Here is a 44,637-nt window from a genome sequence, read left to right on the forward strand (position 1 = left end):
TTTTGAATAGCCCGAAGACGCCATTGCTGTTTTTTGGACAGACAGCGAACAGGAGGCGATGTTACGATCGCGCGGCCTGGTCTTCTTCGCGCTGTTGATGATCGTTTGCCGGGAGGCATGGTTGTCTTCGCGGTCGACATCCTGTTCGCCGCATTATGGATATTCGCAAGGCGAGGCCTTCCAATGTAATTAACGCAGTTTGCGTGGACGTTACGCACCTGCAACCCACGATAGCGGAATGGCCCGACCTACGTCCCGGCAGGGACGTCTCGGCGTGTCCGAAGAAAGGACGCAATCTGGTTGTGGCTCAATTTCAAGTCATGAGTGGTCTCCCATGCCATGCGGTGCGATCTCAGGCGGTCGCGCCGGCGGACCGATCAAAAGGCTCGCCGGTTTTCAGCATTGTGTGCATGATGACAGCGAGTTTGCGGGCCACGGCGACCGCGGCCCGCTTGAAGCCGACCTTTTTCCTGAGCTTCAGTCCCCAGGTTCGAAGCGTGCTGTCAGCAAGGGTTCTCGTTAGGATCGCCACGGCAGCTTGATAAAGCAGACCCCGCAGATGGTTGTCGCCACGCCGCGATATATGCCCGTCAAAATCAACTTCTCCCGACTGGTAGCGCCGGGTGGTGAGACCGAGCCACGCACCAACTGAACGAGATGTCCTGAAGTTTTCCGGAGCCTCGATCGCTGAAGCGAAGGAGGCTGCGACAACCGAGCTAACACCCGGTATCGACACCAGCAGCTGACATGGCGCGCTTTCCCGCGCAGCGGCGACAAGCTGCCGATCAAGTTCCGCCGCCCGGTCGCGCACGGTGCGCCAGGTCTCGAGCAGAGGCAGGATAATCCGCTCCAGTCCCTTGTTATCGACAATCAGGTTTCGGACATTGGCTTCGAATACGCGGCCGGCCCCCTTGGGAACGACCAGCCCGAATGTCTTCATCAGCCCACGGATCTGATTGGACAGCTCGGTTACGATCTTGATCAGCTGGCTGCGCGCGGCTACCAGTGTGCGGGTCAGCATGCTGTCATACTGCTTGACCCGCACCTCCCGGTAAAAGCCAACTTCTGCAAGCTGCGCCAGACCGTCTGCATCGTTCGCATCGGTCTTGTTCGGCGCCATGTCGAGCGCCGCTTTGGCGTGACGGGCATCGATGCAGATCCCGGCAGGCCTTCCCCCGTCAGCGCATGATAGAACCAGACCGATAAGGGGCCGGTCTCGAAGACGATCTTCTTCGCGTTGGGAGCACGCTTGCAGATCACTTCGGCCAGCAACTTCGGATCAGATGGGCATTTGCCGCGCCAGCTCCGCTTGCCATTCTGCCGCACCGAGATCGAGGTCTCTTTCAATGACACATCAAGGCCGATAAATTGGTCCATGGTTGTTGTTCTCCGATTGCTGCTGGGCCCGGGTCCGACTCGTGAGCCCGTTTTTCATCATATCGGGGAACAACCGCCGCCTATGCGCAAGGGCTACAAAGCGGCACGTGGACGCGGCTCCCGCGATTACCCCATGTGATTTGTGAGCCGGCTTGCGGCGTAGCCTTTCAGAGACGCCGAACCGGGCCCGGATAGCGCGCCACGAGATCGTCGACCGTGATGAGCGTGATGCCTTCCACGATGGACTGAGCGATCAGGATACGATCGAACGGATCTTTATGGATCGGCGGAAGTCCATCGACCGCGACTGCATGCTCGCTGGTGATCGGCAGTTCATGATAGCCATTGTCGAACAATCCTCGCCGCAGCAGACGCGGATCGACGGTAAAATCCGAACGGCCGAGACCTCGTTTGATGGCGACTTCCCAAAGGCTGGCAGCACTGAACAGCAGCTCGTTGTTTGGGTTCTCAATCTCGGCTATCGCCTCCAGCGGGAGCCGATCCGGTTCACCTGCCGCCCACAACAGAAGATGTGTGTCCAGCAACAGCTTCATGCGTCACCGTCGAACAGCTTTTCGATTTCCTCGCTGCCCATGCGGTCGAAGTCTTCGGGAACCGAGAATGCACCGGCCATAAACCCGATCCGCCGTATCGCGCCGGCGTCGGGCTGATCGATCGGGACAACCTTGACAAGGGGCCTGCCGGATTTGGCAATGATAAAAGGCTCGCCTTTGGCCGCCTTGTCGACCAGACGAGAGAGATGGGTTTTCGCTTCGTGGATGTTAACCGTCTGCATGTGGTTCACCATTTGATCTTAGTCCGATGAACTTAGTTTATCTTACCCTCTTCTACAAGGGTTTGCTGCAAGCCCGCCGGCGGGACCTTCAGCCGGACCTAGTCGGTGGCGCGGGGCCAGATAGTACAGCAGACAGCGCTGGGGTACTCCAGCGCCTCGCGTGTCGTAAGAGACGGTTCGTAGCCCGGAATGAGATCAACGCCTGGAGAAAAATGGCGTCGAATGATCCCGCTTGCGGGTGGGTCCCGTCGGCCGCTCAATCGAGATGTTGGTGCGCGGTGGAAGTTCGCCGGCGTGCAATTCGAGCAGCCGCTGGTCCAAGTCCTTGTCCGCCGCGGTAAGGCGATGGTTGAGGCGCAGATAGTCCATCCAGGTCGGCGTGCGGAATGTTTCTGTCCAAAGCGATGGATCCTGAAGATCGCGCTGCAGGGTCCAATGCCGAGCGCCGACGCGGCTTTGTACCCGGCGCCGTTCTCGCATCTGGTCGAGGAAAGCCTCGACATTTCTCTCAGGTATTGAATACTCGATCTTGACGACGATCGGGCCGCTTCTCGACGTCAAGTCGACGGCGACCTCCGGCGCTTTGAATACCAAAGGATCCTGTTCTTGCTCTTTCCATTGACGGATGGGCAACAGGAACCCGGTGGCGGCGACCAGCAAGAGAGCTCCAGCGGAGCCCTCCAGGGCCAGTGTCCTGGAATAATTCTCGGCCACCATACCCCAAAGCCAACTGCCGGCCGCGATGCCTCCGTACGTCAAGGCATAATAGATCGAGAGAGTGCGACCAACGACCCATCTTGGGCTGGCCAGTTGGACGCTCACGCCAAGCCCGGTCCAGGTGATGACCCAGCCGGCGCCGCCGAGTGCCAGCGCAATGGCCGCCACCGCCAGCGAAGGAGTGAGTGCAAGGGAAAGACAACACGCCGCGCAGGCAATGCTCGCGAGCGTTATGAGACGTTCCTGGGACATCATCCGCCTGAAGTAGCTGTTGCAGATGCCGGCCAGAAAAGCGCCGGCCCCGAAGCCAGCCATCAGGATGCCGTAGACGATCGGTCCCCCGCCCAGCTGATCGCGCGCGACCAGAGGCAGCAGCGCGAGTATCGAAATGCTCGTCAAGCCAAACAGGGTTCCGCGCGCGGTCGCCGCCTTGATTTCCGACGACATCGCCGTGAAGCGCACCCCGTCATGGATCGCCGTTGCCATCGACTCGCGCGGCAGCGGTGAAGAGCGAACATTCCACTTGCAGCGCCATATGGCGCAAAGTGGCGACAGATAGCTGAGCGTGGTGAGAGCGAAGGCCGTCACCGGTCCAAAGGAGGCGACGACAATGCCGCCGAGCGCCGGGCCTACGCTTCGCACAGTATTGAAGCCGACCGAGATGAGCGTGACGGCAGCTGGAACGTCGCGCCTGTCGACGATGTCGCCAACCGACGCCTGCCAGGCGGGATCATTGAAAGCGGCGCCGCATCCAATCAAAAAGCTGAAGCCAAGTATGGTCCACGGATCGACAAGGCCTAGCGCGACAAGACCAGTCAGCACGGCAGATGCCACCACCATCAGGCACCGACCTGCGAACATGACCCTGCGACGGCTGAAATTGTCGGCGATGGCGCCGGCGAAGACCGATAAGATAAACGCCGGCAGCGTCGATGAAGCCTGCACCAGCGCGACCATCAGATCGGAAGTCGAGATTGTGGCCATCAGCCAGCTGATGGCCACGGACTGCATCAGCCATCCGAAGCTGGAAACCTGTGTGGCAAGCCAGATCGAACGAAAGGTCGGGTTTTCGAGCGGCGCAAACGTCGCCGACGAAACTGGATACGCATCTGCGCGCGCCACACTGCTCATTGGCCGAGCCTTCCTTCCGTGTACAGGTCGCGTAGAGGTTTCTCCCAGCGCACCTGTCCACGGAGGAATGGCAGGATCAGGGCATTTAACTTAAGGGGCAAGCTTTTGCCGCTGTGGCCGAACGAATACTTCTTTCTGGAAGAATGAACCGCGAATCCGCGGCGAATGTAGGTGGTCGCGTCCAAGGGCGAGTGGAAGCGGACGGATGAACAAGTGCTACCGCCGGAGGCCACGACCTCCCGGGGCGAATGCGTTACGCATGAATCTCGCCGAGGCTTTCGTTGCGTTCGCGCCCGGGCCTCACTAAAAGCGGAATACTTCGCCGACTGTCGATCATGCCATAAGGAGCGCTCCATGACAGAAGAAGCCGACAACAACACCGATGCCCTGATCGAGCTCACCGCCGACGTTGTCTCTGCCTATGTCTCCAACAATCCAGTTCCGGTGGGCGAACTCCCAGCCCTGATCGGCCAGGTGCATGCGGCACTGAAGGGAGTGGCCGCCGGCTCCGCACCGGACAAGCCGGAAGTTCTCAATCCAGCAGTGCCCGTCAGGAAATCGGTCACGCCGGACTACATTATCTGCCTGGATGACGGGAAGAAGTTCAAGTCGCTGAAGCGGCATCTGTCGACCCATTACGGTCTGACGCCGGACGAATACCGTGTCAAATGGGGCTTGCCCGCCGACTATCCGATGGTCGCAGCAAACTACGCCGCCACCCGCTCGGCATTGGCCAAGAGCATGGGCCTCGGCCGTAAACCCAAGGAGCCGGAAGCGCCCGCGCCTGAAAAGCGGACCCGCAAGAACGCCACAGCTTGATTGATCGCCCGCGCTCGTCCTGACGGCCACGGGAGATGCCCAAACTCAACCCACGAAAAGGCGGGGCTCTCGCCGCCTTTCTTGCAAGCAGTCTTTTCCAACTGGAATTCCTGAAGGGATTTTAGCAGTCCACTGCGCCTTCGGGTCGAATCGTGTTCGGCGCGCGCTTGTTTGAGCGGCTGTCAGTCCCGTCCGCGACCTACTGCGTGCTTCCGGCTTGCGCCGGAACACGGGGGAGTCAGCCTGCTTTGCTGAGGTTGCCGGCCGACGACTTGCCGGTGCGCCGGTCCTGCTCGATTTCATAATTGATCTTCTGACCATCGGCGAGGGTCGAAAGACCGGCACGCTCGACAGCGGAAATGTGGACGAACACGTCCTGACCGCCGCCATCGGCCTGGATGAAGCCGAAGCCCTTGGTGCTGTTGAACCACTTCACGGTTCCAGTCGCCATCTATCTTATTCCTTCATAACAACTGCAGAATGGCTTGGCCAAAAGCCAGGCCGGTTTACATTGCGCCTGGAGATAACGCAGCAAAATCGCCAAATCGCAAGGCCTTTGACCACTTGGCCGAAGAAGAAACAGGGTTCGGACTCTCTGAGGGCGTAGACAAGGTCTACCTTGTCCCTGGTCTACGCACTGGGACGGCCGTTCGGCGCCGGCTCGACAAGAGCTGGTGTGCTGACCAGGTCGTCGACGTGGGTCACGGTCGACGAGGCCGCGGCCTTGCCACCCGATCCGGCCACGAGTGGACCTCGGGCGCTTGATGACCGTCGCGACTGTTTCGGTGTCCGGCCGGCAGATGAGCCCATCGCACCGTCGAGTTCCGGCTCTGGACGTTGCCGATAGAGGCGGGCGCCGCTTCGGCAAGTCCGCGCGATGCATGGAAGTGACCTTCAGGCAGCGATCGACCACCATTCCAGATCAAGCCGGCTCCGGCCGGAAACGCGCTTTGCACGACAGGACCCTGACCGGCAAAATGACGGGTAAAAAATGGGATGCTCCCCGAAATCGAGGAGCGCTCCCACATTGATTGGATCATCTAGAAAACTAGGCGGCCTCGAGGCCCTTCAGCGCCTTCGCGAAGGCGTCCTTGACCGGCTTGGATACGTCGGCCGCCGCCCTTGCGGTGAGCGCCTGGATGTCCTTGACTTGCTCGACACCCATTTCAAGGCGCTTGCGCAGAAAGATCCTGTGCAACTCAAAAACTTCGGACAGCGACTTCACACGGGCCAGAGCCTCAAGGTGCGAGAAGTCAGCTTCGGCGTTCGCGCGCAATGCCGCGATCATCTTCAGCGACAACTCGTTGCCGGCCGACTTCGCGGTTTCGGCGCTCGACTCGAGCGCCTTCTGGGTCTCTTCAGCCCCTGATTTGAATTTTTGAAGCACCTCGTTCGTTTGCTCCATGCCCTTGTCTGCGACGGCGCGAAGTTGATCGGTAGCCTTGCCGGGATCGAATGCCGCAAATTCGGTGGCTTCGGTTGCGTTGGACTTGTCAGTGGGTTTGGACATTTCTTGAACCTCCGCTTGAAGATGGTTTCCCGTCCGCGACAGCACATTGGGGCTGATGTGTGACAGTGGTATGTGCACTGCAACAATCTGGTGCGGCGTGTGGGAGGAGCCAGTTCGCGCCCGCGACGGGGTTCGCGGCCATCTCGATCGAGGGGTGTGGCTGTTGACTACGGGATCCAAGGAGCTTTCAAATCCTTGCTTCAAAAGTGGCCATAGAATCGGCACGAATTCTTTGCCAGTTGATGGACCAATGCGCGGACGCCGGCTCGGACGAAGAGCGGTGAAGCTATCGTCCAGAGCTCTCCGATAGTTCGCCCATGCATTCCTCGAGCTTCTCCAGGCGAAGCTTCGCCCTGCGAAGTTCATGTCCGGCTTCGAAACGTCGATGGCGTCCCAAAGGTGCGGTCGTCATGAGGTCGAGCTCCAGTTCGGCAATGCGCGCGCGCACCTGTCGAGCGTCGTCCTGGCGCAACGCTCTAATCAATCCACGTCCACGCATTAGTCTTCCCTGCAGCACCCCAAAAGCCATGCTGGTCTATCCTCGGAGACCCTAATTTCCGGCAAGCCGAAACGCTCTAAATTTAACTTCGGCTACTTTAGCGATGATAAGGCGCTTGGCATGAGGCGGACAGGCGAAGGTGGCGCCGGCCAGGAGCGCAGCTGCGAGGTCGCAGCGGCTGCGGGACGGCGGCTGGGATGTGGATAATTAGGCCTGGCCTATTGCGGATTACGCCAGCCGGCGCGCACCCTGGCTACCATGGTGGCGGAGCATGTTGAATTGGCGTTGTTTGAGCAGTCGCTCGGCAATCGCGAGGGCCTACATCAACCGTTCGGTGATCGTGTGGCTGACGCTGCGGAGAAAACCGCAGGATCGGTTCTATTCGACGTACGTGTCGACGGCGATATCTGCGTTCAGCGGATGGCTGGGATTGGATATGGCGAAACCGGCACAGCGATAATCGTAATGGAGAAGAGCGGACAGCTTAGATGCGCCTCGATCAACGGAGACACAGCCCGTTTGGTGGCAGAATTGGCTGCCTGGGATGCGTCGCCGCTAAGTGAGCAGGCGAGGGGTGACCACCGCGGAACGGCCATCATCCTGCTCGCGAGGCTTCGTGGCTCGGGTCACTTCGCCCCGTTCCCAGCCGGCTGAGCGTTGCTTCTTACGGGAGGGCACATTCGCGTCGGTACGGCAGCTCTCGGTAAAAAAAAGGCCCGCGACGACGTCGCGGGCCTTTCCGTTCTGACCGGCAGGGGTTCGATCAGAAGTTGCGCTGGAAACGGACGATGCCGCCAACGCTATCCTTCTTGTCGGCCTTGGTGAAGTTGCCGAACGGAGTCCCATCGTCGAAGTGACCGAAATGGTCCCAGGTCGACTTCGGTCGTGATCGTGAAGCCCGGAACGATGGTATGCGCAACGTTCGCAGCCAGAGCGTAGTTCTTGTCGTCGTCAGCCCAAGCCTGGAGTTGAACGCGGTCGTGGCATTGAACTTGTAGGTGCCGCCGCCCCAGACGGCCCAGTTGCCGCCCCACGGCTTGTAGAAGCCGCGGCCATGAGCATCGATGGCATTGCCTGGCCGCGCTTATGGGTTCGGACGTCGATCAGCCAGGCAATCTCGCGAAGTCCGTTACCGTGAAGTGATCAGTGACCACAAGCTCGATGCGGCCACCGGCGGCGCCAAACGCGCATCAGCTTGGGACCGCCTGGGCCACTACCTGTGTTCGGATCGCGCTTCCAGTGCCTGGAGATCCTCGGCCAAACACACACCCGATCTCCAACAACGCCCCGCTCGGTAGCTACCCCTTGAGGCGCGCGCCGGCGAGATCGAGGAGCACGTAGGCAATCTCTTCTTCGGTCCATCCGGATTCCGCTGCGCGCTCAACCAAGTCCTGGAGGGCCGGTTCCAAGGCCAACTGGCGTTGAAGGCCACGGTCCGGATGGTCAACCGGGCACATTGGTTCCACGATCGCAATGCTTGATCGCTTCATTGCAGGCCATGGGCTCTCGCCCGATTGTTCGTGCTCCCCCGGGCAATCGCTTCATCTTGTCAACCAGCCGCTCCAGCGCTCCAGCGCGTTCCAATGCAGCAAAGAAGTGGCGCGCCGTGACGCTACCGAGCCGGTGCGTCTCGGCCAGCTTCCACACACACGAGCCGATCGGCCCTCTCGATGATTTGGCGCACCCTCGGTGTCTCAACGTCGCTGCGATCAGCCACTACTCCTTTTCCCCCGAGATCTGCGCCAGCCGCTCTCGACCGTGGTGATCACCTCGATCGGATGCTTCGTCACAGGACTGTTCCAGGCACCAGGACTTGCGGCTTCCAGCCTACCTCAGTAAGCGGCCGTAAAATGCCGTCAGCGTACGAGACGGATCATTGCTGCCAGGTGCCTCGTCTGGCCATTCATGTGTTTTGCTCCTGACCAATCGCCTTCGCGGCAATGCCAAAAATGTCGTCTATCCCCACAGGTTTGCCGATCAAATAGCCTTGAGCTTCATCGCATCCGACGCGGCGCAGGTAGTCGAGCTGCTCGGGAGTTTCCACCCCCTCGGCCGTTACCTCAATTCGAAGCTCATGCGCCAACTGAACCAATGATCTTACAATCGCGGCGCAGTCCGCATCCGTGAGTATATCCTGGACAAAAGACCGGTCGATCTTGAGCCGCGAAAGAGGCAATTTACGAAGATATGTCAGGGATGAAAAGCCAGTGCCAAAATCGTCAAGAGCAACTGTGACGGACAGAAAACTCAACGATTGTAGTAATGAAACAGCGTCTTCAAAATCCGAAATTAGCACCGATTCCGTGATCTCGACCTCAAGTCGCTTTGGTTCTAAACCAGTCTCCGACAAGACCATTGCTATTCCATCCAACAACGACTTGTTCTTAAGCTGGACTGCCGACAGATTGACGGAGACCCGTAGGTCACGCGGCCATTGCGCCGCTGCCAGGCAAGCCGCGCTGATAGCCCAATGCCCGATGGCGTGAATCAATCCGGTTTCTTCAGCGATTGATATGAATTCCGACGGAGGGATCGCGCCTAGAGTCGGATGCTGCCAGCGCAGAAGCGCTTCAAAACCTCGAATGCGATCGCTCCCGAGGTCGAGAAACGGTTGAAATGCGAGCGAAAGCTGGTCGTTCGCGAGCGCAGTCGCCAGATCGCGTTCAAGGGCATGGCGCCTTGCGGCAGCTTCATCGTCGCTCGCGCAGAAAAACTGGATGGAGCCCGCCCCTAGCGTCTTAGCCCTGTGCAGCGCCGTGTCGACGCACCGCAGGAGATGGGTGGCATCCAACCCGTCAGCGGGCGCCAAAGCGATACCGGCAGAGGCCTTGCAATATATTTCGCGCCCCTCGATCAAGAACGGGGCGCGCATGGCATCTATGATCTGTTCGGCTAAGAACCTGATTTGATCTGGCCTGATATCGCGCGCAGCGATTATTGCAAATTCGCCACCCTCCAATCTGGCGATGCCATCGCTCTCCCGTGTCGATTTGCGAAGTCGCGCGGCGACTTCGACCAAAACGGCATCCGCCATTGCCCGGCCAAAGCGATCGTTCACCTCGTCAAAATTGCTAAGATCGAACAAAAGCAGCGAAAAGTGCTGGTCAAACTGCTTTGCGTCCACCAACGCGTTCTCCAGCCGCTCATTGAAGCTGAACCGGTTTGGCAAACTCGTCAGAACATCCCTGCGAATGGCATTTTCGCTTTCCGCTTGCAGAATGAAGCGTTGGGTAAATTCGAACGCGTGAGCAAGCACGGCACGAAACAGCGTGATGGCGTAGCTCACCATCAGGATTGCGACGGGCAGATTGACGGCGTCTTCCACCCACACAATCGCGACCGCCGAACCGACGAAGATCGGTAGCGTATACGCGATGGCCGCAATAGGGATCGTGTAGAAGGAAGCGGCACCGCCTGCGATCATCCCCGCGCTCAGGCAGGTAATGACGACCTGCGCTGCGCTTGTTGCCCCGCCGAAGAACAGAACCGGAAGTGCGCCCCACCAAGTGCCGAACAGGAAGGCGTTGCGCACCAGGTTTTGCGTTGTGCGGCGAGACACCGACCTTGGTTTGACTGTCTGAAACGATGATCTTGATCTTAGCCCTACGAAACCAGCCGCGATGATGATGACACTCGCCCAGAGGATGGCTTTCGTTTGGTCGGGCGAGCCCCAAACCGCCATAACGAAAGTGGCCGCATTGAGTATGTTCGCAACCATGCCAAGAAGCGTGTTGCGAAGCACGATACTGACCTGCTCGGCCCTGATGCGGCCGGCAAGTGGCTCTATCGTCGAGGGCCCGCCAAAAGCCCGCAGATCTCCCGCCAGAAGGTCACCGAGCCTTGCGGTAAACAGACGCTGCATCACTCTTTCACTCCCCCGCGGTAGAGTAGTCAGCTGCGTGTTGGTCGGTCCCCTAGCACTGAACAATTCGGAAAAAGTAAATTTCAACTGCAAATCCTTTATGTGTCGATTGTCCCACTCGGCCGTCTCCGAGATACTCGGCAACGAAGATCAGGTTTGTTCCTCGGATACGGCTAGGTGGGACTGACCGAAGCCACGCCAGCGAACGAGTATCGCAATAATCCTGCCGAGACATTTGTTGCTTTCAACGGCAACCACTTCGCCGACTGTCTTTCAAGCATCCGGAGAGTTTCATGACGGTAGAAGCCGACAACAACATCGACGTCCTCATCGAGCTCGCCGCCCGCCACTGCCCTGATCGGCCAAGTCCACGCAGCACTCAAAGGCACGTCGGCGCCAGCGTTTCAGCAGAAGAAGCGGAGGCTCTCAAGCCTGCGGTATCGATCAGGAAGTCGGTGACACCGGACTACATTATCTGCCTTGAGGACGGGAAGAAATTCAAATCGCTGAAGCGTCCCTGAGGACATGGACCTGATGAACTCTATGGTCACGGCCTACGGGCTCTGGTGCTAGGCATTGTCTCGGAAGTTGTCGGTTCATCGCTCTTGCCGCGCATGCAACAGTTCACGAAGGCGGGGCCAACCGCAGCTGCCATTTCGAGCTTAATCGTCGCGCTGTTCTTCCTCTCCCATGCCCTCAAGGAGATTCCCCTTGGCGCGACCTACGCGATCTGGTGCGGCGTCGGGATGGGTCGGGATGGTCCTAGCGGCATTGGTGAGCGTCCTCGTTTATCGGGCGCCGCTTGATCTCTCGGCTGTCGGTGGGACTCTACTCATCATCACCGGCGTGGTAGTGATCAACGTTTTCTCGAAGAGTGTTGCGCACTGATCTCTAAAGGGGGAATTCGCGACGGTTCGCCGGCATGTTGGCTTAACATAATGGATAGTAGGCGATCCTAAACCATTGTTATCGTTGTATAATTTGAGTTCCATAACAGATATTATGCGACTTTCTGATGTAGCAGCTATTTAGTAATGCGACAGTTGTCGGTGCGACGAGTTTCGCGAACCGGCGCAGAGTTTCGTGTACCGGGGCGAAGTTTCGCGGACTCGATTCACGAACCGGGAGCCAGGTCATGAGTAAGCTTGGCGCGCGGTCCCCTTGGCTTCATCGGCCCCCACAGACGCCGGCGGCGGCCGCTGCCTGGCCTCCTGCGGCGGTGCTTCTTCAGCAGGTTCGATGCGATGTCGAGGCTCAGCTCTATCCCGAACAGCGCCTTTGCGCGAGCAACGATGGCATGACGGTTCTGGTGTGCGCGGTCGGCGCAGATCCATTGCGCGAGCGCTTCGGATTGAGCCGACGTCAGAGCGGGCCTCCCGGTCGGTCGTTCGAGCGCCGCTTCGAGCCCATGTTCGATCCCGCGGTCGAGCCAACGATAAACGCTCATCGGCTGGACACGGGCTATCGCTGCCGCCTCCCCGACGGTCGCCCCCGCCTTGAGTGCGGCAAAGGCCGTCAGCCGCTGGCGCCGGTGCTTGTAGCGTTCGCGGGCGGCTCGCTCCCGCAGTTCGGAGGCGCTATCAGGCAAGCTTTCGATCCAGGGATGCCACGCACCTCGTCCGACCGCTGGCGTGGCTACTGCCGCCGCCAGGATCGTGCGCAGGTGTGCGGCTATATCGTCGTCGATGTCGTTGTGGCGGCTCAGGAGACCTTCGAAGCGGACAGATTTCAGGATGCCGATCGCCGCAGGCAGGCGATGCGGCAGGTCCGCCACCAGCCAGTCGAGCATCAGCAAGCTTCCATAGTTCGAGCCAAGCGAGAACGAGAGCCGATCTTCCCAGCCCAGATCAAGTTCGCGGGCGATCCGGTTGAACAGCTGCTCGCGGTGCCGGGTGGCGACACCGGTCCAGATCATGCCGAGCAGCATGTCTGCAACCGCCATCATCGTGGCCCACTCGACCTCGCCCACGCTTGGCAGGAGCACGACGCCGGTCTTCTTCCCCGCAACAAGCAGCGATTGCAGATCGACCGACCGATCATTCGCCCGTTGCCCCTGCAAGCAGGCCAACCCTCGGCCGCACTTCTGGCACGCAAGCAGGTCGACTGGCGCGTGAGATAGACGCCGTCGATCGCCTCGTCGACCAGCGCGTCCACCTCGTTTTCGAGTCGGGAGAAGCCGGCGCTTGGCCCTCGCTTACGCGGCAACAGGCTCGTCAGTCGCGGATCGGCGATGTAGCGGCGGATCAGGGCATAGACGTGGGTCGGCCCGCAGCCCAGTTCCGCCGCGCCAGCTTCCACGTCCGCTCGGGTTCGGGTCGGATCGTCCGCCAGGCGCCGGATGATCGGCAGGAAGCGGCGGGCTTCATCCCAAGCGGCGGGGCTGACGGTCGCGATGTCGGGCACGCTCACGCCGCACCCACGCGCGTACTCGGCACGATTGGCGCCGACAGGTCGACGACAAGGGCGCCCCGCGCGATCAGGCGCCAGATCACGGCCAGTCCGGCTTCGCGCGTCGTTGGCAAGGCGTCGACCAGCCCGATGAAGTCGATGGCATCGGCGCGCGCCCGCGCCACGGCCAACTCCGCCAGCGCCGTGTCGATCGGCACGTTCCTGAGCGGCAGCAACCTCTTCGCCGCATCGAGGCGCGGACCGCGGATGCCGCGCTCCGTGGCGATCCTGAAGCGGGCGCCATGCCATGCTCGCCGGCCCAGGCCCGGGCGGCGGCGAACGCCGGCCCCAGCCGGTGCCAGTCCGATCTGAGGTCGGCGCGATATTTGATCTCGACGATATCGGAGCCCCCGGCGCTCCAGTCGACGCGGAAGTCAGGCGTGTATCGCCGCGACCGCTGCACCTGCCGGAACCGGATCGTGACCGGCTGCTCGGTCACCAACGCGCCCGCATCCGTCCAGTTCACGAGCGTCACGAAGTCTCGTTCGAGCGCGCTTTCGTGCTCCGCCACCCCCGTCGCGAGGGTCTGGAAGCCGGTCACATGCGATCGCCGGCTGAGGGGAATGCGCCGCCGCATCGGCCTCCACCTTCAAACGACTCAGTACGCAAACATCGCACATTTTGGGGTCAGTTCACAAACATGGGACAATACCTATGTCGTCAAGCCTTTGCGCGGACTCAGTTTCCGCTGCGCGCCGATTCACGAAACTCGTCGCACCGACAACAGTTGCCCCAGTTAGAGATGCGACACTTCCCGCTTCCGAGGCTGGTCAACATGAAGCTGGAAAGGAAGGCTGGTGACTTCACAGAGCCTGGCGTGAGAGCGGGCTTATTGCGGGAGCCGTCATGCCTTTGGTCACCTTGTCGCAAAAAGAGCTGCATCGTCTCGAAGCCATCCAGAAGATCCGCGACCGACGGCTGAGCGTCGTCCAGGCGGCGGAGCTTCTTCATCTCAGCCGCAGTCAGGTTCACCGGCTGTTGCAGGCCTATGACCAGGACGGCGCCGGCGGGCTGGCGTCGAAGAAGCGCGGCCGGCCGAGCAATCGGCGCCATGATGAGGACTTTCGCAACACCACACTGGATCTCGTGCGCGATCGCTACCGGGACTTCGGCCCGACGCTTGCCAGCGAGAAACTGCTTGAGTGGCACCAGATCGCCGTCAGCACCGAGACGCTACGCAAGTGGATGACGGAAGCTGGCATTTGGACATCGCGCCGGGAGCGCAAGAAGCACCTTCACCAGCCACGGGGTCGGCGCGACTGCCTCGGCGAGTTGGTTCAGATCGACGGCTCGCATCATTGGTGGTTCGAGAACCGCGGCCCCAAATGCGCCCTGCTCGTTTACATCGACGACGCGACGGGCAAGCTGCTGCATCTGCGCTTTGCCGGTTCCGAGAACACGTTCGACTACCTGATCGCCACCAAGGCGTATTTGCAGGAATGGGGCAAGCCGATCTCCTTCTACAGCGACAAGCATGGCGTGTTTCGCACGACGCATGGCTCGGAGAAGGATCGAACGACTGGCCTGACGCAGTTCGGTCGCGCGCTCTATGAGCTCAACATCGACATCATCTGCGCCAACACTCCGCAGGCCAAAGGCCGAGTCGAACGCGCCAATCAGACATTGCAGGACAGGCTCGTGAAGGAGTTGCGCCTGCGCGGCATCAGCACAATTGAAGCTGCGAATGCCTATGCGGCCGAATTCGCCGCCGATTTCAACTCCCGTTTTGGTAAGGAACCACGCAATCCGAAGGATATGCACCGCCTCCTCGCCGAGCATGAGAACCTCGATGGCGCGATGTGTCGCAAGGAATTCCGCACGCTGTCCCAGGCTTTGACACTGCGCTACGACAAGGTGCTGTTCATTCTCGATCCGAGCGTCTTCGCTAAGCGCCTGGCCGGTAAGAAGGTCGTCGTGTGCGACTATCCCGATGGCCGCCTCGAGATCATGGAAGGCAGCACGTCCCTACCCTATAGAACTTTTGACAAGCTGCGCTCGGTTCACAGGTCCGAGGTTGTGGAGAACAAGCGCCTAGACGAAGCACTGGCGATGGTCGCCGAGATGCAGGCCGGCCGTGAGCTGACACGCAGCCAACACGGCCCGCGGCGCACAGGCCAGGCGAACCACTTGTTCGGCATTCCCGATGGCAGCCAGAGCAATGGCTACCAGAAGCGTGGCCGCAAGCCCGGACGACGGACGGATTTCATGAACGATCCGGCCGTCATTGCCCGGCGGGAGCAGGCGATGGCTCGGATGGACGCGGCCGAGCGACTGGAGGCAGCCGAGTGACTACTTGTGCTGCCAGACCTTTACGGCCGAGATCACTAGGATCAGCGCGAGCGCCGGAAGCAGCGCGTAACTCGGCACCAGCCCGAGCAACTGGCCACCGCTGAATGTCCCTACGATTGATCCGGCGGCCATGACCAGAAGGAACTTCTTGTTGCGGCCGATGACCGAGAAGCTCTGATCTCGGCTGTAGCGGGTGAACCCAACGAGCATCGTCGGCAGACTCACGGCGAGCGACAGGCTGCCTGCCAGCTTGATATCGGCGCCGAACAGCAGAACCAGCGTCGGGATCAGCAGCTCTCCGCCGGCGACCCCGAGGAGCGAGGCGACGATGCCGATGATGAACCCAGCAATGACCCCTGCTACGAGCTGTGCTGTGCCGGTGACCAGCGCCTGACTTGCCGTGGCAGCGTGACCGAACAACAGCACGACCGCGATGACGACCAGGAGCAGGGCTATCACCTTGTAAAGCGTTTCCGATTTGAGGCGTGTCGCCCACCCTGCTCCAAACCAGGCACCCAAGAGGCTACCAGCAAGCAGATTGAGGATGACCGGCCAATGGGCCGCCACGTCGGCAAAGGGCACTGTCTGCGCCCTGAATGGCAAAGCTGTGGCCACCACGACCAGGCTCATCGCCTTGTTCAGGATCACTGCTTCCAGTGCAGCGAAGTTGAACATGCCAATCAATAACGGCAGACGAAACTCAGCGCCGCCGAGACCAATCAGCCCGCCGAGCGCGCCTACGATTGCACCGCCACCGAATGCGGCTGGCATATTGCGGGGGGTAGTCGATGCGGTCGCCTCTTGCGTCATGCGTTATAGTTACGCGGAAAGAACGCGCCATGCAGCGTTTTTTTCGAGAGCCCGGGCACTCAAAGCTAAAGCCGAGGAGATCAACTGGATCGCACCCGATCGGGCTCTGCAACCCCGACCAGCTGACGCCCGATCGGGCGCTCTCGTCGGCGCCAAGACGCGCGTCACTGTCGCATTTCTAACTTGCTGGCGATGTCGCGTCTCTAAATCGCTTTGACATCTGATGTAGCCGCCATTTAGTAATGCGACGACAGTTGCCCCAGTTAGAGATGCGACACTTCCCGCTTCCGAGGCTGGTCAACATGAAGCTGGAAAGGAAGGCTGGCGACTTCACAGAGCCTGGCGTGAGAGCCTGGGGCAGGCACGTCGAAATGCCTCTCGTCGATCCGGAGACCATGGCATGGCTCGTCCGGCACGTGCGCGAGAGTATTGGCGAGACCGAGCTGGCCTCCCTGCTCGATGTCGAGTTCCGCGAACTCGGCCCTTTGAGACGCTGCCAGCACGTCGACACATTCGTCCAGGCGACCGGGGCGGCATACAGCTTCTTCTCGCCCGACGAGCCGGCCCGCCTCGTGCGGAGGCTCCTGAAACGTTTAGACGGTGGCGAGGCGGCGAGCACGCGGTCGTTGCCGCTGCCGGTTGCCGCCCGCGAGCGCGATGTTCCCCTCGCGGGGCTCATCAGCGCGATCCTCGACGGGCGCCTTCGAGTGGCCGGGACGTCTCCCAAGGCGCTGGGCCTTTCAAGGATTCGTATCGATGCCGACGCTGCGGCGACTTTGAACCTGCTACGTTGGCAGATCGAGAGAGAGAGAGAGAGAGAGAGAGAGAGAAGCGGACGCTCTTACCGCAGCCGTCGGATATCGCCTGCCCGTCTTGGTGTTAGCTCGTTTCTTGGATACCATCCACCGTTGCTATAACGGAAATGGGCGGTTTAATGGGGCACGTACATGTCGGCACGGATACGAACATCTTTCTCCATTTCGGGAACGTCGAGGACCTGAAGTGGGAGAAGCTTTTCCCCGGCGTCTCGGCCGTAACTGTTTATGTGTGCGCACAGGTTCAGAAGGAGCTGGACAACCACAAAGACACTTCCTCAGGCTACATGCGCAAGCGGACAAGGCACTACCAGCAAATCCTGCGATCCGCCGAAGCTGACGACGGCTACGTCCATCGTTCCCGGACGGGGGCGACTGAGGTCGAATTCGTGTTCCTTGACCGTCCGAGGGATTCAGAACTCGACGGCGAAGCCTTCGACCTAACGGAAGATGACTCGAGGATCGTTGCACAGCTGATGCTCGCGGCAACGGCTCGCCGGGTCAGTATGTCGCTTGTGGCAAACGATGCGCGCCCACTGAGAGTTGCCCGCCAGCATGGCATGCAGGGCATTCGTCCCGATGCATGGGAACAGGACCGGGCGGAACCCGACACTCCGGAACTGGCGCGGCTGAGAGCCGAAAATAGAGAGCTGCAGGCCAGGCTTGGCGCTCATCCTTCCACAGTCATCTCCCGGATTGATGAGACCTCGGAGCAGAGGATATTCGATGGTTTCGACGATGCCTTTGACGCTGTTGGCTTTTTTGAAGCCCTAAAACGGAACTTGCTGGCGTGCCACGACCTCCCGACACCTCGCGAGGTCGCGCAACGGCACCAGGTCGTCAGACAGCCGTTTGGCCTGGACTTCGAAATCGGCGGCTTTGGGCGCGTGACTGGTAGGCAAATTGATGGATACGCTGAAGAGCTGGAGACGTTCGAGCGGGAAATCGAAGCACTGGGCGTTGACGATCTTATGCACCTCCTGCAGAAGCTTTCGCAGGTCAGCACGGTCGCATTGCGCGTTGAAAACGTTGGTACGAAGCCCGACGAGGCTGTAGTTGTCGAGCTGAACATCCGTTCGCGTGCACAATTCATCGATCCAGAGGCGTTTCATGCTCTGACCGATTTTGGTATTGAGCTGCCCTCGCCGCCTAAACCCCTCGATATCGCAATACCGAATCTCGCGGAACAGTTGGCGGCTCGGCACGCGCATGACCATCTTTTTATCGAGGTGTCCGACGAGGCCTCGGAACGGTCGAAGCGCTTCTTGTGCAAACAGTTTCAGCACGGCACCGAGGAAGAGTTCGTGGTCCCGTTTGTCCCTCCGAGCGACGAACAGACGGCGGTCGTTGAAGTGTCGGTGCGATCTCGCCATCTGTCGCAGACCATCGTGCGCAGAGTTAGGTCCGCCGTCGTCTTGTCGAAATTTGGCAAGGATGACGTTGTCGCGCTCCTGAAAGACCCGCACGGATTGATGGCAGAGGAGCTGCGATGCCTGGTTGGGCGGGCGTTGGCCGCGCTCGAAACCAGCGAGAATGCGGATGAAGCTTCGCTCAGTGATAGCGGGACGGCCGATCTTGAACATCGACTTTGACAGCAACGACTGGATGGCGCAGCTCGGCGAGGCGCTGCGCTGTTCGGTTCCCGAGAGCGCCCGGCTGTCCCTACCATCCGCCAGCGTGACGTATTACGAGGAGGCGCTCGACGCCTTGATCGACGACGCATCCCTGAGCCAGGTCGTCGACGACGTCCTCGACTGGATCAGGGCGAACTCGCTCCAAGTATACCACGGGACGAGGCTGACCGACGAGGAGGCCCGGCTGTTGAAGCGGGACGGGCTGCGTCCCTTGTCCATTGGCGATCGCATCGGGTGGCTGCGATCAACGTTCCCGGACCTTCGGGATACCCTCACGGAGGCGGTCGTGACAGCAGCCATGCACAAGGGCCAACTCCGGCATCGCGAGAACCAGGTCCACGCCGCCATCTTGCGCGCCGAGATGCTCAGAGGATACGACTACCTCTTCGAAGGCTCGGAGTTCGATCGGCGCCTGCTGCAGTTCGGCGGTCATCCGGAACTCGTGAACGTCCTCAGGTCTCGCGGCGAATCCCGGCTCGTCAGGCTCGTGATTCCCGGCGACGAGGCCCTCGACGCGATGCACCCGTTCTTTCCAATCGATTGGGTGCGCGCCCAGGATGGGTACCCGAACCTTGTCAGAGAACTGCTTCGAGCGTGGGCTTACGAAATTCATAGGCCGGGCGAGCCACGCTTCGGGGTGGATGCCTGCCTGATGTTCAGGAAAGCGCTTCCAGGCGCTTATGTGGAAGACGTGGAACTCGTTCTTGAGACCGGGCGGTCGCAGGACGCGTGAGATGTCCTCGTGGCTGCATTGCCCTGCCGTCATCGTGATCTGGCATAGCCACAGAGGTGGCATCGGAAGTCGGAGTGAACGGTGTCGGACTTACGAGTCGAATTTCCTGTTTTTGCACGCTTATGGGTCGAAATTGGGCTCAACTTATGAGTCACGCTGACCCGCTAAGTAGCTGAAAACAATGGTGGGGCGGTTGCAGACTTAAGAGTCAGAATGCAGTTATGATATGGGCTGTGAGGTGACGTCCATGGGCAATTCACGCAGGGCTCGTTTGACGGAACGTGCTCTTCCACATATATTCTGGCCACATGGTCATTTTGGAGACGCCAATGAAAAAAAACATCACCGTAGTGGAGGCGAAATCGCGCTTCTCGGCTTTGCTGGCGGAAGTCGAAGCTGGCGAAGAAATTGCCGTCACCAGGCATGGCAAGGTGATCGCGCGCCTTGTTCCCGATCATCCCCGCGTGGCAGCCGACGCCTTTCGTGATTTCTGGGCCGATGCCGATGAAATTGATCTGATCGCGCCAGAGGATGAGCCGGCTGAAGATGTAATCGGGTTGGACGATTAGATCGTGTCGTCGCTCTACCTTCTTGACACGAATATTCTAATCGCTGCCCTGAAAGGCCGACCCGAGGTACGAAGACGGCTGGAATCCGAACAACTGAGCGCCATGCGGCTATCCGCTATCGTGCTCGGCGAATTGCAATTCGGGGCGGAGAAAAGCGCTTATGGCGACCGCAACCGCGTTCGCCTGGCCGCTCTGGCTCAACGGCTCCCGTTAGTCGGGGTCGAGCACGACACAACGCGGCATTATGCAAAGATTCGAGCATTTCTGGAGCTTCAAGGAACGCCGATTGGGGCCAACGATACATGGATTGCCGCGCAAGCGTTGGCGATCGGCGCCACGCTGGTCACAGACAATGAGCGCGAGTTTTGCCGCGTGCCTGGACTGGCATTTGAAAACTGGTTGGAACATGCGCAACCATGACCTTGTCTACCCGAGGAAACTCGACTTCAGGTTCTGAGATCGGGCTTCCGCTCGAGTGACGGTTCGGCCTCAATCACCTGCCAAATATCCGCCGGATCGAGAACCGCCGCCTCGAAGATCTCAAGATAGCTCTTATGGTTGTTGTGGAGGCGCGCTTGCGAACCTTCTGCTGCTTTTGGCGAAACGCTTGGCGATCATCCGGGTGCCCCGTTGAATGGCCGAAACCGCTCGCAAGCGCGAGGTCGCTCGACCAATTCGGAATGAATCCGGCATTGCTGGTGACGTAGCGTGTGAACTCGGCGAAATAGCACCGTGAGGGGAACATGAACCCGCGGACCGCTTCGAATGGGGGTCCGGAAAACTGTGTACGCCACTGCCGGAAACATCCGCGCCATCGGGCGTAGAAAAGCTTTCCCACGGAGGGAGAGTCGGAGACTTAAGCTGCTGCAGCTGAAGCAAACCTTTTGGAAATGTGTTGCTTTGGCCGGACGCACACATTGTCAATTAGCCGGACATCACCCAGCCATGCCGCCACGAGGATGCGTGCCGATCTGTCCGCGGCGTCGAGCGGCGCGAGGTCATCGTCGGCCCGCAATTCAAGATACTCGACTTCTTTGTAGCCGGCCGCCAGGATCGCCTTGTGCGCCTCGGCGAGTACGTCGTCGGCTTTTGCGCCTATCGCCAGCCGCTCGGCGGACGCGAACAGGATTTCCGCGAGGCTCGGCGCCGCTTGTCGCAGTACTGACGAGAGGCGAAGGTTGCGCGACGACATTGCCAGACCGTCGGCTTCGCGCACCGTCGGGCAAGCGACGATCTCGATCGGAATATCAAGATCGCGCGTCAGCCGGCGCACGACGTGCAACTGCTGGAAGTCTTTCTCTCCGAAGAAGGCCAGATCGGCGCCCGTCTGCAGAAAGAGCTTGGCTACGACAGTTGCCACGCCGTCGAAATGGCCGGGACGGTACGCACCGCACAATCCATCGCTCACCCCGCTCACCGAGACCGTGGTGGCGAAACCTTCCGGATATATTTCAGAGGCATCGGGTGCGTAGAGCATATGGGCACCCAGCGGCGCGAGCTTGGCAGCGTCCTCGTGCTCCGTTCGTGGATAGGCGGCAAGGTCAGCCGTATTGTTGAACTGTCTCGGGTTGATGAAGAGTGTCACGATCACCCGATCCACGCGCTCTAGCGCCGCCCGCACCAGGCTGAGATGGCCTTCATGCAGCGCGCCCATCGTCGGCACGACGGCAACCTTGAGGCCTTCGCGACGCCAGGCTGAAACAATGCTGCGCAATTCCGCGACAGTCCGGACGATCGGTATGCTCACGCTGCCTCTCCTCCTTTGACGGTTTTTGGCGCATCGCCGAAGACATGCTCGGCCGCTGGAAAATGGCGCTCGCGTACATCCTGCGCATAGGCCGCAATCGCCGCTTCGGCAATTTGCCCGAGTTCTGCGTAACGCTTGACGAATTTCGGGCGGAAGTCGCCGAACAGGCCAAGCATGTCGTCGACCACCAGGATCTGCCCGTCGCACGCCGGCGAGGCGCCGATTCCGATCGTCGGGACGGCCACCTCCTCGGTGATCCGCCGGGCGAGCGGCTCAGGCACCTTTTCCAGAACGACCGAAAAAGCACCGGCCTGCGCCACTGCCTGGGCATCGCGCCGGATGCGCTCACCGTCCTCGCCCCTGCCCTGCACTCGATAGCCGCCGAAAGTATTGACCGCCTGCGGGGTCAGGCCGACATGGGCCATGACCGGTACGCCGCGCGCGGCGAGGAAATGGATCGTCTCCGCCATTGCCTCGCCACCCTCGATCTTGACGGCGCCACAACCGGTCTCGGCCATCACGCGGGCTGCGTTTCGGAAGGCCTGCTCGGGGCCTTCCTCATAGGAGCCGAACGGCATGTCGACGACCATGAGCGCACGCTTGAGGCCACGCCGCACCGCCTTGCCGTGCAGGATCAGCATGTCGACCGTCACGCCGAGAGTCGAAGGCAGGCCGTGGAGCACCATGCCGACGCTGTCGCCCACCAGCACAACATCGCAGTGCGCGTCGATGAACCGGGCGACCGGGGTCGTATAAGCTGTCAGGCAGACGAGCGGAGCCTGGCCTTTCCGCAAGCGAATGTCCGGCGGCGTGATCGACTTGGTCTCAGCAGATATGCTCAAGCGAAGCCTCCTTCCCTAGCGTTATCCATAGCGAGTGTCGCCTTTGGCATATTTTTGTGCAGATGCGAAGAGCAAACGGCTACGTCTCGGGATAGGCGCCGAAAGGCATGCCCACGGACCATCGGTGCAGTTCCAGCCCCGCTGCACCCTTGCCAGGCGCATTCATTCAGCTCCACCGCAACGATCAAGTTGGATGATAGGCGATCCCGCACTATGGCGGTGCTTTCGCCGACAACCGCAGTGCCGATCAGGTTAGCCATCAACGTGATATGGGCGGGAAGCTTCGCTCCTAACCACGGTGCAGGACGAGCATCGCGACAGTCTTGGCTGGGCTTTATTGCTTTCCGGGGCAACCGCCACTATGTAGCGACACTTCGCCGACTGTCTTTCAAGCATCCGGAGTGTTTCATGACGGAAGAAGCCGACAACAACATGGACGTCCTCATCGAGCTCACCGCCGATGTCGTCTCAGCCTATGTCTCCAACAATCCGGTCCCGGTGGGTGATCTCCCTGCCCTGATCGGCCAGGTCCACGCGGCACTCAAAGGCACTGCCGGCACCAGCGTTTCCGCAGAAGACGCGGAGGCTCTCAAGCCTGCGGTATCGATCAGGAAGTCGGTGACACCGGACTACATCATCTGCCTTGAGGACGGGAAGAAATTCAAATCGCTGAAGCGCCATCTGTCGACCCATTATGGACTGACGCCGGACGACTATCGCGCCAAATGGGGCCTGTCGGCGGATTATCCCATGGTCGCGCCGAATTACGCCGCAACGCGTTCGGCGTTGGCCAAGACGATGGGGCTCGGCCGCAAACCGAAAGAGCCGGAAACGCCGGCGCCGGCGAAGCCGACCCGCAAGAAGGTCGCAGCTTGATTTCAGAAATCGAGGTTTTTCTGGAGCGCGCACGCTGCCATCGGCACAATCTGCATCTGCCCGGAATGTGAAAAGGCGGGGTCCAGCCCCGCCTTCCCTTTCAAACAGCTTTGGTTTTCCAGCCTGGATGCCCCGTGTCCATCGGCTGATGCCAGGACGCTGGAGAAATTCAGCCAGCTTTGCTGAGGCTGCCGGCAGAGGACTTGCCAGTGCGGCGGTCCTGTTCGACTTCATAGTTGATCTTCTGGCCATCGGCGAGGGTCGAGAGCCCCCGCTCGTTCAACGGCGGAAATGTGAACGAAAACATCCTGACCGCCATTGTCAGGCTGAATAAATCCAAATCCCTTACTGCTGTTGAACCACTTCACGGTTCCAGTCGCCATATGCGTGTTCCTTTGTAACAATTGCAACGTGGGCAGGCCGTCCGGCCAGTCCCGATTCATAACCGAACTTTGGAGTTGGGCGCAGCAAAAAACGAAAAATTGCAAGGCCCGGTCGATCGGCGGCCGGCAGCTCGCTTACTGCAAATGCCCCTGTTGTCAGCAAGCACGTCCTGCGCTCCCGCTCCGCGCATGGCCCAGAACGCTCCCGCGATCTGAAGCCCGGGCGGTCTCACCGCTCGGAAGAATTGCCGAGTCAGGCCTAGCGCTGTCCGGGCCGACGTAGCGAATGTCGCACCGACGGCCACCGCTCCACCAAAAAGACCATCGGCACCGGCCGCGGCGAGTTTTTCCATCGGCCTCTCTCCCAGGGGGCCGGTTACGGTATCACGACTCGCAACTTGGCTGCTTCATAATCGAACGAAACGCGGTTCCGCCCACGTTGTTTCGCTTCAAAAAGGCATCGTGCGGCAGTGCGGAGGACATCCTGAGTGTCTGCACCATGAGGGATTTCCGCACCCCCGATGCTGACGGTCACCTTCACGCCGTCCTGTTGCCCTTTCACCCCAGGAATCCGCTCGATATGACGGCGGATCTTCTCCGCAATGGTACTTGCCTGCTCTTTGCGGATGTGGCGTAGCAAGACCCCAAACTCTCCCCCGCCAAGGCGACCGATCCCGTCTCCTGGGCGCGTTATATAGACGAGCGCCTTCGCAATCCGAATCAGAGCTTCGTCACCCTTGGCATGTCCGTGCTTGTCGTTGATTGAAGAGAAGTGATCAGGATCGATGAGGAGAAGGGTATCGCATTCCCCTTCATCGCGGCTTCTATCCATCCTTGCGATGAATTCACCGCGACTAAGGAGTCCTGTCATCGGGTCATGACTCGTGACGAAGGTGAGCCTGCTATGCGTCTCTTTCAGGGCTGCATGAGACTTCTCCAACTTGTCACATGTTTCCTGGATCGTTTCCGCCTGGGTGAAGATGTAGGCACTGACCGGCATCCCGATGAGGATGGGAATGAAGGTGCATTCCACCCAGCTCAGCCAGTCGATCGGCATCTGCAGCGCAAGCCGAGCCGTAAAAGACAAACCGAAGGTTGCGACGACTGCAATTATCGTCACGACTATTGACTTGCCCAGAATACGCCTGCGACGCGGTGTCATGCGGTTCCTTTAGATACTGGCGCTGAACAAGCTCTTACGAAGTCCATTAAGATTATTTCGGACGCGAAGGGCAAGGAAGCGCCACTGTCGCGGTTCAAGGTTGGGCAGCGAGCCAGGTGCCGGCGGAGCGGCTAATTTTAGCGACGGTTAAAATTCGAGTTTTTCGAATCTGCCGGCGTTAGTTTCGGATGCTACCCAGCCTGCGCAGATAGTGAGCGTGGAATATGCGTGGTCCAGGTTGGATTAGAGATATACGGCAGGCTGAGGCCCAGCACATGCGAGATCGAATAGCTTGGCTTGAATGCGAACTGATCAATGCGGCCGCGTCCAAAGGCAAATCCAAGTTGCAAAACGTTGGTCACGAGCTTCGTTCGCAGAAGGCTCGACTGGCACGCCTCGAACAATGCATAGCCTGGATGCCGAAGCGGCTCTAATGTCGCGCCCCACATGCGACGGGTAGATCCGAAGATCGCCGTTGTGGCGGTACCTCGGCTCGCGGTCCAATTACACGCCGCATCTCGCTCGACGGGGCCAACGCCCATTGGGCTCACTTTACGAAGCGCTCTACGGCTCCGATGCGATACCCGAAACGGACGGCGCGAGCAGGGCAAGAGCCATACGACGAATGATCTCCTGGGCGAATGGCTGTGGAACCAAGCCGCTGGCGAACGGTTCGTGAGGCGAAAAGCCGACCGCCGGCCTTCCCCACGGCAGGGTCCACGGGTTCCAGCGACGCACGACTTTTCGTGAGTGGTCCTATGCAAAAGTCACACGTGCGCAGTAGATCCCCACCCGGCCGGACAGGCCGAAAACCTTGAAGGAACCGACATTGCCGCTGCTCCCGCCTTTGATCCCCCATCTCAAATCTCCTGACCTGTTTGGCGACCTTGACCGTCTCCCGGCCCTTGGCACGTCAGTTGGTGAGCGCACATTTGTTGTCCTCAACCCATCGACCGGCGAAGTGCTGGCAGAGCTTCCCGACATGGGAGTCGAGGAAACACGTGCTGCGATTGACAAAGCGTACATGGCGCAGCCTGGATGGGCGGCGCTGACCGCTCGAGAGCGCAGCGACATCCTCTGGCGCTGGCATCAACTGATCGTCGACCACACCGACGACCTCGGCGCGATTCTGACCGCCGAGATGGGCAAGCCACTGGCTGAAGCCAAGTCTGAGATATCGCATGCGGCTGCATATCTGCAATGGTATGCCGAAGAGGCCAATCGCATCTATGGCGAGACGATCTCCGCCCCGTCGACCGACCGCCGCATGCTTGTGATCAAGCAGCCGATCGGCGTCGTCGGCACGATCACCCCCTGGAATTTCCCTGCTTCCATGGTGGCGCGCAAGATCTCGCCGGCTCTGGCCGCCGGCTGCACGATCGTGCTCAAGCCGGCCGAACAGACACCGCTCGTGGCGGGCGCAATGTTCGCCCTCGCCCATCAGGCTGGCTTTCCTGACGGCGTCGTCAATCTGGTCTACGCATCCGAAGGTGACGCGGTTGGCCGTGAACTCTGCGGCAACCCTAAGGTCCGCAAGATCAGCTTCACCGGTTCGACCGAGGTCGGGCGGCTGCTGATGCGCCAATGCTCGGACCAGATCAAGAAGGTCAGCCTCGAGCTAGGAGGGAACGCGCCTTTCATCGTCTTCGACGATGCCGATGCCGATGTCGATGCCGCGGTCGACGGTGCGATCCAGGCGAAATTCCGCAATGCCGGCCAGACCTGTGTTTCCGCAAATCGCCTTTATGTCCAATCGGGCGTTCACGATGAATTCGTCGACAAATTCGTGAAGCGGGTTCGCCAACTTCAGGTTGGTGACGGTTTCGATCCCGCGGTTGCCATCGGGCCACTGATTGATCAGCATGCTCTGGCCAAGATCGAATCCCATATCGCCGACGCCGTCGAAAAAGGCGGTATTGTTCGGTGCGGCGGCAATCGTATCGGCACGAGGGGCACGTTTTTTCAACCAACGGTCCTCACCGGTATTTCCAGCGAGATGACAGTCGCGCAAGAAGAAACGTTCGGACCGTTGGCTGCAATCATCAACTTCGACGACGCCGATCAGGTCGTACACGAGGCCAATGACACGATCTACGGCCTCGCCGCCTACTTTTATGCCTCCAACCTGAAGCGTGTCTGGCGCGTGGCCGAGGCCCTGGAATATGGGATGGTGGGTATCAACACCGGGCGCATGTCCTCCGAAGCCGCGCCCTTTGGCGGCGTGAAGCAGTCCGGCATAGGGCGCGAGGGTTCCCGCCATGGGCTCGAGGACTATCTTGAGATGAAATACCTCTGCATGGGCGGCATCTGAAGCAATTGGTTCAGGGCACTATTTTGTTCGCGCTTTCCTCGCTCAAGTTGTGACGAGGGTGCAAACATCAACGCTGGCGGTATGATGATTGAGGCTCGGATAGCGGTCAGGTATCAGCCCCCCCACTTGCCCGAGTGTGTCGCCACTAACGCCATCTGCCTGGGAGCTCACTGCGCTTTGGCGTACAGCTCTCGACATAGCCAGCCGTCCAAAAGGGAAACGACGGACACTTCGCTTCAATCTTGCCAGCGTCCCTCAAGGCCACTGTTCCGACGGGGGAACAAGCCGGCCCGCCGGGCAGATAAACGGAACCCCGCTTCCGGCGGTTTGAACAGTGTGCTGCCAATGGATCCGCTCGGTGACGCGCTGCCGAGCAGGTGATCGGCGGCGTATATGCGGTGGCAAACAGCATGGCCGCGAGGGTGGTCTGTTTTTCAATTTCGCTTTCGCGCGATCTCCCCGCCCGCGCCTGAGGGAATGGGTGGATAGCGCAGACGACCGCCGACACGTTTGGCGGCGCCTTTTACGCCGATCCTGGTTCGATGCTCTGGCAGATCATCGGACCGGGCGCCTCAGCTATTCGTCGATCTCGACGCACAGGGCCAATACACCTTTCTCGATTCTTGACGAGTCCGCAGAAGGCTTTGGCCATTCCTGCCCTGGTCTCCCGCGCGTGGGCCCCGATCCACGAGCTCTCCATCCGCGTTTGATCAACCCGCCGACTCCAGCGTGTCCGAAGGCGCTTGACAAAGCGGCGCCGGCCCGTTCAATTCGGCGCATTCACCAGGGGAGTCCCGACAAGGGGCTGAGATACTGCTGGCTTTCGCGGCGCAGTGACCCGTTGAACCTGATCCAGTTCATACTGGCGTAGGGACGGTGCAAGCGCTTTGCGGGAATCTATGCCCGAAGACCTGTCTCGAGCAGGTCGCCCAAAGCGTTTTTCATCCTTCCGGCACAGAACTGGGTCTCCAATGCAATGAGCAAAGGAGCCTCAAATGAATGCCTTGACCCCAGCGGTTTCGACCGGACCGCTACCTGCCTCACGAAAGATCCACAAATCCGGCGCCATCCACCCGCAGATCAGGGTGCCGATGCGCGAAATCTCCGTCCATCCGACGGCGGGCGAACCGCCCGTGACGGTCTACGATCCATCTGGCCCATATACCGATCAGACGGTCGAAACGAGCATCGAGAAGGGCCTGGCGCGGCTTCGGCACGAATGGATCGCAGCGCGAGGCGATGTCGAAGCTTATGACGGCCGCCATGTCAGGCCGGAAGACAACGGCTTCGCGGCAGGCGAGCGTCTGACGCCGGAATTCCCCGTTCGCAACCGCCCGTTCAAGGGCAAGGCCGGCAAGGCGGTGACCCAGCTTGCCTATGCCCGCGCCGGCATCATCACTCCCGAAATGGAGTTCGTCGCCATCCGCGAGAACCTCGGCCGCGAGATCCTGCACGGCAAGCTGCACCGCGACGGCGAAGCCTTCGGCGCGGAGCTTCCCGATTTCGTCACGCCGGAATTCGTGCGCGACGAGGTGGCGCGCGGACGGGCGATCATTCCCGCCAACATCAATCACCCGGAGAGCGAGCCGATGATCATCGGCCGCAACTTCCTGGTCAAGATCAACGCCAATATCGGCAATTCCGCCGTCACCTCCTCAATGGCCGAAGAGGTCGAAAAGATGGTCTGGGCGATCCGCTGGGGCGCCGACACGGTGATGGACCTGTCGACCGGCCGCAACATCCACAACATCCGCGAATGGATCGTGCGGAACTCGCCGGTGCCGATCGGCACCGTGCCGCTTTACCAGGCGCTCGAGAAGGTGGGCGGCATCGCCGAGGACCTGAGTTGGGAGGTCTATCGCGACACGCTGATCGAACAGGCCGAACAGGGCGTGGACTATTTCACCATCCATGCCGGCGTCAGACTGCATTACATCCCGCTCACGGTGGAGCGGGTTACAGGCATCGTCAGCCGAGGCGGCTCGATCATGGCGAAGTGGTGCCTGCACCATCACAAGGAGAGCTTCCTCTACGAGCATTTCGAGGAGATCTGCGACATCTGCCGCGCCTATGACGTCTCGTTCTCGCTCGGCGACGGACTTCGTCCGGGCTCGATCGCCGACGCCAACGACGCCGCGCAATTCGCCGAACTGGAAACGCTGGGCGAACTGACGAAGATCGCATGGGCCAAGGACTGCCAGGTGATGATCGAAGGGCCTGGCCACGTCCCCATGCACAAGATCAAGCAGAACATGGACAAGCAGCTCGCAATCTGCGGCGAAGCGCCCTTCTATACGCTCGGGCCGCTGACGACGGACATAGCGCCGGGCTACGACCACATCACATCAGGCATCGGTGCGGCCATGATCGGCTGGTTCGGCACCGCGATGCTCTGTTACGTGACGCCCAAGGAGCATCTTGGGCTGCCGGACCGCAACGACGTCAAGACCGGCGTGATCACCTACAAGATAGCCGCGCACGCGGCTGACCTCGCCAAGGGCCATCCGGCGGCGAAAGTCAGGGATGATGCGCTTTCTCGCGCGCGCTTCGAGTTCCGTTGGGAAGATCAGTTCAACCTGTCGCTCGACCCCGAAACGGCGCGCTCGTTCCATGACGAGACCTTGCCGAAGGAGGCGCACAAACTGGCGCATTTCTGCTCCATGTGCGGGCCGAAATTCTGCTCCATGCGCATCTCCCACGACATCCGTGCCGAAGCGCAGAAGGAAGGAATGGCGGCGATGGCGGAAAAATATCGCGATGGCGGCAATCTCTACATGCCGGTGAGCGACAGTGCGCCTAAAGGACCAGGGCCGTCATGAGGGTGCTGGTCAAAGGGGCCGGCGTCGCCGGCCTCACGGCCGCCTTCGAGCTCGCAACACGCGGCGCGACGGTCACCGTTGCCGAGATTGGGCCTTGCCTTGGCGGCAATGCGTCGTGGTTCGCCGGCGGTATGCTGGCGCCGTGGTGCGAGCGTGAAAGCGCGGAGCAGCCGGTGTTGGATCTCGGACGCCACGCCGCCGATTGGTGGGATGTGGCAACTCCCGGCCAGGTGACACGGGCCGGAACGCTGGTCGTGGCTGCGTCGCGCGATGCGGGCGAGCTCGAACGGTTCGCCTGCCGCACCTCGGGCCATCGTTGGGTCGATGAAGGAGAAATCGCGCGGCTCGAACCCGACCTCGCCGACCGTTTCTGGCGTGGGCTGTTCTTCCCCGGGGAAGCGCATATCGACCCGCGCCAGGCGATGACGGCGCTTCACGACAAGCTTGTCGCGACGGGGGTCGACATCAGCTTCGCCACGGACGCGCGGCAGCTGTCCGGGTTTGAGCACGAGATCGATTGCTCGGGAATGGCGGCGGACGATGAAAGGCTGCGCGGCGTGCGCGGCGAGATGATGATCCTGCACACGCCTGATATCGCGCTGTCGCGCCCCGTGCGGCTGCTTCATCCGCGCTTTCCGCTCTACGCCGTACCGCGCGCCGGCCATTGTTTCATGATCGGCGCGACCATGATCGAGAGCCAATCCGGGGAACCGGTCACGGTCCGTTCGATGATGGAGCTTCTGGGCGCGGCCTGCGCGCTCCATCCGGCCTTCGGCGAGGCCGGCATCGTTGAGACCGGCGTTGGTGTTCGCCCGGCCTTTTCCGACAACCTGCCGCGTGTCGAAGCGCGCGGAAATAGCGTCGCGATCAACGGGCTTTATCGCCATGGCTTTCTCCTCGCGCCGGCCATGGCGCGGCAGGCGGCCGAACTCGTCTTCTCTCACGAACCCATGGAGCTTGCCTGATGAAACTGACCGTCAACGGCGAAGCGCTTGAGACCGCCGTCACAACGCTGGCGGCGCTGCTTGCCGCGCTCGACTATGAAGGCGATTGGCTAGCCACAGCCGTCAACAGCGACCTCGTGCACAAAGCCAGGCGGGCGGAGTTTCAGTTGAGCGACGGCGACCGGATCGAAATCCTCTCGCCTATGCAAGGGGGCTAGCCATGTTCGAGCTTCTCGGAACGACGCTTTCCTCGCGCCTGCTGCTCGGCACGGCTCAATATCCTTCGCCGGCCGTCCTTGCCGATGCGGTCAAGGCGTCGGGCACTTCGGTGGTGACCGTGTCCTTGCGCCGCGAGATGGCGGGCGGCAGGGCCGGCGAAAAATTCTGGTCGCTAATCCGTGCGCTCGGCACGAGAATCCTGCCCAACACTGCCGGGTGCCACTCCGTCAAGGAAGCGGTCAAGACCGCGAACATGGCGCGGGAGGTGTTCGGCACCAACTGGATCAAGCTCGAAGTGATCGGCAACCACGACACGCTGCAACCGGACGTGTTCGGCCTGGTCGAAGCAGCCCGCATCCTGTGCGACGACGGCTTTACGGTGTTCCCCTATACAACCGACGACCTTGTCGTTGCCGAGCGGCTGCTGGCGGCGGGCTGCAATGTCCTGATGCCATGGTGCGCGCCGATCGGTTCCGCCCTCGGACCGGTCAACCTCCCGGCGCTGCGTTCGATGCGTGGACATTTCCCAGGCGTCCCGCTGATCGTGGATGCGGGCCTCGGCCGGCCGTCGCACGCGGCAACCGTCATGGAGCTCGGCTTTGACGCCGTGCTCCTGAACACGGCCGTCGCCAAGGCGGCCGATCCGGTCGGCATGGCGCGCGCTTTCGGCAAGGCGGTCGATGCCGGCCGAGAAGCCTTCAGTTCGGGAATGCTGGAACCGCGCGAGGTCGCCGTGCCATCGACGCCGACATTCGGCAGGGCGGTTTTCTCATGAAGCTCGATCCCTTCTACCTGATCGTTGACAGTGCTGCCTGGATCGAACGGCTGGTGCCGCTCGGCGTCAAGCTGGTGCAGTTGCGCATCAAGACCTTGGATGAGGCCGGGTTGCGCACCGAGATCCGCAGGGCAAAGGCCGTGTGCGCCGCGCAGCGATGCCAGCTCATCGTCAACGACCACTGGCGCCTGGCAATCGAAGAAGGCTGCGACTTCGTGCATCTCGGTCAGGAAGATCTGCAGGCGGCCGACGTCTCGCAAATACGGGCAGCTGGGGTGAGACTTGGACTGAGCACGCATGATGATGCCGAACTGGAGACGGCCAAGGCAGCCAAGCCCGACTACATCGCGCTTGGCCCCATCTATCCCACCATCCTGAAGAAGATGAAATGGGCGCCGCAAGGGCTTGAGCGGATCGGCGCGTGGAGGCGCCGGGTCGCGCCGATCCCGTTGGTCGCCATTGGTGGCCTCAACCCTGACCGGCTCGACGACGTTTTCGAGGCCGGCGCGGACAGCGCCGCGGTGGTCACCGACATCACGCTGAATGCCGATCCCGAAGGGCGCACGCGAGAATGGATCGAGAAGACAAACCGATGGCGCTGAGACAAGAGCCGCATGTGCTTGTCGTCGGTGGATCCGATTCTAGCGGCGGCGCAGGAATCGCGCGCGATATCGAGACGATCGCTTCCATTGGCGTACGCACCTGTCTTGCTGTCACCGCGATAACAGTGCAGACGCACGAAGCCGTCATGGACGTCCAACATCTGCGCCCGGCACTGGTGCGCGATCAGATGCGGGCGGCACTTCAGGCCAACATGGTGGCGGCCATCAAGATCGGCATGCTCGCGACCGCCGGCATCATCGCTGCCGTAGCCGCCGTGCTCCGTGAAAATCCGCAGGTGCCGGCAATACTCGATCCGGTGCTCGCCTCCACGTCGGGCCGGGCACTCCTGGAAGCAGGCGCCATCGCTGCCATGAAGCGCGATCTGGTGCCCCTTTGCTGGCTGGTCACACCCAATCTCATCGAGCTGGCGCTCCTTATCGGCGCGGAGCAAGCGGTCGATGAGGATGAAGCGGTCTGGCAAGGCCAGGAGCTCTTGGCCGCCGGCGCGCAGGCCATTCTGATCAAGGGCGGCCATGCAAAGGGACTTCGATCGACGGATATCCTGCTGCGCTCCGGTCAAGAACCCATTCGCTTCGATGCGCCGCGCCTTGCAGTATCGGTGCGCGGGACGGGTTGCATGCTGGCCAGCGCGATTGCGGCCCATCTGGCGAATGCGAGGCCGCTTGAAGACAGCGTGCGCAAAAGCAAGCTGTTTGTTTTCGAGAAGCTGGAGACCGACCTGACCAACTGAAAGAAAAAACGAGGCCAAGCCGTCGCATCCTACGTGCGAGGGCTTCTTGAGTCGCGGGAGCCGACTTGGGCGCTTCAGGGGCGGCGCGAAACTTCTTCGGCGCTTGCGTTTTGCAAAATCCCACGAAGCGGATCGGGAACCAAACCCAAACGCCCACCCCGCCACAGCGCGCCCAGATCACAACACGTAAACGACGGCGGAATGTCGGGCCATAGATCACAATGCCGGCGAGCATCGCAATGGTCCTGCCGCGGCCGTATTCGCTTTCAGCGGCAAGACTATGTTGGGGACACGTCGCTCACCGTCTTTGAATTGTTCGGACACTGTGGTCACGAGTGCCGGCACGGCAATTGCCTGACGTCTTGCGCGCAGCGATCGGACGACAGATGCGCCGAAGCCCAGATGGCGGAATCGTTATCAGATCGGCGGTAGCTGCCTCTGGTTGACAAGGCCCATACGATTTCGCACTGCCCTTGTTCCGCCCCCAGGTTCGACGGTTTGGCCGTCGAGTACCATGCCGACGCGTTCGTTGACGGGCGATCGGATCGCTTTCGTGTCACCGGCCACCTCGATCTTCCTTCCTCTGCGGTAGCCCTCGCGGGTGTCGCGTTTGGCGCAAGCCTAAAATCCACGCGCCGTAATGTTGACGCGCGGACAGATAAGAGTTCATTAAATCGATTGAGATTGCGATACTGTAGCCGTACCAACAAAATCCGGGAACATGAACGACAAGGCGAAAGATACCAGAAAAGGCCGCGCCGGACGCAAGGCCAGCGAGATCAAGGCGGATCTGATCGCTGTCGTGGTCGCTGTCACTGAAGGGGACCCTTGCGTTCTCACCATCGGGCAGGCCAATGCACTTCCGTCGGGCCCGTTCGAGTTCGATCACCGCTCGCTGCAATCGGGCCTTCGGGCATGGGTCGAACAGCAAACCGGTCAGCCGCTGGGTTACATCGAGCAGCTCTACACTTTCGCCGACCGCGACAGAATCGGCGCCGAAGACCAGCAGCGTGTGATTTCGATCAGCTATCTAGCTCTCATCCGGAAAGAATATGCCATCGCCTCGGCCAAGCCGTGCTGGGGGAGCTGGTACGATTACTTCCCCTGGGAGGACCATCGCTCCGGCACGCCGCCGGTGGTGCTGGATGTTCTGCGCCCACGCCTGATCGAATGGGCGCAAGGCGCGCCAGAGGGCGAGGCGCGTCGCGAGCGCCGCCGGCGGGCAGCAGTCGCCTTCGGCTTCGACGATCGGGGCTGGAACGAGGAGCTGGTGCTCCAACGCTATGAGCTGCTCTATGAGTCGGAGCTGGTTGAAGAGGCGGCTCGCGGAGGGTATGAGGGCGCCCTCACCCCAGTGCCGGGCAGATCGATGGTCGCCGATCATCGCAGGATCCTTGCGACCGGCATTGCGCGGCTGCGCTCCAAAATCAAGTACAGGCCCGTCGTGTTCGAGCTGATGGCGCAAGGTTTCACGCTTCTACAGCTGCAGCGAACCGTGGAGGCGCTCGCCGGCAGGCTCGTTAACAAGCCGAATTTCCGCCGCCTGATCGAGCAGCAGGAACTGGTCGAGGAAACCGGCGAGACCACCACCGAAACCGGCGGGAGGCCGGCGAAGCTTTACCGCTTCCGTCATGCCGTTCTCGACGAGACGGTCATAGCTGGGACAAAATTGCCGCAGACGCGGGGTTGACATCCTTATAGTCGACGTAGATATATCCCCCTTATAACCAGATTGACTATAATCGGAGGCGCCGATGACCCGGGCGTTACCTGCGGCCGCCTCCCTGTACGATCGCGTCAGCCGCGTGATTCCGTTGATCGAATGGCCGGCCTTCAGCGACGACATCGACGCCATCCTGGCGCTGAAGCGTGAGCGCAACGCGGTCATCCTGGCGCACAATTACCAGACGCCGGAGATCTTCCATTGCGTTGCCGACATTGTCGGCGACAGCCTGGCGCTCGCTCGCAAGGCAATGACGGTCGAGGCGCAAGTCATCGTGCTCGCAGGCGTGCATTTCATGGCCGAGACGGCCAAGCTGCTCAATCCCGACAAGACAGTGCTCATTCCAGATCTCGGCGCCGGATGCTCGCTGGCCGACTCGATCACGGCACAGGACGTGCGGTTGATGCGAGAGCGTTATCCCGGGGTTCCGGTCGTCACCTATGTCAATACGTCGGCCGCCGTGAAGGCTGAGTCCGACATTTGCTGCACTTCGGGGAACGCGCTGGCAGTGGTGAAGTCGCTCGGCGCGCCTCGCGTGATCATGCTGCCCGACGAATATCTGGCGAGAAACATCGCGGCGCAGACAAAAGTCGAGATCATCGCCTGGACGGGACGTTGCGAGGTGCATGAGCGCTTCACGGCGTCCGACATTCAGGAACTGCGCGAGGCCTATCCAGGCGTGACGGTGCTTGCTCACCCTGAATGTCCACCGGAGGTCGTTGCGGAGGCAGACTTCGCTGGCTCGACGGCGGCGATGTCGGACTACGTCGGCCAGCACAAGCCAGCGCGTGTGATGCTGATGACGGAGTGCTCGATGAGTGACAACATTGCCGTCGAACATCCCGAAATCGAGTTCGTACGCCCCTGCAACCTGTGCCCGCACATGAAGCGCATCACGCTCGCCAACATCCGGAGCGCACTCGAAGAAAACCGTCACATCGTCATGATTGATCCCCATGTTGCCGAGCGAGCCCGTCGGGCCGTCGAGCGCATGCTTTTCGTATGACACCGGATACCCATGACATTGGCGGGGCACCGATCATTATCGGCGCTGGCCTCGCCGGGCTCATGACGGCGATTCATATGGCACCACAGCCGGTCGTTCTTCTCTCCAGAGCCCCGCTCGGGACCGAAGCTTCGAGCACCCTCGCCCAAGGCGGCCTCGCAGCCAGCCTCGGCGAGGACGACGCCCCGGAACTCCACCTCGCCGATACGCTCGCTGCCGGCGACGGATATTGCGACGAACTAATGGCCAGGCGGGTGATTGAGGCTGCACCTCGAGCGATCGAGAACCTCATTCGTCTTGGCGTTGCTTTCGACCGCTCGACGGATGGGAAGTTGCGGCTCGGCCTGGAAGCGGCGCATTCGCGCCGCCGCATCGCCCACGCCGCGGGCGACGCCACCGGTCGCGAGTTATTCCGGGCGCTGCTCGCCGTAGCGCGGCGAACCCGTTCGATCACAATCCTGGAAGGGATGACGGCCCTTCGCCTGATCGTTGCAGAAGGCAGCATTGTGGGCCTGTTGGCTATCCTGCCCGGCGGCGCGTTCGCATTGCCTACGCGGCGTGTGGTGCTTGCGACCGGCGGCATCGGCGGCCTATTCAACGATACAACGAACCCACTGGCCTCATTCGGGCATGGTCTGGCGCTGGCCGCCTGCGCCGGCGCGGAGCTTGCCGATCTTGAATTCGTGCAGTTCCATCCGACCGCCCTCGACAGCCCACGCCGGCCAATGCCGCTTGTGAGCGAAGCCGTGCGCGGCGAAGGTGCAGTGCTCGTCGACGAACACGGTCAGCGCTTCCTTGCCGATACGCCCGGCGCCGAGCTCGCCTCGCGTGACGTGGTCGCGCGGGCCATCTCCTGTCAGCTCACCGCGGGACATCGTGTCTATCTCGATGCCCGGCAATGCCTTGGCCCGAAATTCGCAAAACGCTTTCCAACAATCGACGCGGCTTGCCGGCAGGCCGGCATCGATCCGGCCGTCGAGCCGATCCCTGTGCGTCCCGGGGCCCATTACCACATGGGGGGAGTGGCCGTGGATGCCGAGGGCCGCAGTTCCGTTAGCGGCCTGTGGGCGTGCGGCGAGGTTGCATGTACCGGCCTGCACGGCGCCAACCGGCTGGCCAGCAACTCTCTGACCGAAGCCGTTGCGACCGCCGCGTGGGTAGCGGCAAGCGTCGGTGGCACTTGCGCCGGCTGGCAGTGGCCTAGGCTTCCCGCAATCGTTTCAGTACGACCGGACCCTTCACCTATGCGCCAACCCGTCTCGAATGCGCTTGGCATCGTCCGTAACGGCAAGGGGCTGCGCCACGCCGTGGCGGCTCTGCTGCCGATCGCCGTTGGCGAGACGGCGGCGGCCGACCCGGCACTGGTGGCGATGTTGATCGCGATTGCGGCGCTTCGACGCCAGGAGAGCCGCGGCTCGCATTACCGGTCCGATTTCCCCGGGCGCGATGCTGCCGCCCTCCCCTCGCGACTGACGCTCTGCACAGCCTTTGAGAATGCCGTCGCGCTCAGCTGGCAAGCATCCGAACGGAGCTTTTGATATGACTTCACTTGCACCGCTTCCCCAGATCATCATGGAACCCATCGTGCGCAGCGCACTGCTGGAGGACTTGGGCAGAGCCGGCGACATCACGAGCGATGCAATCATCCCCGCCGACTGCAAAGCGACGTTTGCACTGAACGCCAGGCAGGCTGGCGTCGTCGCCGGGCTTGATCTGGTCATGTTTGCTTTCCTGCTCGTCGATCCTGGCATCAGCATACAGTTGCGGTGTCCGGAGGGCGGCAAAGTGTCGTCCGGGGAAACCATCGCGAATGTCAGCGGACCGGCGCGCAGCCTGCTGGCGGCCGAGCGGACGGCGCTCAATTTCCTCTCCAGGCTGAGCGGCATTGCGACGGCTACCGCCGCGCTTGTCGATGCGGTTCGCGGGCATAACACGAAGATCGTGTGCACACGAAAGACGACGCCCGGCCTGCGTGTCCTGGAAAAATATGCCGTACGTGCCGGAGGCGGCGCCAATCACCGCTTTGGGCTCGACGACGCCGTGCTTATCAAGGACAACCACATCGCCATTGCGGGCGACATTCGTACCGCAATCGAGCGGGCGCGTGGCGCCATAGGCCACATGGTCAAGATCGAGGTCGAGGTCGACACGCTGGAACAGCTTGAGATGGCGCTGCAAGTGGGCGTCGACGCCGTGCTTCTCGACAACATGTCGGTCGAGGAGCTTGCTCAGGCTGTCGCGCTGGTCGGGGGCCGAGCGATCACGGAAGCCTCCGGTCGGGTAACGCTGGCGAGCGCCGCGGCAATAGCGACGACTGGCGTCGACCTTATCTCGGTTGGCTGGCTGACCCACAGCGCGCCGATCCTCGATATCGGAATGGATGTGCCAGTGGGTGCCAACTGCGGCAGGCGTCTGAACTGATGGGGCGGATATGATCCGCTCTTGGCGGGAATGGGCGAGTGGCAAGCGCGCCAGCACCACTCCTCCAGGTGCCTCCCAAAGCAAGGTTGCGGGCTGCCAGGCGATACGATCCAGATTGGCGAGGGGGAGAGATGACGGACAATGAACTAACGAAAGCCCGCGGCGAAGCACTTGGCGTTATCGTCTGCCGGCTCGACGAGCTGCGCCAGATGGCCGCCTCTCACGGGCTGGAATTGCTCGGTCATCTGCTGGACGTCGCCTTCACCGAATCCTGCGACGCAATCAGAAGGGAGCGTTCCTGCGCTCGAGGCGAAACAATGGATGCAGTGGCCCGCGCTGACGATACGTGAGTTGAGCCATTGCCGGCAGCAGCCAGGGCCTTTTGTTTTGAATGAAACCGGTAATCGCGCCTCCATATGGGGCACTTCTCGCTGCACAGGCTTGTCGATCAGCAACCCTGCAAGGCTCCCGGTCAAGGAGAGATGATTTTGGAGGACAAGGTGGATATCAAGCCCGAACTCACCCCGGACATGACCTCGGATCCAATCGGTTGGGCGCTTCCGCCCTGGACGCGAGAGGAAGCCCAGACGGTCCACGACCTACCCTTCAACGACCTGCTCTTCCGGGCCCAAACGGTCCATCGCGAGAATTTCGATCCCAACCGGGTGCAGCTGTCGCGCCTGCTCTCGATCAAGACCGGCGGTTGCCCAGAAGATTGCGGCTATTGCAGCCAGTCCGCGCATCATCAGTCCGGGCTCAAGGCGTCGAAACTGATGGAGGTTGAACGCGTCGTCGCCGAAGCCAGGAAGGCGCGCGACGCTGGCGCCACGCGTTACTGCATGGGGGCCGCCTGGCGCAGCCCCAAGGAGCGCGACATGGAGACGGTGGTCGCCATGGTCGAGGGTGTGAATGCGCTCGGCATGGAGACCTGCATGACGCTCGGCATGCTCGACGTGCCCCAAGCGCAGCTGCTCAAGCAAGCCGGCCTCGACTACTACAACCACAACATCGACACCTCCGAGCGCTACTACAGCGAGGTCATCTCGACCCGGACTTTTGCCGACAGGCTGGACACACTTGCTAATGTCCGTGACAGCGGCATCAAGGTCTGCTGCGGCGGTATCGTCGGCATGGGCGAGGAGAAGGCCGACCGGATCGACATGCTGCTGACGCTGGCCAACCTGCCCGAGCCGCCCGACAGTGTGCCGATCAACATGCTGATCCCGATCGAGGGCACGCCGCTCGGCGAGGCCGAGCCCATCGAACCGATCGAATTCGTGCGCACGATCGCGCTTGCCCGCATCATGATGCCGAAATCACATGTACGGCTCTCGGCCGGCCGCACGGCGATGAGCGACGAGATGCAGGCGCTGTGCTTCTTCGCGGGCGCCAACTCCGTCTTCGTCGGCGATACCTTGCTGACCGCCGAAAATCCGGCTGAGGACAAGGACAGCGCTTTGTTCCGCCGGCTGGGCATCAAGCCTTTTGCGCACGAAGCCCAGTGAACGGCAGGGCCTTGCTCGAGCGTTACGAGGCGGGCCTGCGCGGGCTGGCCCGTAAAAACCGGTTGCGGACCCTGAGCAGCCGTTCGGGGCTTGATTTCGCCTCCAACGACTATCTCGGCCTCGCCCGCTCGAAGCGTATAGCGGAGGCAGTCACGGCGGCACTCGCCGCGGGCACGCCCGTCGGGGCGACCGGCTCGCGGCTATTGCGCGGCAACGCGCCCGAACACGAGGCGCTCGAAGCCAAGGCGGCCGAGTTCTTCGGCGCCGAGCGCGCGCTCTTCTTCGGCGGCGGCTATGTCGCCAATTTCGCGGTGCTCACGACGTTACCGCAGAAGGGCGACCTGATCGTGCTGGACAGGCTCGCCCATGCCAGCGCGCATGAGGGAGCGCGAGCCGCCCGCGCCGAAATGACGGAAGCCGCGCACAACGATGCGGCCGCCGTGGACGACGCAATCCGGGCATGGCGCGCCAAAGGTGGCGCCGGTCACGCCTGGATCGTCGTCGAGAGCCTCTATAGCATGGACGGCGACCGGGCGCCGCTTGGTGAACTGATCGCCGTCGCGGACCGCCACGATGCCTTCCTGTTCGTCGACGAGGCGCACGCCACCGGCGTCCAAGGCCCGGACGGGCGCGGGCTCGCGCACGACCTCGAAGGCCGCGAAAATGTCGTGGTGCTGCACACCTGCGGCAAGGCGTTGGGCGCCTCAGGCGCGCTGGTCACCGCGCCACGCGTGCTGTGCGACTATCTCGTCAACCGCTGCCGTCCCTTCATCTACGCCACCGCGCCCTCGCCGCTGATGGCCGTGGCGGCGGCAACGGCGCTCGATATCATTGCCGACGAGCCAGAGCGCCGTGAGCGGCTGGCGAGGCTGGTTGCGCTTGCAGGCAAGAGGGCCGGGAAGCTGGGCCTGCCCGCGAGCGGTTCGCAGATCCTGCCGATCCTCGTCGGCGACAATGCCCGCGCCATGGCGCTGGCGCAGGCTTTGCAGGCGCGCGGTTTCGACGTGCGCGGCATCCGCCCGCCAACCGTGCCCGAGGGGACGGCGAGGCTGCGGGTGTCGCTGACGCTGAATGTCCGTGAAGACGATGTTTCGGCGCTGTTCGATGCGCTTGCCGAGGAATGGGAGCGCGCGCGATGACCGTGCAAGTCGTCGTAACCGGCACCGACACCGGCATCGGCAAGACCGTTTTTGCGGCCGGTCTGGCCGGCCTGCTCGACGGCTTCTATTGGAAACCGGTTCAATCGGGTCTCGACGAGGAGACTGATAGCGAGGTCGTTGCCCGGCTTTCGGACCTGCCTTCAGGGCGCGTCCTGCCGGAAGGCTACCGTCTGAAGAGGCCTCTGTCGCCGCATCGGTCGGCCGAACTCGATGGCGTTGCGATCGAAGCAGCAAAGCTCTCGCTTCCGGAGTTGCCGGGCCCGCTCATCATCGAAGGCGCCGGCGGGCTGATGGTGCCGCTCAATCGGCAGACCAGGTTCATCGATGTTTTTCAGAAATGGCAGTTGCCAGTCGTCCTTTGCGCCCGCACGGCGCTCGGCACCATCAACCACACCCTGCTTTCGCTCGAGGCCCTGCGCACCCGCTCCATACCGCTGCTCGGCATCGCCTTCATCGGCGAGGAAATGGCCGACACGCAAAGGACGATCGCCGAGATGGGCAAGGTGCGCGTGCTTGGCCGCTTGCCGCGTCTGGACCCGCTGACGCCCGAGGCGCTTTGCGCGGCCATGCGCGCCGCGTTCAGCGCCGCCGACTTCATGGAGATCCCACAATGAGCCGCTCCGCTGTCTGGCACCCCTTTACACAGCATGCCACCGAGCCGGTGCCGCCGACGATCGTGCGCACCGACGGCGCCTATGTCGAGACCCGCGAGGGCAAGCGCATACTCGATGCGATCTCCTCCTGGTGGGTCGTCACTCACGGTCACCGCCATCCGAAGATCGTGGAGGCGATCGGCAACGCAACCGAAACACTCGATCAGGTGATCTTTGCCGGCTTCAGCCACGAGCCGGCCGAGCGACTGGCCTCAGCGCTGGTCGACATGACGCCGCCGGGCCTGGACTGGGTCTTCTATTCCGACAGCGGCTCGACAAGTGTCGAGGTGGCGCTGAAAATGGCGCTGGGCTTTCACCGCAACAATGGCTTCCCGCGCGCCCGCATCGTCGTCATGGAGGATAGCTACCACGGCGACACGTTCGGCACGATGAGTATCGGCGCACGTGGCGTCTTCAATGCCGCTTACGAGCCCCTGCTGTTCGAGGTCGACGCCATCCCCTTCCCCGCCGCGGGCCGGGAGCAGCAAACGCTCGATGCCTTCGAACGGCTCACGCGCCACCGCAAGGCTGCCGCGTTGATTGTCGAGCCGCTGGTGCTTGGCGCCGGCGGCATGCGGATGTATCCGGCTTCAGTTCTCGCCGAACTCAAACGCATGGCCGAGCGCTCCGAAACGCTGTTCATCGCCGACGAGGTCATGACCGGCTGGGGCCGCACCGGCACGATGTTCGCCTCCGAACAGGCAGGAATTGCGCCCGACATATTGTGCACCTCCAAGGGTCTGACGGGCGGCTCGTTGCCGCTTGCGGCGACGCTTGCCACCGACGCGATCTTCCGCGCGCACTATTCCAACGACCGGACCAAAACCTTCTTCCATTCGAGCTCATACACGGCGAACCCGATCGCTTGCGCGGCAGCACTCGCCAATGTCGGCATCTGGCACGATGAGCCAGTGGCTGAACGCGTGGCTGCCCTGTCGCGGATGCAGGCGCGGAAGATTGCGCGATTCAAGGGGGACGCGCGTTTCGAGAATGTGCGCACGACCGGCACCATCGCCGCGCTCGACCTCAGCGTCGGCAAGGCCGGTTATCTGGCCGAGGTCGGCCCGAGGCTGCGCGCCTTCTTCCTCGAGCGCGAATTGCTGGTCCGCCCCCTCGGCAACGTCATCTACGTGCTGCCGCCCTACTGTGTGACATCGGACGAACTCGACCGTCTCTATGCGACAATAGACGAGGCGGCCGCATTTGTGAGCGACAAGAGATGAACCGCACGGCGCGCATCATAGGCCTTGGCCATCACGTCCCGGCTCGAAAGGTCGGCAATGCCGAGATTGAGGTAAGCCTCGGGCTGGAACCAGGCTGGATCGAGGAGCGCACCGGCATCCGCTCGCGCTTCTGGGCGGAACCTTCCGACACGCTTTCCGGGCTGGCGGCCAAAGCAGGCGAAATGGCGCTTGAGGCGGCCGGCATCGACCGCAAGGAGATCGGCCTGCTCCTGCTCGCCACGTCGACGCCTGACCACCTGCTGCCGCCGAGCGCGCCGCTGGTGGCGCACAAGCTTGGCCTCGAAAAGGCCGGCGGGGTCGACCTGGCGGGCGCCTGCGCGGGCTTCGTCTACGCCATGACCTTCGCCGACGGATTTGTGCGCCTTAACAACAAGCCGGCGATCGTCATCGCCGCCAACATCTTGAGCCGCCGGATCAATCCGGCCGAGCGGGCGAGCGCCGTGCTGTTCGCCGATGCCGCGGGCGCCGTGGTGCTTGACCCGGCAATCGATCCCGGCCTCGGCATCCTCGGCTCATCTTTTGCCGCGGACGGTTCCGCCTACGACCTGATCCGCATCCCTGCCGGCGGCAGCAACCGTCCGTTCTCCGATGAAATCGACATTGCCGAAACGCGTATGACGATCACGAATGGCCGCGAAGTCTTCGCCAAGGCGGTCGAGATGATGAGCCGCTGTTCCCTGGAGGCGCTGGCAGCGGCCGGCCTGGCCAGTTCAGACGTCGCCCGTTTTGTGCCGCACCAGGCGAATGCCCGCATCTTGAATGCTGTCGGCAAGTCGCTCGGCATCGAGGACGAACGCATAGTCAAGACCATCGCCGACCATGGCAACTCGTCGGCGGCAACCATCCCCCTGTCGCTGTCGATCGCGCATCGCGCAAAACCAATTCGGCCGGGCGAGAAATTGCTGTTGGCGGCAGCTGGCGCGGGCCTGACCGGCGGGGCCTTGGTGGTTGGGACGTAGCCGGTGACCATCATCCGACTCAGAGTCGGTTGCTATGGTGGAGATCCAATGTCTGCGCGCTGTCCTGCTGATTTGGCCGAGCCCCTCTTTTCGTATGGAGGCTCGGTTGGAGACTTCCTTGGCGCCTTGCCCATGGAAAGTGGCAGGATCACAGCCTCGCAGGAGCATGGCAAATTTTCGATGGCCCCTACAAGACCGAGACGAAACCCTCGTGCTGGAAAAAATGCACCACCCTTCTGACGTGCGGCAAGCGATTTTCATGCCGGATGCCGCAGGCGCCAGCAGAGGGCAGATCGATGTTCGCCCCCCGAACCGATCCGCGATCGCGTCATGTGGCACCGTTGCAGGACGATGTTGCTTTGACGCTGGAAGCTTCGAAGTTTCTTTGGGTGTGACGTTTGGACTTCGTGGATCGGAACGTATCCTGGGGGGATCGTCCTTGCCGATCAGCGTGTTTGAGAACATTCGCGGAAGATGTCTGGCGTTTCCCACGGACAAGCCATCAATGCGTCATCCTCACTCGAC

Annotated in this window: 39 protein-coding genes, 7 pseudogenes and 1 riboswitch; of the genes and pseudogenes, 28 read left to right on the forward strand and 18 right to left on the reverse strand. The window is 61.5% G+C overall.

Going from position 1 to position 44,637, the window contains the following annotated elements:
• Positions 1-352: 352 nt before the first annotated feature.
• The 4 genes and pseudogenes from CKW40_RS36300 to CKW40_RS36315 form a co-directional block, all read right to left on the reverse strand.
• Positions 353-1,377, reverse strand: a pseudogene (locus CKW40_RS36300) (IS110 family RNA-guided transposase).
• Positions 1,378-1,544: 167 nt separating this feature from the next.
• Entirely contained in the window at positions 1,545-1,931 is a 387-nt protein-coding gene (locus CKW40_RS36305; protein WP_095204507.1) for a type II toxin-antitoxin system VapC family toxin, read from the reverse strand.
• Positions 1,928-2,173 carry a type II toxin-antitoxin system Phd/YefM family antitoxin gene (locus CKW40_RS36310; RefSeq protein ID WP_095204540.1) on the reverse strand — a complete coding sequence of 82 codons (246 nt, stop codon included), beginning with the start codon at positions 2,171-2,173 and terminating at the stop codon, positions 1,928-1,930. The genes CKW40_RS36305 and CKW40_RS36310 overlap by 4 nt, the downstream gene beginning before the upstream one ends.
• 195 nt (positions 2,174-2,368) lie before the next feature.
• A complete protein-coding gene (locus CKW40_RS36315) occupies positions 2,369-4,021 on the reverse strand; it encodes an MFS transporter (protein WP_095204508.1) in 1,653 nt (550 codons plus the stop codon).
• Positions 4,022-4,375: 354 nt separating this feature from the next.
• Here CKW40_RS36315 and CKW40_RS36320 point away from each other — a divergent pair, with 354 nt between their 5' ends.
• Positions 4,376-4,840 carry a Ros/MucR family transcriptional regulator gene (locus tag CKW40_RS36320; protein ID WP_095204509.1) on the forward strand — a complete coding sequence of 155 codons (465 nt, stop codon included), beginning with the start codon at positions 4,376-4,378 and terminating at the stop codon, positions 4,838-4,840.
• A 238-nt stretch (positions 4,841-5,078) separates the two neighbouring features.
• Here the strand turns inward: CKW40_RS36320 and CKW40_RS36325 are convergent, their stop codons facing one another.
• Both CKW40_RS36325 and CKW40_RS36330 read right to left on the reverse strand, forming a co-directional pair.
• Positions 5,079-5,291, reverse strand: coding sequence for a cold-shock protein (locus tag CKW40_RS36325; RefSeq protein ID WP_095204510.1), 213 nt, complete (start codon positions 5,289-5,291; stop codon positions 5,079-5,081).
• A gap of 597 nt (positions 5,292-5,888) precedes the next feature.
• Complete coding sequence (locus tag CKW40_RS36330) at positions 5,889-6,350, reverse strand: phasin (protein WP_095204511.1); 462 nt, start codon at positions 6,348-6,350, stop codon at positions 5,889-5,891.
• Positions 6,351-7,107: 757 nt separating this feature from the next.
• On the opposite strand from CKW40_RS36330, the gene CKW40_RS36340 reads away from it, so the two are divergent.
• Positions 7,108-7,503 (forward strand): hypothetical protein, encoded by a 396-nt coding sequence (locus CKW40_RS36340; protein ID WP_095204512.1) that lies wholly within the window; start codon positions 7,108-7,110, stop codon positions 7,501-7,503.
• Between the two features lie 109 nt (positions 7,504-7,612).
• Here the strand turns inward: CKW40_RS36340 and CKW40_RS36345 are convergent.
• Together CKW40_RS36345 and CKW40_RS36355 are read right to left on the reverse strand one after the other, a co-directional pair.
• Positions 7,613-7,918, reverse strand: a pseudogene (locus CKW40_RS36345) (porin); the annotation flags it as partial.
• Positions 7,919-8,752: 834 nt separating this feature from the next.
• Positions 8,753-10,711 carry a putative bifunctional diguanylate cyclase/phosphodiesterase gene (locus tag CKW40_RS36355; protein ID WP_095204542.1) on the reverse strand — a complete coding sequence of 653 codons (1,959 nt, stop codon included), beginning with the start codon at positions 10,709-10,711 and terminating at the stop codon, positions 8,753-8,755.
• 293 nt (positions 10,712-11,004) lie between these two features.
• Between CKW40_RS36355 and CKW40_RS36360 the strand changes: the two are divergent.
• A pseudogene (locus tag CKW40_RS36360) lies at positions 11,005-11,226 on the forward strand (MucR family transcriptional regulator); the annotation flags it as partial.
• A gap of 99 nt (positions 11,227-11,325) precedes the next feature.
• On the forward strand, positions 11,326-11,517 hold the full coding sequence (locus CKW40_RS44890) for a DMT family transporter (protein ID WP_244571424.1): 192 nt from the start codon (positions 11,326-11,328) through the stop codon (positions 11,515-11,517).
• A gap of 308 nt (positions 11,518-11,825) precedes the next feature.
• On the opposite strand, the gene CKW40_RS36370 is transcribed toward CKW40_RS44890, so the two are convergent.
• The 4 genes and pseudogenes from CKW40_RS36370 to CKW40_RS44900 form a co-directional block, all read right to left on the reverse strand.
• Positions 11,826-12,695 carry a helix-turn-helix domain-containing protein gene (locus CKW40_RS36370; RefSeq protein ID WP_244571425.1) on the reverse strand — a complete coding sequence of 290 codons (870 nt, stop codon included), beginning with the start codon at positions 12,693-12,695 and terminating at the stop codon, positions 11,826-11,828.
• Positions 12,653-13,120, reverse strand: a complete 468-nt coding sequence (locus CKW40_RS36375) for a hypothetical protein (RefSeq protein ID WP_244571426.1) — start codon at positions 13,118-13,120, stop codon at positions 12,653-12,655. Before CKW40_RS36375 ends, CKW40_RS36370 begins: the two co-directional genes overlap by 43 nt.
• Complete coding sequence (locus tag CKW40_RS44895; RefSeq protein ID WP_244571427.1) at positions 13,117-13,335, reverse strand: hypothetical protein; 219 nt, start codon at positions 13,333-13,335, stop codon at positions 13,117-13,119. The genes CKW40_RS36375 and CKW40_RS44895 overlap by 4 nt, the downstream gene beginning before the upstream one ends.
• Before the next feature lie 125 nt (positions 13,336-13,460).
• Positions 13,461-13,736: pseudogene (locus tag CKW40_RS44900) on the reverse strand (Tn7 transposase TnsA N-terminal domain-containing protein); the annotation flags it as partial.
• A 269-nt stretch (positions 13,737-14,005) separates the two neighbouring features.
• Between CKW40_RS44900 and CKW40_RS36385 the strand changes: the two are divergent.
• Positions 14,006-15,448, forward strand: a complete 1,443-nt coding sequence (locus CKW40_RS36385) for an ISNCY family transposase (protein ID WP_095204514.1) — start codon at positions 14,006-14,008, stop codon at positions 15,446-15,448.
• On the opposite strand, the gene CKW40_RS36390 is transcribed toward CKW40_RS36385, so the two are convergent.
• Entirely contained in the window at positions 15,449-16,258 is an 810-nt protein-coding gene (locus CKW40_RS36390; RefSeq protein WP_095204515.1) for a sulfite exporter TauE/SafE family protein, read from the reverse strand.
• A gap of 302 nt (positions 16,259-16,560) precedes the next feature.
• Between CKW40_RS36390 and CKW40_RS36395 the strand changes: the two genes are divergently transcribed.
• The 5 genes from CKW40_RS36395 to CKW40_RS36415 all read left to right on the forward strand — a co-directional run bounded on the left by CKW40_RS36395 (position 16,561) and on the right by CKW40_RS36415 (position 20,429).
• Positions 16,561-17,175: a hypothetical protein gene (locus CKW40_RS36395; protein WP_143748443.1), complete on the forward strand. Its 615-nt coding sequence runs from the start codon at positions 16,561-16,563 to the stop codon at positions 17,173-17,175.
• A gap of 17 nt (positions 17,176-17,192) precedes the next feature.
• Positions 17,193-18,665, forward strand: a complete 1,473-nt coding sequence (locus tag CKW40_RS36400; protein ID WP_179298242.1) for a PIN domain-containing protein — start codon at positions 17,193-17,195, stop codon at positions 18,663-18,665.
• Positions 18,649-19,440: a hypothetical protein gene (locus tag CKW40_RS36405; RefSeq protein ID WP_095204518.1), complete on the forward strand. Its 792-nt coding sequence runs from the start codon at positions 18,649-18,651 to the stop codon at positions 19,438-19,440. The genes CKW40_RS36400 and CKW40_RS36405 overlap by 17 nt, the downstream gene beginning before the upstream one ends.
• A gap of 329 nt (positions 19,441-19,769) precedes the next feature.
• Positions 19,770-20,009, forward strand: coding sequence for a type II toxin-antitoxin system Phd/YefM family antitoxin (locus tag CKW40_RS36410; RefSeq protein WP_095204519.1), 240 nt, complete (start codon positions 19,770-19,772; stop codon positions 20,007-20,009).
• 3 nt (positions 20,010-20,012) lie between these two features.
• Complete coding sequence (locus tag CKW40_RS36415) at positions 20,013-20,429, forward strand: PIN domain-containing protein (RefSeq protein WP_095204520.1); 417 nt, start codon at positions 20,013-20,015, stop codon at positions 20,427-20,429.
• A gap of 436 nt (positions 20,430-20,865) precedes the next feature.
• On the opposite strand, the gene panC is transcribed toward CKW40_RS36415, so the two are convergent.
• Both panC and panB read right to left on the reverse strand, forming a co-directional pair.
• The gene (gene panC, locus CKW40_RS36420) at positions 20,866-21,756 is read right to left on the reverse strand and encodes a pantoate--beta-alanine ligase (RefSeq protein WP_095204521.1); all 891 of its coding nucleotides are present in this window, start codon (positions 21,754-21,756) and stop codon (positions 20,866-20,868) included.
• On the reverse strand, positions 21,753-22,598 hold the full coding sequence (panB, locus tag CKW40_RS36425) for a 3-methyl-2-oxobutanoate hydroxymethyltransferase (RefSeq protein WP_095204522.1): 846 nt from the start codon (positions 22,596-22,598) through the stop codon (positions 21,753-21,755). The genes panC and panB overlap by 4 nt, the downstream gene beginning before the upstream one ends.
• A gap of 408 nt (positions 22,599-23,006) precedes the next feature.
• Here panB and CKW40_RS36430 point away from each other — a divergent pair, with 408 nt between their 5' ends.
• The gene (locus CKW40_RS36430) at positions 23,007-23,474 is read left to right on the forward strand and encodes a Ros/MucR family transcriptional regulator (RefSeq protein ID WP_095204523.1); all 468 of its coding nucleotides are present in this window, start codon (positions 23,007-23,009) and stop codon (positions 23,472-23,474) included.
• A gap of 169 nt (positions 23,475-23,643) precedes the next feature.
• Here CKW40_RS36430 and CKW40_RS36435 read toward each other — a convergent pair.
• Positions 23,644-23,857, reverse strand: a pseudogene (locus CKW40_RS36435) (cold-shock protein).
• 376 nt (positions 23,858-24,233) lie between these two features.
• Positions 24,234-25,019: a GGDEF domain-containing protein gene (locus tag CKW40_RS36440; protein ID WP_095204524.1), complete on the reverse strand. Its 786-nt coding sequence runs from the start codon at positions 25,017-25,019 to the stop codon at positions 24,234-24,236.
• A gap of 829 nt (positions 25,020-25,848) precedes the next feature.
• On the opposite strand from CKW40_RS36440, the gene CKW40_RS36450 reads away from it, so the two are divergent.
• The 12 genes and pseudogenes from CKW40_RS36450 (at position 25,849) to nadC (ending at position 38,591) form a co-directional block, all read left to right on the forward strand.
• Complete coding sequence (locus CKW40_RS36450; protein ID WP_095204543.1) at positions 25,849-27,330, forward strand: NAD-dependent succinate-semialdehyde dehydrogenase; 1,482 nt, start codon at positions 25,849-25,851, stop codon at positions 27,328-27,330.
• 775 nt (positions 27,331-28,105) lie between these two features.
• Positions 28,106-28,222, forward strand: a riboswitch (TPP riboswitch).
• Between the two features lie 103 nt (positions 28,223-28,325).
• Positions 28,326-30,149: a phosphomethylpyrimidine synthase ThiC gene (gene thiC / locus CKW40_RS36455; RefSeq protein WP_095204526.1), complete on the forward strand. Its 1,824-nt coding sequence runs from the start codon at positions 28,326-28,328 to the stop codon at positions 30,147-30,149.
• A pseudogene (gene thiO, locus CKW40_RS36460) lies at positions 30,146-31,145 on the forward strand (glycine oxidase ThiO). The gene thiC and the pseudogene thiO overlap by 4 nt, the downstream one beginning before the upstream one ends.
• Entirely contained in the window at positions 31,114-31,311 is a 198-nt protein-coding gene (gene thiS, locus CKW40_RS36465) for a sulfur carrier protein ThiS (protein WP_095204528.1), read from the forward strand. Before thiO ends, thiS begins: the two are co-directional and overlap by 32 nt.
• Before the next feature lie 2 nt (positions 31,312-31,313).
• Positions 31,314-32,087: a thiazole synthase gene (locus CKW40_RS36470; protein ID WP_095204529.1), complete on the forward strand. Its 774-nt coding sequence runs from the start codon at positions 31,314-31,316 to the stop codon at positions 32,085-32,087.
• Entirely contained in the window at positions 32,084-32,689 is a 606-nt protein-coding gene (locus CKW40_RS36475; RefSeq protein WP_095204530.1) for a thiamine phosphate synthase, read from the forward strand. The genes CKW40_RS36470 and CKW40_RS36475 overlap by 4 nt, the downstream gene beginning before the upstream one ends.
• Positions 32,680-33,441 (forward strand): bifunctional hydroxymethylpyrimidine kinase/phosphomethylpyrimidine kinase, encoded by a 762-nt coding sequence (gene thiD / locus CKW40_RS36480; protein WP_095204531.1) that lies wholly within the window; start codon positions 32,680-32,682, stop codon positions 33,439-33,441. The genes CKW40_RS36475 and thiD overlap by 10 nt, the downstream gene beginning before the upstream one ends.
• 314 nt (positions 33,442-33,755) lie before the next feature.
• Positions 33,756-33,887, forward strand: a pseudogene (locus CKW40_RS44905) (IS1595 family transposase); the annotation flags it as partial.
• Between the two features lie 275 nt (positions 33,888-34,162).
• A complete protein-coding gene (locus tag CKW40_RS36490) occupies positions 34,163-35,131 on the forward strand; it encodes an NUDIX hydrolase (protein WP_095204532.1) in 969 nt (322 codons plus the stop codon).
• Between the two features lie 64 nt (positions 35,132-35,195).
• Entirely contained in the window at positions 35,196-36,170 is a 975-nt protein-coding gene (gene nadA / locus CKW40_RS36495; protein ID WP_095204533.1) for a quinolinate synthase NadA, read from the forward strand.
• Complete coding sequence (locus CKW40_RS36500) at positions 36,167-37,708, forward strand: L-aspartate oxidase (protein ID WP_095204534.1); 1,542 nt, start codon at positions 36,167-36,169, stop codon at positions 37,706-37,708. The genes nadA and CKW40_RS36500 overlap by 4 nt, the downstream gene beginning before the upstream one ends.
• 1 nt (position 37,709) lies before the next feature.
• On the forward strand, positions 37,710-38,591 hold the full coding sequence (gene nadC, locus CKW40_RS36505; protein WP_095204535.1) for a carboxylating nicotinate-nucleotide diphosphorylase: 882 nt from the start codon (positions 37,710-37,712) through the stop codon (positions 38,589-38,591).
• Between the two features lie 146 nt (positions 38,592-38,737).
• On the opposite strand, the gene CKW40_RS43315 is transcribed toward nadC, so the two are convergent.
• Entirely contained in the window at positions 38,738-39,046 is a 309-nt protein-coding gene (locus CKW40_RS43315; protein WP_143748444.1) for a hypothetical protein, read from the reverse strand.
• 75 nt (positions 39,047-39,121) lie between these two features.
• Between CKW40_RS43315 and bioB the strand changes: the two genes are divergently transcribed.
• Genes bioB through bioZ form a run of 5 tightly spaced genes read left to right on the forward strand, consistent with a single transcriptional unit; the run spans position 39,122 to position 44,112 of the window.
• A complete protein-coding gene (gene bioB, locus CKW40_RS36515; protein ID WP_095204544.1) occupies positions 39,122-40,096 on the forward strand; it encodes a biotin synthase BioB in 975 nt (324 codons plus the stop codon).
• Positions 40,093-41,235 (forward strand): 8-amino-7-oxononanoate synthase, encoded by a 1,143-nt coding sequence (locus tag CKW40_RS36520; RefSeq protein ID WP_095204537.1) that lies wholly within the window; start codon positions 40,093-40,095, stop codon positions 41,233-41,235. The genes bioB and CKW40_RS36520 overlap by 4 nt, the downstream gene beginning before the upstream one ends.
• Entirely contained in the window at positions 41,232-41,870 is a 639-nt protein-coding gene (bioD, locus tag CKW40_RS36525; RefSeq protein ID WP_095204545.1) for a dethiobiotin synthase, read from the forward strand. Before CKW40_RS36520 ends, bioD begins: the two co-directional genes overlap by 4 nt.
• Positions 41,867-43,132: an adenosylmethionine--8-amino-7-oxononanoate transaminase gene (locus tag CKW40_RS36530; protein ID WP_095204538.1), complete on the forward strand. Its 1,266-nt coding sequence runs from the start codon at positions 41,867-41,869 to the stop codon at positions 43,130-43,132. Before bioD ends, CKW40_RS36530 begins: the two co-directional genes overlap by 4 nt.
• Complete coding sequence (bioZ, locus tag CKW40_RS36535) at positions 43,129-44,112, forward strand: 3-oxopimeloyl-[acyl-carrier-protein] synthase BioZ (RefSeq protein WP_095204539.1); 984 nt, start codon at positions 43,129-43,131, stop codon at positions 44,110-44,112. The genes CKW40_RS36530 and bioZ overlap by 4 nt, the downstream gene beginning before the upstream one ends.
• Positions 44,113-44,637 lie beyond the last annotated feature (525 nt).

This window comes from Mesorhizobium carmichaelinearum (assembly GCF_900199455.1).
Lineage (GTDB): Bacteria > Pseudomonadota > Alphaproteobacteria > Rhizobiales > Rhizobiaceae > Mesorhizobium > Mesorhizobium carmichaelinearum.

What these genes read in the sequence shown, in the direction of transcription:
- CKW40_RS36500 (WP_095204534.1), top strand. Translation starts at nt 36,167, where the DNA reads ATGACACCGGATACCCATGACATTGGCGGGGCACCGATCATTATCGGC.
- bioZ (WP_095204539.1), top strand. Translation starts at nt 43,129, where the DNA reads ATGAACCGCACGGCGCGCATCATAGGCCTTGGCCATCACGTCCCGGCT.
- CKW40_RS36470 (WP_095204529.1), top strand. Translation starts at nt 31,314, where the DNA reads ATGTTCGAGCTTCTCGGAACGACGCTTTCCTCGCGCCTGCTGCTCGGC.
- bioB (WP_095204544.1), top strand. Translation starts at nt 39,122, where the DNA reads ATGACCTCGGATCCAATCGGTTGGGCGCTTCCGCCCTGGACGCGAGAG.
- CKW40_RS36440 (WP_095204524.1), bottom strand. Translation starts at nt 25,019, where the DNA reads ATGACACCGCGTCGCAGGCGTATTCTGGGCAAGTCAATAGTCGTGACG.
- CKW40_RS36330 (WP_095204511.1), bottom strand. Translation starts at nt 6,350, where the DNA reads ATGTCCAAACCCACTGACAAGTCCAACGCAACCGAAGCCACCGAATTT.
- CKW40_RS36305 (WP_095204507.1), bottom strand. Translation starts at nt 1,931, where the DNA reads ATGAAGCTGTTGCTGGACACACATCTTCTGTTGTGGGCGGCAGGTGAA.
- CKW40_RS36320 (WP_095204509.1), top strand. Translation starts at nt 4,376, where the DNA reads ATGACAGAAGAAGCCGACAACAACACCGATGCCCTGATCGAGCTCACC.
- thiD (WP_095204531.1), top strand. Translation starts at nt 32,680, where the DNA reads ATGGCGCTGAGACAAGAGCCGCATGTGCTTGTCGTCGGTGGATCCGAT.
- CKW40_RS36340 (WP_095204512.1), top strand. Translation starts at nt 7,108, where the DNA reads ATGGTGGCGGAGCATGTTGAATTGGCGTTGTTTGAGCAGTCGCTCGGC.
- CKW40_RS36385 (WP_095204514.1), top strand. Translation starts at nt 14,006, where the DNA reads ATGCCTTTGGTCACCTTGTCGCAAAAAGAGCTGCATCGTCTCGAAGCC.
- CKW40_RS36430 (WP_095204523.1), top strand. Translation starts at nt 23,007, where the DNA reads ATGACGGAAGAAGCCGACAACAACATGGACGTCCTCATCGAGCTCACC.
- CKW40_RS36325 (WP_095204510.1), bottom strand. Translation starts at nt 5,291, where the DNA reads ATGGCGACTGGAACCGTGAAGTGGTTCAACAGCACCAAGGGCTTCGGC.
- CKW40_RS36475 (WP_095204530.1), top strand. Translation starts at nt 32,084, where the DNA reads ATGAAGCTCGATCCCTTCTACCTGATCGTTGACAGTGCTGCCTGGATC.
- CKW40_RS36395 (WP_143748443.1), top strand. Translation starts at nt 16,561, where the DNA reads ATGAAGCTGGAAAGGAAGGCTGGCGACTTCACAGAGCCTGGCGTGAGA.
- CKW40_RS36315 (WP_095204508.1), bottom strand. Translation starts at nt 4,021, where the DNA reads ATGAGCAGTGTGGCGCGCGCAGATGCGTATCCAGTTTCGTCGGCGACG.
- CKW40_RS36530 (WP_095204538.1), top strand. Translation starts at nt 41,867, where the DNA reads ATGAGCCGCTCCGCTGTCTGGCACCCCTTTACACAGCATGCCACCGAG.
- CKW40_RS36310 (WP_095204540.1), bottom strand. Translation starts at nt 2,173, where the DNA reads ATGCAGACGGTTAACATCCACGAAGCGAAAACCCATCTCTCTCGTCTG.
- thiC (WP_095204526.1), top strand. Translation starts at nt 28,326, where the DNA reads ATGAATGCCTTGACCCCAGCGGTTTCGACCGGACCGCTACCTGCCTCA.
- CKW40_RS44890 (WP_244571424.1), top strand. Translation starts at nt 11,326, where the DNA reads ATGCAACAGTTCACGAAGGCGGGGCCAACCGCAGCTGCCATTTCGAGC.
- nadC (WP_095204535.1), top strand. Translation starts at nt 37,710, where the DNA reads ATGACTTCACTTGCACCGCTTCCCCAGATCATCATGGAACCCATCGTG.
- CKW40_RS36490 (WP_095204532.1), top strand. Translation starts at nt 34,163, where the DNA reads ATGAACGACAAGGCGAAAGATACCAGAAAAGGCCGCGCCGGACGCAAG.
- CKW40_RS36390 (WP_095204515.1), bottom strand. Translation starts at nt 16,258, where the DNA reads ATGACGCAAGAGGCGACCGCATCGACTACCCCCCGCAATATGCCAGCC.
- CKW40_RS36410 (WP_095204519.1), top strand. Translation starts at nt 19,770, where the DNA reads ATGAAAAAAAACATCACCGTAGTGGAGGCGAAATCGCGCTTCTCGGCT.
- nadA (WP_095204533.1), top strand. Translation starts at nt 35,196, where the DNA reads ATGACCCGGGCGTTACCTGCGGCCGCCTCCCTGTACGATCGCGTCAGC.
- CKW40_RS36400 (WP_179298242.1), top strand. Translation starts at nt 17,193, where the DNA reads ATGGGGCACGTACATGTCGGCACGGATACGAACATCTTTCTCCATTTC.
- bioD (WP_095204545.1), top strand. Translation starts at nt 41,232, where the DNA reads ATGACCGTGCAAGTCGTCGTAACCGGCACCGACACCGGCATCGGCAAG.
- CKW40_RS36355 (WP_095204542.1), bottom strand. Translation starts at nt 10,711, where the DNA reads ATGCAGCGTCTGTTTACCGCAAGGCTCGGTGACCTTCTGGCGGGAGAT.
- thiS (WP_095204528.1), top strand. Translation starts at nt 31,114, where the DNA reads ATGAAACTGACCGTCAACGGCGAAGCGCTTGAGACCGCCGTCACAACG.